Genomic DNA, 43,609 nt, shown 5'->3' on the forward strand with positions numbered 1-43,609 from the left:
TCGCGCTACTCGCTATCGTGGGACTGATCTTTAACCGGAAGAAGTCACAACTCATTATGAGTCAACGCTGGTTCCTGTACATTATGGGGCTCTGCCTGTGGCTACCGTTCGTGGTCAACACGGCTGGTTGGTTCATCACTGAATTTGGGCGTTATCCATGGGTTGTCTATGGTCTGCTGACCATTGCCGATGCGGTTTCGCCAAATGTATCCGTTGCGTCGCTACTCACGTCGAACATCATCTACTTCCTGATGTTTGCGGGTATGGGGGTCGTCATGATCGTTCTGTGTCACCGGACGTTGAAGGCGGGACCTGATATTGAAAATACCGATGGGTATGCGGCAGGCGATACCGACCTGGATCCGTACTCAAAGGGGGCGTTCAACCATGACTAGTTTACAACTACTCTGGTTTATTCTAATCGGTGTGCTGTTTAGTGGTTTCTTCTTCCTGGAAGGTTTCGACTTCGGGGTGGGGATGCTCGTCAAGAGTTTCGCCAAGAATGAAGCCGAACGTGACGTTGTGATTCGTTCAATCGGACCGCACTGGGATGGTAACGAAGTCTGGTTGATCACCGCTGGTGGTGCCATGTTCGCGTCATTCCCAATGTGGTACGCAACGTTGTTCTCTGGATTCTATCTCGTCTTGTTCCTGATTCTAGCCTCGTTGATTTTCCGGGGTGTCTCGTTCGAGTTCCGGGCAAACATGAAGACGGAGACTTGGCGAAACTTCTGGGAATGGGCTTCCACAATTGGTAGTTTCTGCGCGGCGTTCCTCTTTGGGATGTTATTTACCGCAATGATTGCTGGGATGCCAATTGATAAAAATGGCGACATGACGGCCCACTTCTTCGACTACGTCAACCTGTTCTCTCTGGTTGGTGGGGTCGCCGTTACCGTCTTGTCACTGGTCCACGGCTTGAACTTCATTCGGTTGAAGACGTCTGGTGAATTACGTGACCGGGCCCTGGCTTGGAACAAGATTTTGTACCCCGTTCTATTTGCGGGTGAAGTCTTGTTTGCCATTCTTCTGTACTTCTCAACGGACTTCTTTGCCAAGAAGCCACTGACGACGACGGCCATTGTCGTTGCATTGGTTGTCTTCACTTGCTTGGCTTACTGGGGTGTCTTGGGGAACCACGAGTGGCTCTCATTTATCGGCAGTGGTCTCTCACTGATCAGTGTGGTTGTCTTGATCTTCAATGGGTTATTCCCACGGGTCATGGTTGCCAACAATTCAGCGTACTCACTGCTGATCAAGAATTCTTCTAGCTCGCCATACACGCTACACCTGATGACCATCCTGACGTTTAGTATCCTGCCAATCGTTTTGATCTACTTCATCTGGAGCTACTGGGTCTTCTACAAGCGGCTCGCTTCACCAAAGCAAAACGCTTAATTAATCAGTCTTTTCCACCGTCCCCACGACTTTGCGGCCGTGGGGACTTTCTTTTATCACTTGCAATCAATGGGTTTACAAAATTGTGGCGACATTGTGTGAAGTTGCCGGCTTACCGTTCCCAAATTTAGGCTGGAACGCTGTGGGGAGGACGGCCTAAGCCGAAGAGCGGTCTTGGACCTCGCTTTGAACCGCCAAACCCGCGTTTCAAAGTCGCCATTTTCCAAGAAGACCACATGGAAAATCCCACGGCTGAGCCTAAATTTGGCTCACTCACGCCTACATAGACGACGACCAACTATTCTGGACAAAGGTTGTCAGTCCAGCGATGGTCGCATCGATCTCATGTTGAGGAGCTATCCTAACCGGAGGAGGACAGAGATGGAGACAGCTATGTCGACGGTGTTAGCTGGGAACCAGCTTACAGTGTGGGACGCGTTTGGAGATTGGCGAATTTTGCCAGGCTTCAAACCGAGCCGGAGGACCGCTTCTCAGGCCGCAGGCGGTCCCCACAGCAGGCGGAATCTCTGGCAGCCGCAGGTGGCAAGCTTTAGCCAATTTGGCACCAACGCTCCTGTGGGTTACGTTGCATGAATTATTTTATGCAAGCAATCCTTAGTAGACAATTAAATTGTAAAAAAGATGGTGAGAAGTAGCGATTGGTAGCGCTTAGATGAACGAAAAATGCTATCATTGCAGTATGAGTTATCACTTGTTGTGAGGGGGCTTTATTTTTGATTGATCAACGTGTTTTTAAATTTCCGGGTGTGAAACCGGCGACGGTCATGGAAGCGATATTGACATTGATTCAAGCTATCATGATTATTATTCAGGCGCAATACTTGTCCGTCGCAATTGTTCACCTCTGGAAGCAACAGCCAATTGGCACCATTGTGGCACCGTTAGCTGTCTTTGCCGTGGCATTCTTAGCCCGGCACCTGTTAACGCTCTTAAAGGATTGGTTACTCTATCCTTTCGTGGAAAAAACCACGAAGAAGTTGCGGAAGGACTTTATGGCCAAGCTGTTTGACCTGGGTCCGAGCGTCGTGGCCGAAAAGGGAACCGGGAACGTGGTTACCATGGGGCTCGAAGGTATTGACAAGATTCAGACTTATCTGATGATGATTATCGGTAAGGTCTTGGACCTGTCGATCACACCGTGGCTAGTTCTGATTTACATTGCCTTTATCCAGTGGAAAGAGGCCTTGTTCTTACTCGCGATTTATCCCTTAATTATTATCTTCATGATTATTTTGGGGTTAGCCGCTCAGGCCAAGGCCGACCGGCAGTACGCTGGTTATCAACGACTTTCGAATCACTTTGTGGACACATTACGGGGGCTGCCGACACTGAAGCAGTTGGGGCTGAATGAAAGATATGCGGATAACGTTTATCAAGTGAGTGAGGATTACCGGAAGAAAACGATGGCGACGTTGACGATTGCCATGACCTCTACGTTTGCCCTGGATTTCTTCACGACTCTGTCCATCGCAATCATCGCGGTATTCTTGGGTTTTGGCTTGATGAACAACACGATACAACTGTTGCCAGCACTGGTGATCTTAACCTTAGCACCGGATTACTTTGCACCAATTCGGAACTTTGCCAATGACTATCACGCTACCCTGAATGGGAAAAATGCGTTGACGGCCGTTCTAGATATTTTGCAGCGTGAAACACCGACCGACCGGGAGCTTTTACCGGCACGGGAGCCCGTTTGGACGGTTGATGATGACGTTCGGTTCGATCACGTTAACGTAGCCTATGGTGAAGACCCGGCAACTTTACAGGACATTACCTTTGACGTTCACGGCTTACAGAAGGTCGGCATCATTGGGGCTTCTGGTTCAGGGAAGTCGACGCTGATCAACACCTTAGGCGGCTTTCTTAGCCCCCAGGATGGCCAGATCAGTGTTCGCGGGGTCAATGTGCCCCACCTCGACCAAAAGGCCTGGCAGCGGAGTTTTGTGTACATTCCGCAGGCCCCTTACTTGTTCCACGCTAGCCTACGGGAGAATCTGGCCTTTTACGCGCCAGAAGCTACCGAGGAAGCTGTGAATGCCGCGGCTGCCAAGGCTGGACTGACCGACTGGATCACGACGTTACCTGAGGGCTTGGATACGCAAATTGGTGAAGGTGCCCGGGGTGTCAGTGGGGGTCAGGCCCAACGAATTGCGTTGGCACGGGCCTTTCTCGATGATTCACGGCGCGTCTTACTCTTCGACGAGCCCACGGCACACTTGGATATTGAAACGGAAGTTGAGTTAAAACAGACTATGATGCCGGTCTTTGCGAATCATTTGGTATTTTTCGCCACGCACCGGCTACACTGGATGAACGAAATGGATTACATTTTGGTGATGGACCACGGCAAAATTGTGGAACAGGGAACGCCGGCCGAGCTACAGGCTAAGAATGGCGCCTACGTTCGGCTACGGTCCGAAATGGAAGGGGCGACGACACGATGAAGGGATTTTTTGCGACATTTAAAAATGATCATTGGGTCATGCCCTACCTCCGTCGGTACCGGAAGCTGCTGGCCTTGGTTCTGTTCCTCGGTTTCATGACGTTCTTCTGCGGTGGGGCGCTGATGTTTAACTCCGGCTATTTGATTAGTCGGGCGGCAACGCATCCTTATAACATCTTGATGATTTACGTACCCATCGTACTCGCGCGGGCCTTTGGGATTGGGCGACCAGCGTTTCGGTATGCAGAACGGCTGACCAGTCATAACTGGGTCTTACGGATTGTTTCCGACTTCCGTAAACGGCTGTACCAGGCCGTGGAAAAGCAAGCGGTAGCGATTCGCCAGACGCATCAGACTGGGGATGTCCTCAGCATCTTGGCAGAAGACATTGATCATATTGAGAATTTATACTTACGAACGGTCTTTCCACTAGTGATTGGTTGGCTATTGTACCTGTTCGTGGTGCTGGGCATTGGCTATTTTAACTGGGCCTTTGGCTTGTTAATGCTACTACTGCTGGGTGTGATTGTTATTTTTATGCCGCTGTTGTCCGTGACGGTTAACGGTCGGCGAGAATTCCAGGCGCGTCAGGTACAGCGGACCTTCTACACGAAATTAACTGACTCCGTTTTAGGTTTGGGAGACTGGTTGATTTCAGGTCGCCGGGAGGCCTTCTTGCAGCAGCAAGATCAACCAATTGATGAAATTGCGACCCTCCGGCGAGCAGACCACCATTTCCAGTGGTGGCGGAACTTTGCAATTCAATTCGTCTTTGGCGCGGCCGTCGTCCTAATTGTGTGGTGGGCGGGTTTAACGTTCACGCACAATCAGGCTGAAGCCAACTGGGTCGCTGCTTTTGGTCTGGCACTGTTTCCAACGGTTGAGCCGTTTTCGAGCATGAGTCAGGGGGTCAGCGAGTGGCCGGTCTACAAGGACTCCATTCAGCGGGTCAATCGCTTGGATGAGAACGAACCTGAACAAGCCCCACAGACCACGATTACTGACTTGCCAGAGCTGAAATTGGATCACGTGAGCTTCACCTACCAGGGTGCGCAACGCGAGGTCATTGATGATCTCTCTCTTGAGCTTCACCCTGGTGAAAAATTAGCCCTGTTGGGACCGAGTGGCACGGGGAAGAGTACCTTGCTCAAGCTGATTTTAGGCGACGAGCAGCCCTCTGCTGGACAAGTCACGTTAAATGGCGTGCCGATTGCCCAACTGCAGCAACAACGGGCACAGCTCTTTGGCGTCCTTGATCAGCAGCCTTACCTGTTTGACACCACGGTCATGAACAACGTCCGTTTAGGAAACTTGAACGCGACTGACGAAGAGGTCCACGCGGCGGTCAAGGCCGTTGAGCTGGACGATTTGATCGGTCGGTTGCCCCAGGGCTACGACACGGAAGTTCAAGAAGCCGGGAGTCGTTTTTCTGGCGGGGAACGGCAACGGTTGTCGTTGGCACGGATCCTGTTGCAGGATGCACCCATCATTATTCTGGATGAACCGACCGTTAGTTTGGATCCCATTACGGAGCAACACTTACTAGACACCGTGTTCGATGTGCTCCAGGATAAAACGATTATTTGGGTCACCCACCATTTAGCTGGGATTACCCACGTCGATCAGGTGCGGTTCATTGAGAACGGCCGCTTCGACATGCAAGGGTCACCAGCGGAACTGTACCGGGACAATGCCCGCTTTAGAGCTCTGTATGATTTGGATCGTGGGAAGTAAAAAGCAATTTGAATGCGATAGGGTAAATTTTATCCAAAAAAATAGCAGGCCGTAGTCTTGAAATCGACTAGGCCTGTTATTTTTTGATCACTATTCGCTTAATTTAATTCGAAGGTGGCGATAAGCACCAATTACTTAGTGATCCCGCCGCAACAGCATCGTCGTTAATTTTTCCAAATCAGCCTGAGCGCTGCCCGCGGGTAGTTGGCGAATTAAGGATAAGGCTTTTTCAGTGTGACGGAGCGCTAATTTACGCGCCGCTCCCACGCCATCATACTGGGCCACTAGGGCTTGCACAGCTTGGATATCGGCCACCGTCATGTCTTGCTTCTTCCGCAAGAGATGGTGGAAATCGCGTTTTGCTAGGGGAATCGCTAAGATGAGGGGCAGGGAGTAAACACCTGAGCGTAGATCTTCTAAAACTGGTTTTTGCGTTTTAACGGGATCACCCGCGTAATCCAAAATGTCATCTAGCATTTGGTAGGCGGATCCTAACGCAATGCCAATTTCTCGGGTGAGAGCAACGACGCTGACCGGTGCACCCGCTAATTTTGCGCCGGTATAGCAGCTCAGCGCAAACAATTCCGCCGTCTTACCAGCGACCTCACTCAGGTAAGCGTCCACGGTCGTGTCTTCACGGTAGTTTAGGGCCATTTGATGGAGCTCGCCTTGCAGAATTCGGTGCATGGCGTCGATGTGTTCTTGAACCATTTGCCGGTCGCCGGTAGCTTTCAGGACCTGGTTGAAGTAAACGGTAAACATGAAGTCACCGGCGTAAATGGCATTTCGCTGGCCGTACTTCATCTGAATCGTTCGGACGCCACGGCGGGTGGGGGACTCATCGATCACATCATCATGAATCAAGGTGCCGACGTGCAGAATTTCTAACGCAGCGGCCCCCGCCTGCAGCTCACTGGGGGTTCCCTGGTTACCAAACTTAGAAAACAAATAAAAATATCCTGGACGCAACAACTTGCCGCCGGATTTCAATAAGGCTAAAATTTTACTATGGATGGGTTGGTTATCTAGCTGAACCACCTGGAACAGGTAATCCTGTAGCGCATCCAGTTGCGGCTCCACTTGTGGGAATTGCCGCCAAAGTTGTCGATCCATTTCGCACCTCGTTATGTACATCACGTTAAAATTTATCTTACCGGCAAGTGTAAACGTTGTCAAATAAAGGTTACTCTGAATGGCAAATTTGTGACAGTTGGGGGCAAACAAGACGTTGTAAGCGCCAGAAATCCAGAAGTTAGCAAAGGGAAGGGATTTGGTACATGGGTTTACCAACTATTGCAGTTTGCCAGCTGTTGAACTGGCCCCGGACATAGGCTATGATCGAACTAACTTATTGTGTCATTGCAATCATTTCCCAAAGAACCTAGACAATTATGTTAGAACATTCAGGAGGAACCACCATGACCGTCAGTATTTTTCTCGAACTAGTCGAAATCAAAGCAAAAATCGCCTCAATCTGGCCATTCTTACTGGGAATGATCTTTGTTCAGGCCAACTTTCATCATGTGAACTGGGGCGTTTCGCTTCTCTTCTTTATTGCCATGCTGTTGTTCAACATGGCGGTCGACATTAACGACAATTACCAAGACTATACTAAGGCCGGCAACGAGGCCGTCGAGTGGAAGAAGCATACCAACATTATTGGCGTGAATCATTTGGCCGTCAATCGGATTTTTATTTTAATGGCCAGTATGGCCGCGGCTGCGGGGCTCATCGGCATCTATTTAGTCTGGCTGACAGGCTGGCCACTACTGGCGATGGGCATCTTCTGTTTCCTGGTCGGCTACCTGTACGCTGGCGGGCCGCGACCGCTGTCCGGGACGCCCACCGGTGAGTTCTTTGCTGGGTTTACCATGGGTTATATGATTATGTTAATTACCGTTTATTTAAATTTATATCAAACGACAGTGTTGACCGGGGGCTTACTTCTCCGAATTCTGCTGGCATCCGGGGTAGCCGTCATGGCCATTGCTGCGTTATTGCTAGCTAACAACATCTGTGACGCCGCCGAAGACCTGAGCCTTAACCGGAGGACCATTGTCTACTATCTGGGCAAGCAGCGGTCGCTATGGCTGTTTGCCAGCTTCTACGTTGTCGGGTATCTCTCCCTAATTGGTAGCGTGGCAATCGGTGATTTACCCAAGTGGTCATTACTGGCCTTAATCAGTATCCCGCTGATTTATCGTAACGTCCGGGGGCTGTTCCGGGTTCAAGTGAAGAAAGAAACCTTTATCTTAGCGGTTCGTAGCTTAGGTACCTTAGCGTTGGTCACGGTTTTAGCGGAATTATTAGGTCTCTGGTTGGGTTAAGCATTCCTAAATGTGTGGGCAAGTTGGTGTTTTTTAAGGTTCAATCAGGTAGAATGGAAGAAACACTTTTTTGGAGGTCAAGCAGGATGAAAATTTTAGAAGATCGTATTCGACAAGACGGGACGGTTCTGCCAGGAAACGTTTTGAAGGTTGATAACTTTTTGAATCATCAAATTGATCCCCAGTTAATGGATCAAATGGGTGCAGAGTTTGCCCGGCAGTTTAAGGACGCCGGCATCACCAAAGTATTGACGGTCGAGTCCTCTGGGATTGCGCCAGCCGTTTTGGCCGGATTGCATTTACAAGTTCCCGTCATCTTTGCTCGGAAACACAAGAGTTTGACATTACAAGACAATTTATACACGGCAAAAGTCTTTTCCTACACCAAGCAGGTGACCAACGATATTTCCATCGATCGGCGGTTTCTGTCTCGTGAGGATCGCGTGTTAATTATCGATGACTTCCTAGCCAATGGGCAAGCTGTCCAGGGCCTGTTTGACATCGCCGAAACGGCAGGCATTACGGTTGCTGGCGTTGGCGTCGTCATTGAGAAACGTTTCCAAAAGGGCCACCAGATGGTCGAAGACGCCGGGGTTCCCTTGGTTGCGTTGGCCAGCATCGCCTCATTTGCGGATGGTCAAGTCATCTTTGCTCAAAATTAAGCTTCACGAACTTGTGTAATTTGCGCGGAAACTTTAAAATAAAAGTGGATAGTTTTAATTTTTAACGGATAAAATAATGATATTAATTTTGGAAAGAAAGTAGGGAGTAAATTGGCGAACACGGTCTTATATCCTGGAGATACTATTGGGGTGATTGGTAATAGTGCCAACGCCGCGATGTTAGTGACAACGGCCCGGAAAATGGGGTTACGCGTCGGGGCATACGGCGCTGACGAAACGAGTGAAGCCTTACAATTAGCTGACTTCAAGGCAATCGGCACGAACAAGGATCGCGATAAGCTTCAGCATTTTGCGGAGAGTTGCGAGGCCATTGTGTACGATTCGGACCGTGTGAGCACGGAAGTCGTTAAGTTTTTGACACAGTTCACCCGGATTCCGCAAGGGTCAGACATGTTAGAAATGATGCAGGATCGATTACTGGAGCGGGCCTTCTTTGACCAGCTAAACGTTAACGTGGCACCATATGCCACAATCATTAATCTTGATGACGTGTACCAATCCGTTAACTCGATTGGGTATCCGTGTGTCCTGAAGCCCATCCAAAAGGAATGGTCGCACGGACGCGAATTGGTGATTAAAACGCAGACAGATATTGCTAAGGCAGCCGGTCTGTTGGATTGGGGAACCTACATTTTGGAATCCCAAATTGCCTATGACCGGGAATTTTCAATCGTGGTTGCCCGGGATCAAGACGGCAATCAACAGGCCTTTCCAATTACGGAAGTTCAGTCGGTCGATGACCGTGCGCAAAAGACGTGGGTGCCCGCAGAGGTCGATCCGGATGTGGCCAGCGAACTCCAACGGATTGCCGGTGAAGTTGCCAAGAACGTGAGCTACGTTGGGGTCTTCGAAGTCTCCTTCTACCTGACAGCCAGCGGGGCAATCTACGTCAAAAAGATTGTACCAGCTCCTAGTGAAACGGGGTACGTCTTCGAGGATGCCGCAACGGTGGACGAATTTGAACAACATTTACGCGCCGTTGTCGGGTTACCATTAGCGACACCTGAAATCCTAACGTCAGCGGTGACTGCTAACTTTACAGCGAGTCAATTAACTGCGATTCGGACGCAATGGCAAATCAAGGCCAACTGGCACTTTAACTTTTACCACTTGCGCAAACCAGCGGACGACGATGTGGTTGGCCACATTTCCGTCCAGGGCACAGAAATCAAGCCGCTGTTGGATCAATTGGATGATACCGCCATTTGGTCAACTCCCACGAATGATCAGCCGGAAGTCTAAGGCAGACTAGTATGAACAGCGCCATCAAACGCATCTGATCACCCAGTACTGGCTGATTGGGTGCGTTTATTCGTGACTCACTGACCAGCCATCTGCGGCTGCCAGAGATTCCGGCTGCTGTGGGGACCGCCTGCGGCCTGAGAAGCGGTCCTCCGGCTCGGTTTGAAGCCTGGGGAAACGCGTCCCACATCTTATGTAGGCGAGCGATAAGCCAGCAGATTTTCAAACGCAACCGAGTGGTCTCAATATTCGAAAAATTGTGTAACCGATCACGCAAAATTCTTTTAAAATATCGGGTTGAGTTTCAGCAGAACGTATGTTTTTTTGGTATACTATTCAAGACTAATTAGAGAGAGGACTGTGTTCAGGGTGGCAGGAGAAGAATTGTTAACTGGCATGAACGATAAGCAAACGGAGGCCGTCCTTCAAACGGCGGGGCCACTGTTGGTATTGGCAGGTGCCGGAAGTGGGAAGACCCGGGTTTTAACGCACCGGGTCGCCTACCTCATTGAACATGACAACGTGATGCCGTGGCGGATTTTAGCGATTACCTTTACGAATAAGGCCGCAAAAGAAATGCGTGAACGGGTCATCAAATTATTGGGACCGGATGGCAACGACGTTTGGGTCTCAACGTTCCATGCGCTATGTGTGCGCATTCTACGGCGTGATGCGGACAAACTGGGATACAATCGGGCCTTCACCATTGCCGATCCCGGTGAGCAGCGGACCCTGATCAAGCGGGTCTTACGGCAACAAAATTTAGATGTAAAGAAGTTCGATCCGCGCTCAGTCCTGGGCGCCATTTCCAACGCGAAGAACGCTTTGCAGACACCAGCAATGATGCGCGAAGTGGCTGGGAATCCTTTTGAAACAACGGTTGCCTCAGTCTACGAGAGCTACCAACGCGAATTACAAGCGAACCAGGCCATGGACTTTGATGACCTGATAATGTTGACGATTAAGCTGTTTAATCAGGATAAGGAAGTCCTGGGCTACTATCAAGAAAAATTCCAGTATATCCATGTCGATGAATACCAAGATACCAACGATGCGCAGTATACGTTGGTCAACATGCTGGCTAAAAAGCATGGCAATCTGTGTGTTGTCGGGGATGGGGATCAAAGTATCTACGGTTGGCGTGGCGCGAACATGGAAAATATTTTAAACTTTGAGCACGACTACCCAAAGGCCCACGTGACGTTGCTGGAGCAAAATTACCGCTCAACGAAAACAATACTGAAGGCCGCAAACGACGTGATTCAACGCAACGTGAACCGAAAGAAGAAGGACCTGTGGACGGATAATCCAGAAGGCGATAAGATTTCTTATTACCGCGGTCAAAACGAAAACGACGAAGCCCACTACGTTGTCGCGAAGATTCAAGAAGAAACTAACGAAAACCACCGCGGGTACGGTGATTTCGCTATTCTCTATCGGACTAACGCCCAATCCCGGGTGATTGAAGAAACGTTGGTCAAGGCGAACATTCCTTACACCATGGTCGGGGGCCACAAGTTCTACGACCGAAAAGAAATTCGGGATGTTTTGGCTTACTTGACGCTGATTGCCAATCCGGCCGATTCAATGAGCTTGGAGCGGATCATCAATGAACCCAAACGGGGGATTGGTGCGACCAGCGTTGAAAAATTACGTGACTTTGCGGAAATGAACGATTGGACCGAACTAGAAGCTACGCAAAACATTGCGTTGGCCACGAACTTGGGTGCCCGGATTCGCAACGCCATGGAAAAGTTTGGGATGACGCTCAAGGGTATTCAAGATCAGGCGGCGACCATGAATGTTTCGGATATCACGACTGAGTTGCTGGATAAAACCGGCTACATGGCTGCCCTGAAGGCTTCAAAGAACCTGGAAGCCGAAACGCGAATTGAAAACATCGAAGAATTTTTATCCGTCACTAAAAAGTTTGATGACGATTGGGATAATGCTGACCATGATGAGACTGAAGAGCGGTTGGTTGAATTCTTGGCTGACTTAGCGTTGGTTTCTGCCCAAGATGATGTTGAGGAAGAACCCGCTGAAGTTACTTTGATGACGTTACATGCGGCTAAGGGGCTAGAATTTCCCGTAATCTTCCTAATGGGTCTGGAAGAAGGCATCTTCCCGTTGTCACGGGCAATGCTCGAAGACGATGAGCTCGAAGAAGAACGGCGCTTGGCTTACGTGGGAATTACGCGTGCGCAGAACAAGCTGTATCTAACGAATGCATATTCCCGAATGCTTTACGGTCGGCGGCAGACGAACCCCCAATCCCGCTTTGTCACGGAAATTGATCCCGAGTTGCTACATTTGGATTATAGCGAAACCAAGTCTGGCTTAACCCCAAGTCGCCAAGACGTGCCGTTTGCTCGGCGAACGGCTAGCGGTGTGGCTAATCCTTACCATGGCAAGACCGGGCGCGTCTCAGAACCGTCTGGTACGGGTGCCGGTAAGGTGAGCTGGGGCGTTGGCGATAAGGCCAGCCATAAGAAGTGGGGAATCGGTACCGTTGTGAAGGTTAACGGAACCGGTGAAGACGCCGAACTGGATATTGCCTTTCCAGAACAGGGTGTAAAACGGCTATTAGCCGCCTTTGCCCCAATTAAACGAGTTGAGAAGTAACGGTTAACGTGGGAGGAATTTGGATGACTGACAAATCCATGGCATCTTTAACGCAAGAACAGGCCGCAGCTGAAGCAGCTGAATTACGCCCGCAGCTGATTGCTTGGGGCAAACAGTATTATGATGCGGACACGCCCAAGGTGGAAGATGACGTGTACGATCGAGCCTATGCCCGGCTGGTAGCCTTGGAAACGGCCTTTCCAGCCATCGTCACGCCTGACTCGCCCACACAACGAGTTGGTGGGAGCACCAAGAGTGACCTGCCGAAGGTTGTCCACGATATTCCAATGTTATCGCTGGGCGACGTCTTCTCTATCGAAGAGCTGCAGGAATTTGATGAACGTCTGCGAGGAAACGTTGCGGACGACTTTGATTATAATTGTGAGTTAAAGATTGATGGCCTGGCAATCTCACTGCGATATGAAAACGGTGAATTTGTTCAAGGTTCCACACGGGGAAATGGGCAGATTGGGGAAGACATTACGGCTAACCTCAAGACCATTACCTCGATTCCCCAGACGCTGAGCCGACCGCTGACAATCGATGTTCGGGGAGAATGTTACATGCCTAAGGCGGCTTTCCTGGCGTTAAACGAACGGCGGGAAGCCGCAGGACAAGCGCCATTTGCCAATCCCCGCAACGCCGCGGCAGGGAGCTTGCGCCAGCAAAACACGCAGGTAACTGCGGATCGCAAGTTGGCGACGTTCATGTACAACATCGCTGACTACGAACCGCTGAACACGCGTACTCAGAGTGGTTTGCTAGATGAATTGGCTGAACTGGGTTTTACGACGAACCCAACCTATCAAGTGGCTCACAACATGACTGACGTTGGTGACTACATCGAGCAGTATCAGGGGCAACGGTCTGAGTTACCCTATGGGATTGACGGCATTGTGATCAAGGTCAATACCTTGCCACTCCAGCGGTCACTCGGGGCGACGGTCAAGGATCCCCGCTGGGCAATTGCCTACAAGTTTCCGCCTGAAGAGGTGGAAGCGAAGGTCTTGGATATCGAATGGACGGTGGGGAGAACCGGTATTGTCACACCAACTGCCGTGATGACCCCCGTTGCATTGGCTGGAAGCACGGTGGCGCGGGCATCACTTCACAACCCGGATTACCTGACGGCGAAGGACATTCGTCTGGGGGATACAGTGCTCTTGCACAAAGCAGGCGATATTATCCCTGAAATTTCGCAATATGTCGTCGCAAAACGACCGGCGGATGCCGAGCCTTACGTGATTCCCACCCATTGTCCGTCCTGTGGTGCGGAGCTGGTTCATTTGGATGAAGAGGTTGCACTCCGGTGTATCAATCCCCGCTGCCCGGCCCAGCTTGCAGAGGGCATGAACCATTTTGCCTCCCGGAACGCGATGAATATTGCGGGTCTCGGTCCTCAGATTGTGGCGCAGCTATTTGACCGCAAATTGGTCGACGATGTGGCAAGTCTTTACCGCCTGACCAACGACCAATTATTAACTTTAGATAAATTTGGGGAGAAGTCGGCCCAAAACCTCTTGACAGCGATTGATAATAGTCGCAATAATTCATTAGAACGTTTGCTATTTGGTTTAGGCATTCGCCACGTGGGCGCAAAAGCCGCGCGGTCGATTGCGGCTGAATTCGGTGATATCGGTAGTCTGATGACCGCTGACAGTGAGAGCATCTCCGCCATTGATACGGTGGGGGGGATTATCGCTGACAGCGTCGTGACCTATTTTGCGAGTGATCAGGTGCGTGAATTGATTGATGAACTGCGCGCGGTCGGGGTCAATTTGACCTACACGAGCGGCGCTGAGACGGCCATTGATACGGAAGGCCAGTTTGCTGGTCAACGGATTGTGCTGACTGGAAAACTCCAAGAACTATCTCGGCCGGAAGCAACGGCCTGGTTGGAACAACACGGGGCGACAGTCACGGGTAGTGTCTCCAAGAAAACAGATCTACTGATTGCCGGTGAAGCTGCCGGTAGCAAGCTCACCAAAGCCGAGTCGCTCAACGTTCCCGTGTGGAATGAGGCACAACTCCAGGCTGCGATGGCTGAAACGAAATGATGACTTTAGGAGGAAACAAGTCGTGAAACGGTTACGAACCATTATCGCGTTGGCCGCGGTACCGCTATTTTTGGCCGCGTGTGGCAATTTAAGTAGCTCCAGTATGTCCGGGTCTTCCGGCAGTAGTAAGTCCGGGGGTACCCAATTGACCGGACAAAGTAGCGATGGTGACTATGAAGGTGTGATTAAGAGTGGCCACTACCAAACGAGTAAATCACGAGGCCTGACGAACAGCCAGGACTCAGGCAACACCTATAACTTAAAGAGTTTTGAAAATGGGATGTTGAACGTTTCCAAGAAAGTCTTCTCCACGAAGAGTTACGTTTTCCAAGAAGGCCAATATTTGAAGACGTCCACCGTTCAGAACTGGTTGGATCGGAAGTCCAAGTCCAATACGACTGGCTTAAACCTTGCTAGTAACGGGTCAACTTCTTCAACGAAGCGGAACCCCATCTACATTCAGGCGTTAGAAGAACAAGATTACATGACGCAAAAGAATAATAAGTTAAAGCTTGGTGGGGTCACCATTGGGATCGCCGTTAACTCCGTCGATTACTACAAGAAGACCCAGTATGGGGCGACCTACGAAACGAAGATCAGCAAGGCAGCTGGCGAGGCTTACGCCAAGAAGGCTGCGAATACGGTCCTGAAACGGTTGCGGCAAAAGTCCAAGTTGAAGAATGTGCCAATTGTGATTGCCATTTACCGACAAGCCTCTAACGATAGCTTGGTCGGTGGTGATTTCTTGGCTTACTCTAACAACAAGGCCGGGACCACCAGCGTTTCCAGTTGGACGGCTCTGAGCGAAAAGAACTATGTCTTCCCAATTGAGAGTGGTTCTAGCAGCCCGAACAGTAATGACGAAACGTCATTTACCAACTTTAAGACCCAAGTGCAAAACTTCTTCCCGAACCTGAGTGGTGTCACGGCGCAAGCCCACTACAACGGTAAGAGTTTGACGGGGATGCACGTGAATATTCAGACACAATTCTACAGTCAGACGGAAATTATCAGCTTCACCCAGTATTTACAGACGGCGGCGCAAAAGTACCTGCCATCTGGGGTGCCGATTGATATTACCGTGTCGTCGACGGATGGCGTTCAAAGCTTCCTGTCGCGTTCGACTAATGCTAAGAAGTTCACCAGTCACGTGTTTAACAGTTACTGATCTTGAAATAAATTAGAAACGGACATTGTCTCAGTTTTCACCCGCATGTGGCGAAGGCTAGGACAATGTCCGTTTCGACTTTAGGGATCAAAAGAGGCTAAATGACGAGCTGGCAAACTGGTGGCGTTTCCATTGAAGTTTTCTTGTCATAATCTTTGGCGTCTAGCGGATATATGGTAGAATGTTAATGTATGTTTACTCTGGGAGTATTCCGGGGTAAAAGGTGAATCGCGGATAAATCAGAAAGAGGGATAATTGATGGCTAATCGAATTAATCGAGAACAAGTTCAACACGTTGCCGGACTGGCCAAGCTTGAATTTACGGACGCCGAGTTGGACGCATTTACACCCCAACTGGACGACATCATCGGGATGTTTGAAACGCTGAGTGAAGTTGATACGGAAGGCGTTGACGTAACGAGCAACGTTTCTGACCAGCTCAACGTGATGCGTGAAGACGTTGCTGACAACTGGGGTCAAAGCTCAGCACTGTTGCACAATGCACCGGACGCAGCCCGCGGCTTTGTTAAGGTACCTGCCATCATTGATGAAAGCGAGGATAACGACTAAATGAATTATTTTGACAAAGATCTCGCTAGCCTGCACGCTGACTTGGTTGCAAAGAAAATGAGCGCTAAGGAATTAACCGAGGAAACCTTCGCCAACATCAAGGCGACGGATCCTCAAATCGATGCGTTTTTAAACTTAAACGAAGATGCCGCGTTGACGCAAGCAACGAAGATCGACGAACAGGGTATTAACGCCGATCAACCCTTAGCTGGGATTCCAGTGGGGCTGAAGGACAACATCGTTACCAATGGGTTAACCACCACGGCGGCTTCAAAGATGCTGGAAAATTTCAAGCCGGTCTACGATGCAACGGTGACTGAAAAGTTGGCCAATGCTCAAATGATTACGGTGGGGAAGACCAACATGGATGAATTTGCCATGGGTGGTTCTACCGAAAACTCAGCCTTTAAGACCACGAAGAATGCTTGGGACCACACCAAAGTTCCTGGTGGGTCATCCGGTGGTTCGGCTGCCGCGGTGGCCTCTGGTCAAGTGCCTGTTGCATTGGGATCCGATACCGGTGGCTCCATTCGCCAACCAGCTGCCTTTAACGGTGTTGTGGGAATCAAGCCCACGTATGGCCGGGTTTCCCGTTGGGGCTTAATTGCCTTTGGTTCCAGCCTGGATCAAATCGGACCAATGACGCGCGGCGTGAAGGATAACGCCACGGTCTTGAGTGCCATTGCCGGCCATGACGAACATGACCTCACGAGTTCAACGCAAGCCGTGCCAGACTTTGCGGCAGACTTAAATGACGCAACCAGTGTCAAAGGGATGCGGATTGGGTTGCCGAAGGAATTCTTAGCTGAAGGGGTCAACGATGACGTGAAGCAAGCAATCTTAGCTGCTGCTGATACGTACCGTCAATTAGGCGCCACGGTTGATGAAGTTTCCTTACCACACAACAAGTATGGGGTTGCGGCCTACTACATCATTGCGTCCTCCGAAGCCTCTTCTAACCTGCAACGGTTTGACGGTATTCGTTACGGTTACCGGGCGGACGACGTGCAAAACCTGGAAGATGTTTACGTGAAATCTCGTTCCGAAGGTTTTGGCGAAGAAGTTAAACGCCGAATCATGTTGGGAACGTTCTCCCTGTCCGCGGGATTCTACGATGCCTACTTCCTGAAGGCTGCCAAGGTGCGGACCGTCATCATCAATGACTTTAAAGCGGTCTTGAAAGACCACGACTTTATCATGGGTCCCGTTGCACCAACGACGGCCTTTGGTATCGGTGACGAAATCAAAGATCCCATCACCATGTACATGAACGATGTCTTGACGATTCCCGTGAACTTAGCCGGGCTGCCAGGACTCTCCTTACCAGCTGGTTTTAGCAATAGTTTGCCAGTCGGTATGCAACTCATTGGTCGGCCATTTGACGAAAGCACGCTCTACAAAGCGGGTTACGCCTTCGAACAAAACACTGACTTTCATTTACAAGTACCTACGTTAGGAGGCCAAAATTAATGAACTTTGAAACCACAATTGGACTGGAAGTCCACATTGAGTTAAAGACCCATTCAAAGATCTTTAGCCCGTCACCAGTCGCTTACGGGGCCGAACCTAACGCCAACACCAACGTGATCGATTGGGGGTACCCTGGGGTACTGCCAACCACCAACAAGGGTGTTGTCGCTGATGGGATTATTGCGGCGTTGGCGCTCCACGCCACGGTTGAACAACACACCCATTTTGACCGGAAGAACTACTTCTATCCCGATAACCCCAAGGCTTACCAAATCACGCAATCCGACAAACCCATTGGCCATGATGGCTGGGTAGAGGTCGATGTCGATGGTGTGAAAAAGAAAATTGGGATTTCCGAAATGCATATTGAAGAAGATGCCGGGAAGAACACCCATGAACGCGATTACTCCTACGTCGATTTAAACCGGCAAGGCACACCGCTGATTGAAATCGTGTCTAAACCAGACATCGCTTCACCTGCTGAGGCCTATGCCTACTTGGAAGCCTTGCGTCAGCGAATCCAGTTTACCGGGATTTCCGACGTGAAAATGGAAGAAGGTTCCATGCGGGTCGACGTCAACATTTCCGTCCGTCCTGTGGGTCAAGAAAAGTTTGGGACCAAGACTGAACTTAAGAACTTGAACTCGTTTAATTACGTGCAACGCGGGTTGGAGTACGAAGAGCAACGGCAACAACAAGTCTTGATGTCCGGCGGTTCCGTTCAACAAGAAACGCGCCGGTTTGACGAAAAGACGGGTGAGACCATTCTGATGCGGGTGAAGGCCGGCGCAGATGATTACCGGTACTTCCCAGAACCAGACTTACCAGCCTTGAACATCAGTGATGACTGGATCAAGGAACTCGGCGATGCCATGCCAGAAATGCCAACTAAGCGTCGTGAACGTTACGTGAACGACCTCGGCTTGACGGATTATGACGCGATGGTTATCACCCAAACCAAGGAAATGTCTGACTTCTTCGACGCTGCGGTTGCCCTGAAGGCTGATCCTAAGATGGCTGCGAACTACCTGCAAGGGGACGTTAACGCCTACCTGAACGAGAAGCAAGTGGACCTGCAAGCAACCAAGTTGACCCCAGCTAATTTAGCCGGCATGATCAATTTGATTTCTGACGGGACCATTTCTAGCAAGATGGCTAAGAAGGTCTTTAAGGCCATCACTGATGGCGAAGAACCTAAGGCGTACGTGGAAGCCCACGGCCTGGTTCAGTTGTCAGACCCAGCGAAGTTACAACCGATTATTGACGATGTGTTGTCGGCTAACCCCCAATCCATCGAAGACTTTAACAACGGGAAGAAACGGGCTGTTGGTTTCTTAGTTGGCCAAATCATGAAGCAAACTCATGGTCAAGCGAACCCCCAAGTCGTTAACAAGTTGTTAATGGCAGCATTACAGCAATAGAGCAATGGAGGCATAACATGCGTAAACGGGCACGGGTCATTTATAATCCGACTTCAGGACGCGAGGCGTTGAAGAAAGACCTCATTGATATTTTAGCGGTGTTCGAGCAGGCTGGGTATGAAACCAGTGCTTACGCGACCACCGCAGCACCAAATTCAGCACGTGATGAGGCGACTCGGGCTGCAAAGGCCGGATTCGAACTCATCGTGGCAGCCGGGGGCGATGGGACCATTAATCAAGTCGTCAACGGTTTGGCTGGCTTAACGCACCGTCCCAAGATGGCCATTATTCCTGCCGGTACCACGAATGATTATGCTCGGGCGTTACACATCCCACGGGAAGATCCCTTAGCGGCGGCAAAAGTCGTGCTTAAGGATCAGACCATTAAGATGGACATCGGTCAGGCAGGGGATTCTTACTTCATCAATATCGCCGGCGGGGGGCTCTTAACTGAGCTGACTTACGATGTACCAAGTAACCTGAAATCCATTTTCGGGTACCTGGCCTACCTGATGAAGGGGGCAGAATTGTTGCCACGGATCAAACCCATCGATATGGACCTGACGTATGATGGCGGCCATTTTCGGGGTAAAGCGTCGATGTTCTTGTTGGCGTTGACCAACTCGATTGGTGGGTTTGAACAGATTGTTCCCGACGCAGCGTTGGATGATGGCAAATTTACCATGATCATCGTCAAGACGGCCAGTATGCCAGAAATTTTGCGGTTAATGGGCTTAGTCTTGAACGGTGGTAAGCACATCAACGACTCGCACATCATTTACGAAAAGACCAGTAAGGTGATTGCCCGGCCCGTAGAAGACCGGATGATGATCAACCTGGACGGTGAATATGGTGGCGATGCACCCATGAAGTTCCGCAACCTGCGGCAACACATTGAAATGTATGCCAATCTGGATGATATTCCGGATTCTGCGGTTACCAGCGAGTCACCAGAACTGATCGCTGCGGAAGAGAATTTCGTCAAGCAGGTCGAGAGTTTACCGGAAGACCAAGAAACAGCCGATTAGATAGCAACTGGAAGGGATTTTGCGCGACGAATGAGCAGCAAAGTCCCTTTCTCATTAAAGAAATTGAGGTTATTATGAAAACAAACGCACCAGTAAGCAAAAACGAAAAACTTGACGTGACCATCGCCGACCTGACGTATCAGGGGATGGGTGTGGCCAAGGTCGACGACTTCCCGTTATTCATTGAGAATGCCTTACCTGGCGAAGAAATCACGATTCAAGTGACCAAGGTTCAGAGTCACTATGGCTTTGCCCGCGCCGTGGCTTGGAAGACGGAATCACCAGACCGGGTCAAGGACGTTGACAAGACTTACCGTCAAACTGGGATTGCGCCATTGCAGCATTTAGCATACCCCGCCCAATTGGCCTTCAAGCAACACCAGATCAAAGAACTGTTCAGCAAGGCCCACCAGGATGTTGACGTGGCGCCAACGCTGGGGATGGACAACCCAACGCAGTACCGGAACAAGGCGCAAGTGCCCGTTCGGATGATCAAGGGCAAGTTGGAAACCGGCTTTTACCGGCAACACAGTCACGAATTAATTCCGTTGACGGATTTCTACATTCAGGATCCTGCGATTGATGCAGCGATTGTGAAGGTGCGTGACATTCTGCGCCAATTTGAAATTCCGGCCTATAACGAAATTAGTGACAAGGGTGTCATTCGGAATATCATGGTGCGCCGGGGTTACTACAGTCACGAAATGATGATTGTCTTGATCAGTCGGACCCAGAAGATGCCAAGTCAGGCCCAAGTGGTCGACCAAATTCACAAGGCGTTGCCAGAGGTGACTAGTATCGTGCTGAACGTGAACGCCAAGAAGACCAACGTCATCATGGGGAACGTTACGCGGACGGTGTACGGCAAGCCAACCATCGAAGATACCTTGATGGGCCAGACCTTCGCCATTTCAGCACGGTCATTCTACCAAGTGAACCCGCAACAGACTGAAAAGCTGTACCAAATGGCAATCGACAAGGCCGGCTTGACCGGTGCTGAAACTGTGATCGATGCTTACTGTGGGATTGGGACGATTTCTTTAGCCCTAGCTAAGCACGCCAAGCAGGTTTACGGGGTCGATGTTGTTCCCGAAGCCATTGAAGATGCTAAGGTCAACGCGCAAAAGAACCATTTGAGCAACGTTGACTTCATCGTTGACAAGGCCGAAGACCAAATGGGCAAGTGGCAAGAAGCCGGCATCAAGCCTGACGTTGTGGTGGTTGATCCACCACGTAAGGGCTTGGCGGAAAGCTTGATTGATTCCACCGCCAAGATGGGTCCCAAGAAGGTCGTTTACGTCAGCTGTAACCCAGCAACGTTGGTTCGTGACGTGACGCGCTTCCAAGAACTTGGTTACGAAATTGACGGACCAATTCAACCCGTCGACCAATTCCCACAGACGCCACACGTGGAATCTGTGACCGTTTTGGTTAAAAAGTAACAGTAAAACAGATTTACTAGGCGCCATCCAGGTTTGTACTGGGTGGCGCCTTTTCTATTGCGTATCTTTCTGGGGCTCAAGTCGGGGATGGGTGATTGCACAGGGTGGAAAATGTGCTAGTTGTCCGCAGCACATTAGTAAGTTGAACGACAGTATCAAGGCATTTGGAGTACTACCACTTGATTTGTCATTATTTAGTGCGATAAAACGTTCAGATTGAAACAATTTAGTAGTATAATACTAGTTGGATAATAGTATTTTAGGGGTACTACTAATTTAAAGCGAATTGAGATGAACTCAAATGAAAATTAAGGCGTGGTTGGCGGTTGGCCTGTGCGTGGTTGGATTGGGACTAGTAAGCCAATCAGGGGTTACGGCACATGCGATTACGGACGCAGTTGATATTGATAATGCGTTGAGGTCAGTTCCTCAGGGGTTGAAATTATCTGGCTTTTTTAGTCCCGGAACACCCAACAATAATCAGGCGACCGTCGTTAATGGCCTCAACAGTGCGTCGCCAAATACCCAAGTCGTCGAGCTAACTAATGGTGGTAGTCAGGTTGGATCCATTTGGTCAAACGATGATTTCCTGTTTAATCTCAGAAAGAAACAAGTGGCGTCAATGTGGCTCTATTTCGGAAATAAGAGTTATGGGAGTGCGACGGCGAACGCGGCTGGGGACGGCATGGCGCTAGTTTTACAAAATGCAAACAATCCCAAACAGGCCACACCTAGCTTTGGGACTGGCGGTGCCATTGGAGAAACGTTGGGCGTGTGGGGGGTAGCCACCACGGGCAAGACCGATATGCAGGCGGTCTCGGACACGGCTATTCAAAATAGTTGGGCGCTTGAGTTTGATACGTATTTGAATAATGATGGCTCGTTCGACAATACAGCTAAAGGTTCTTCTTTTGATTTGGATACCACTGATGTCACAATTTCCAACCCACATTTAGCGGCTAATTACCCTGGAAAACCCGATACTTACACGACGCATAAAGTGAAGGGCGGGACTTTTAATCTTCTGACAAATTATTACGTGACGATGGTTCACAGAGGCCTGATTCAAGGCAGTGATTTCAACTTCCTATCCAATGGGGCCTGGCACCATTTAACCGTGACATATACGCCTAAAACGAGTACCGCTTCTGCCCGAATGGCATATAATTTTGATGACAAAGATCCGTCTACTGGGATAAGTCAGCCTGGCGAATCTAATTATATGGACATAGATACGGGCAACATTGATCCAAATTCTACCGGACTTGCCTACTGGGGCTTTACTGGCGCAACCGGTGGGAATAGTGAAGGAAACTTGGTTGCCTTTGAACAAATTCCTAACCTAGTCAACGCCTCCGCCACGGCCGATATGACCGCCAATGGCAAGCCCGTTACCGAAGGGGCAAACGTTAGTGCCAATTCACCGGTTGCACTGACCTACGACACCAAGTATGAAAGTGGGACAACGGACTGGACGGCTATTCAAGCCGAGTTGAAAATACCAACGGGTGTGACCATTTCTAAAGGCAATGTGGCCTATGATGACGGGACCACCACCACTTTGGGTGCAGCTGACATTGCGGCAATCAACGCCGGCAAGGGTATTCCACTAAAAACGTTGAATAGCGGTAATGCCACGGCCAAAATTAGTCTGCAGGGAACTGCGAATAACGTGACCAGCACCACCACGGCTGACCAGTCGCTGAGTAGGTTCGTGGGAAAAGAGGCCGTAGTTCAGGCGACACTGCCGAACTTTAATATTGTGCCGTCGACCTTATCCTTACAGACGGACCAAACGGCGATTACGGCGGATGGTAGTTCTGCGGTACCCATTACCGGGACCATCACGGATTCTGCCAGTACTGTAGCCAACGCGAATTTAACGGTGCACGCCACGCTGAACGACGGGACACTGGCCGATACTGCACTCGCCACGACCGATGCGGCCGGCAAATTCACGGTGTCCGTCCCCGCCGACAAACTTAATCCGGGTGCCAACGTCTTGGACTTGACTGCTGAAAACACGCAAACCGGCGCCGTTTCCAATACTGGTGAAGTCATCATTACGGTGGGTGGCCTCGACTTTAAGACCGTCACCGGGAAAGCTGTCTACAAAGCCAAATTGAGTGGCCAACAACAGCTAGTTTCCCGTGATGGGAGCAGCGATTTGGCCATCGTGATTCAGGACTCACGGACTAAAGGCAGTCAATGGCAGTTGACCGCTGCTGCGACACCACTGCTTGATACCAATAACACCGGGATGAATGGGGATTTGGTCTACGTCGATGGCAACCAGTCGACGACCCTGTCCACGGTCGCTGCGCCAGTAATGAGCCATCAAAACGATGGCACCAATGGCACCACGAACGTGACGGGCGATTGGTCCACGGGTCAGGGCCTATTACTGAATGTTGGCAGTGATGCCATCCAGTCAACGAAAATCTATTCGAGTGATATTACCTGGACATTGGTAGATGCCGAGCAATAAGCTGAACCTTTATCTAAAACAGCCCTTCAAAGCGGTTCTTAACCGTTTGGCGGGCTGTTTTTGGTCTGCCTGAGTTAGACTGAAGGTCGGACCCGAGTTGGCTGTAAATCTGAATTAAGGACGAACATCGGTTTATGGAAAATAGGTGATGTGTCAAATGGCAAATTGACATATTTTACCATTGTAAAGTATCCGAATAGGTGTAAAATGAATCACGATTAGGGCCACAGCAAAGAGAAAGCAGGGAATCCACCATGTTTCAAGATATTAGTCCGCGGGTATTTGATAATCATTACGAAAAACGCCGGCAGCCGGGCGCAACCGATGTCGTGTTAGTTTACGCGAATCGACAGGCTGTGCTGTTTCAAGGCAAACGGTTACCGCAATTTCGGGAAGTCACCAGCAAGTGGCAGGTGCAGCCAGACGAGCTAATGTACCTCTTCAGTATTGATCAGACGGGTTTTTACCTGTTGCGGCGCCAGGTGACCACAGACAGTGACTACCAATACGCGCCTACGTCAGATTTTCAAACCCTCCAACCGGCCTGGTTAGGTTTTGCTGGAGCGACTACCGCGCATTTGGCCTGGTGGTACGAAACGAATCAGTTCTGTGGCCGTTGTGGTCAGCAGATGGTTCCGAATCAGAATCAGCGCGCACTAACCTGTTCCAAGTGTGGGCGTCAGGTCTTTCCCAGCATAGCGCCGGTTGTGGTGGTTGGAGTGACTAAGGGTGATCAGATTCTACTGACCAAGCGTGCGGTTGGTTATGACAAGTATACCTTAATTTCAGGGTTCGCAGAGATTGGCGAGACCTTGGAGGACGCGGTTTGCCGAGAAGTTGCCGAAGAGGTGGGCTTGTCAGTCCATAATATTCGGTACTTCGGTAGCCAACCCTGGGCGTTCTCGGAATCCTTGTTGGTGGGGTTCTTCGCTGAGTTGGATGCAGACGTGCCCATTGCTCTGGAATATGACGAACTGGCGCAAGCCCAATGGTTCCAGCGCGATGAGATGCCGGGTGATGGTGCTAAGTTTATCTTGGCGGCAGCAATGCGCAAGGCTTTTCGTGATCAATGGGACTAAGTGACATTTGAAGACATAACAAAGGCGCCGTGACGTGATGTCATGGCGCCTTTGCGTCTTTCTAAGATTGATAGCTGGAAACCTTGTGGAATGGCTATACTAAGCGTATCCCACTAGACATTCAATTGTGCCCGTAATTGTTGCTGGGCAAAAGTTAAAACGTTTTTCTGGCGTTCTGGAGAAAGCTGTGCGAAGATTGCTTCAAAGCAGGCGTCATTTTCTAACAGGTCTTCACCGTAGCGAGGGTCGATTGCGGATTTATGTATGCTCAAAGCATCAGCCAGCCGCTGGACGTTACCGGGGCTGGGGGTAGAACGCTGGGCGAAGTAGCCGGAAAGGGTAGAGGTTGGAATCCCCGTCTTTTCCGCCAGTTCGGCCTGGGTCATGTCCCGGCTAGCTGTTTTGAGGTTCTGAGCAATAATCCGCCGAATATTGCGTTCAAATGGAGATAATTCATGGCGGGGCACTACGTTCACTCCTTTAACTTAATTCTTTGTAAAACTAGATTATTATCGTCATTATAACGAATTGTCACCAGACAAGCAAACTTGAAACACTCCTGCAATAGACAATTGACAAAACGAATAAACTCGTTTAATATGTGGGAGTGAATTACAAGGAGGAGTCCGTGATGGATAAGGTGCAGATTACACTAGAAGCCGCTCGCCACAATGCGGGATACTCTCAAAAAGAGGCTGCAGCCTGCCTAGGTATCCATTACCAAACGTTGGCAGCTTGGGAACGAGATAGCTCCAATCTTGGCATTAAGACCATTGAACGGTTGTCTCAGCTATACCAAATGCCTAAGAACTATCTCTTTTTCGGCAAGAAAGTCGATTTCATTCATGCAATTCGGCAACGGGCGGCAAAGAGGGTAAATTAACAACCATTTGCGTGGGGACGTCATCAGATTAATCTGGACCCCATAGGAATCTAAATTCGCGAGGGCCAATCCCTGGCGTTTTTTTGTACCCGTAAACTTTTTGCCATGGCTATTATTGACTAGTCGTTCTCACGTGCACTGCTGGGCTACCAATATTTCGGATAACTAAGGCTACGGGATAGGCGCGGGTGTTGATAGGCCAGGTATAGTTGGTGATTTTGCGTAGTGACGGGATAGGTTAGGGAAAACAGAAAGTGTTAGTGAACGCGTTATTTGTGCCACCAGGCTAGTCAGTTGCTGTTGTACTATCGAGTGTTTACGAACGCTGGTAATTAGTGAGGCAATCATTCTGAACTTAGCGGCCGCTAAGTTTGGTGGGGGAGAACCAGGAAACTGATTGCTAGAATAGACGGCAGTGACATTTCTGAATGGCGGAATAGGTGCAATGTGGCATTTAAACTTGGTCAAAATAGTTGCGGGCTAACCTGGTGTTGAAGTGATAATAGCTGATTTCTGCGGGGAAAGCTACTTTAATGCTCAGCAAGACAGGCGGCTGATTTATGATGTGATCAGGGAGGATTGTTCAGTCGGTTCGTCGTAATAATAATTGTTTGCAGAATTATCAGCGGCTCATGAACCATTTATCCCATAGATTGTTTACAAATAATTCTACCGTGGGTAAACTAAAGAGGCTGTGCTCGTTGTCCACTTGTTGGAAAGTGGTGGGGCGTACGTACAAGTTGGCCTCCGAGGAGGCTGTCAGGGGATGGATTGAATGAGAAAAAGTGTTGTTGGTTTACTGATTTTCGGTGGTTTAATGGGTGGTGGCTTAATGCCGCAGACGGCGCATGCTGCAAAAAGCTATCAGATGAATTGGATGCATCCGAGAGCGCACAATACGTTTAAGTTTCGGAAGTCCGGCTACAAGCACTACGCTTACACCCTACATAAGGTCAAACATAACCGGTACCAATTGAAGCGAGCATTTCGTTTAGGGACAATGAAGCGTAAAATTGTTCATCAAGTGAAGGCCATTTCATTGGGTGGAAGAAAGCTTACTGAGTACACGTACGTTACTTACAAGGGCAAAGGTGTGTGGGTTAACACAAAATACTTGACTGGTAGTCGGTCACGGAAGTCGACTGTGAGTCTTCCGGTGATTAACCCCCAGACTGCGCAACAAGTCGTTACACAAAGGGCAAACACGCCGGCAACGCCTAAACAAACGGGAAAAAAGGTAACGACTCCCGGGAGTCAAAGCCCGTCGACGAAGTCTGGAACGACTACAACGACCACGAAGTCCGGAACGACCACGAAGACTGGAACGACTACAAAAACCACAACGGGAAGTAAACTCTACATTAAGGACACCAAGCATTTGTCCTGGCAACAATGGCTGAGTCTACCGAATCTCAAGGGGGAGGTCACGGGGCTAACGTTCTATTACGTCGATGATGTGCCTTACGATGAGGATGGTTTCCCGTATGTCACCCAGAGTATGTTTTCAGTGCCGATGCAAACACGGATTATGAAGAACGACTTCACACCGGCAGCGTACAAGGCGATCACTGATAAATGGGATACTTATTATGTTAGCGAGAAACATGCTTTGTTCTGTCCGACCAACACCGAAGTTGGGCAAGCGATTCGGGATAAGATGCCGGATTAACCTGATTGGGATATGCAAGGTAGTAACTGAATAGCTGTCTGTCGACAGAGAAATTGACTGGGATGACTTTTCCCAGTCTTTTTTTTAAAAATATTTTTCATACAAAAATTAGCCCCTTCAAGGTCCTTGCCCTGAACTAATTAATTTCACAAGTAAAATTGAAAACGCTATCAGGACGGGCTTGGGATAAGTAAAACGATTAACCTAGAAAGTGAAACTTTTCTTGTCGGGTTTTGAACAATCGTGCACAATTTTGAACAGTGGTTCAGGTTGGGGGTTTACAAATGTGCAGCTATCCGGTATGCTATTGATGATAAATGAAAGGGGTTTCATATTATGACATTAACTCGAGCACAATTAGCAAAATACATTGACCACACTAACTTAAAAGCAGATGCAACTGAAGCTAGCATCAAACAGACTTGTGACGAAGCAAAGAAGTACGACACTGCTTCCGTCTGTGTCAACTCTTACTGGATTCCGTTCGTTACTGAGCAATTAAAGAACAGTGACGTTAACCCAATCGCCGTTGTTGGCTTCCCATTAGGGGCAATGGCAACTGATAGCGAAGTCTTCGAAGCTAACAAGGCAATCGATGACGGCGCTGAAGAAATTGACATGGTCATCAACATTGGCGAATTGAAGTCTGGTAACAACGATGTCGTTGAAGCCGACATCAAGGCCTTGGCTGACGCCGTTCATGCCAAGGGTAAGATCTTGAAAGTTATTTTGGAAACTTGCCTCTTGAGCAAGGATGAAATTGTCTTGGGTAGCCAATTGAGTGAAAAGGCCGGCGCTGACTTCGTTAAGACGTCCACTGGATTCTCCACTGCTGGTGCCAAGTTGGATGACGTAAAATTAATGCGTGAGGCCGTTGGCGACCGCTTAGGCGTTAAAGCTTCCGGTGGTGTTCACAGCTGGGACGAAGCCATTGAAATGATCGATGCCGGTGCCTCTCGTTTAGGCGTTAGTGCTACGGTTGCCATCTTGACTGGTGAAGACGCTGGCGAAAAGTCCGGTTACTAGAATTTAATTTGTGAAAGCGGGTATATAGGTATGAAGTTCAAACGCGTTTTTGGATTAGTCATTGATTCAGTTGGTGCAGGGGCCGCTCCCGACGCCGCTAAATATGGAGACGAAGGTGCCGACACCTTAGGCCACATCGGCGAACATTTTGCCGGCAAGCTGGCCTTGCCTAACATGGCTAAGATTGGCTTGTCCAATCTACGAGACACGCCAATCGAAGGCGTTCCCGTTGCCGACGATCCTAAGGCTTACTACGGCAAGATGCGCGAAATCTCAGCCGGTAAGGATTCCATGGATGGTCACTGGGAAATGATGGGCTTGCCCGTTCGCAAAGCCCTGAGCACGTTCCCTAACGGCTTCCCCACTGAAATTATCGAAAAATTGGAAAAGTTCTCTGGCCGTAAAGTCATTGGTAACCGACCAGAATCCGGGACCAAGATTATCGCTGAACTTGGCGAACAACAGATGGCCAAGGGCGACTTGATTGTCTACACCTCTGGCGACTCTGTGATTCAAATCGCTGCACATGAAGACGTGATTCCTTTGGAAGAACTCTACAAGATTTGTGAGTACGCGCGCTCATTGGTCAACGGCCCAGATTACCTGGTTGGCCGGATCATTGCCCGCCCATACGTGGGACCAGACAAGGACCACTTCACTCGGACCGCTAACCGGCGGGACTTCACGTTGGAACCAACTGGTGCGACCGACTTAGACCGTCTGCAAGCTGCTGGCGTTCACGTGGTTGCCGTTGGGAAGACCAACGATATCTTCTCCAGCCACGGAATCGACGAAGGCTACCATAACGAAAGCAACATGGATGGGATGGACCACGTCGATCACGTCATGGCAGAAGACTTTACCGGTTTCTGCTTCATTAACTTAGTTGATTTCGATGCCATGTATGGTCACCGGCGGAATCCAGAAGGTTATGGCCAAGCCCTGATGGACTTCGACAAGCGTTTGGGCACGGTCTTAGACAACATGCATGACGATGACCTACTGATGATCACTGCTGATCATGGGAATGACCCAACCTTCAAAGGTTCCGACCATACCCGTGAACAAGTGCCATTACTGGTTTACTCACCAGGCTTTAAGCAAGGTGGGAGCTTAGGTGTTCGTTCGCCGTTCGCTGACTTTGGCGCAACGGTTCTGGACAACTTTGGCGTGGCTGGTAACGATGAAGGCCACAGTTTCTTGGCAGACTTGAAATAGGTAACCACAACCATTTTAGGAGGAACTAATCATGAGTAACCATATTGAAGCTAAAAAGGGCGAAATTGCTGACACTGTTTTACTCCCCGGGGATCCATTACGGGCAAAGTACATTGCTGAAACCTTCTTAGAAAACCCAGTTTGCTACAACAAGGTTCGGAATTGCTTCGGCTATACCGGGACTTACAAGGGCAAACGGATCTCCGTGCAAGGCACAGGGATGGGGATTCCTTCAATTTCCATTTACACCAACGAACTGATTAGCGAATATGGTGTCAAAACCTTATTCCGGGTGGGGACTTCCGGTGGGATGAGTCCAGACGTACACGTCCGCGACGTGGTTCTGGCACAATCCGCAACCACTGATTCGTCCATCATCCAAAACACCTTTGGCCCTGGGATTTACTACACACCAATCAGTGACTTTGGCTTGTTGGACACGGCCTACCACGTTGCCCAAGACCTGAAGATTCCGGTTCGGGTCGGGAACATTTTGGCCGAAGATCGGTTCTACAATGATGAAATGGATCGGCAAAAGCTGATTGATTACGGCGTGATTGCCACTGAAATGGAATCATCTGCACTCTTCCTGTTAGCTGCGAAGTTCCACGTTCGCGCACTCTCCGTGTTGACCATCAGTAACCACTTGATTACCGGTGAATCAACCACGCCAGAAGAACGGGAAAAGTCATTCAATGATATGATCAAGGTTGCTTTAGACACAGCCGTTAAAGGGTAAGAACTAGCGGGTGCGGACAAATGGGACGCATCCGCTTTTGTTTCACAGAACAGGTAGAGGAGGAAACGGAAATGACGGAGACCACTGAACAGCGACTGGCCCAAGGGCTAACCGTTGCAAAAATGTACTACCAAGCTGATCAGAGTCAAAGTCAGATTGCCCAACGCCTGGGAATTTCCCGGCCGACGGTGTCCCGGCTCCTCCAGTTTGCCAGAGAGCAAGGCTTGGTTCGGATTCAAATCGTCGACCCCGTGCAGGACGTGCAGACGCTGGAGACGGCGTTACGTTCTGCCTACAACGTCGACATCCACGTGGTACCCACGCAACTGACTGCCACCACTGATATTTTGAACGCAGTGGGGGCCTATGCCGCACGCTACCTGGAAGACATTGTGCAGGAACACGACGTCATCGGGATTGGCTGGGGCAAGACTATTTATGCGATCGGCTCTAATTTACAACCCGATACCCTAACCGGTGTCGAGGTCATCCAACTCAAAGGGAGTGTCAGTTACTCGACGGAGCACACCTACGCCTACGAAAGCATCGACGCCTTTGCCAATGCTTTTCACGCGGTGCCCCAGTACTTACCGTTGCCGGTCATCTTCGACCACCAACAAACTAAGGAATTGGTGGAGAAGGAGCGGCACATCCAGTACCTCCTGGAGCTCGGAGAAAAGGCCAATATCGCCATTTATTCGGTCGGTACGGTGCGCAACAATGCACTGGTCTTTCAGTTAGGTTACCTACATGAAGCCGAAAAGGAATCCTTGCAGGCCAATGCGGTGGGAGATATTTTCTCCCGGTACATTGACGAAAATGGTGAGATCGTCAACCCGCAACTGAATGAACGGACCATTGGGATCAATTTAGAAAGTTTGAAACAAAAGGAACACTCAATTCTGGTGGCGGCTGGGGATGCGAAAGTTCCTGCCGTGAAGGCCGCATTGCTGGGCGGCTACCCGAATTGCTTGATTATCGATCAACACGCAGCAGCACAACTACTGAAGAGCACGCCAAAGTAAGCGCGACGTGTCATCCAATTAGAAATGGAGTGGCTGAAACATGAGAATGGTAGACATTATTGATAAGAAACGTAACGGTGGCGAATTAACTAAGGACGAGATTCAAACCTTCGTTGATGGTGTGGTTTCCGGTGAAATTCCTGATTACCAAACCAGTGCCTTCCTAATGGCAACTTACTTCAAGGACATGACCGACGCAGAACGCTCAGAGTTGACCATGGCCATGATGAAGTCTGGGGACCATTTGGACTTATCCAGCATCCCCGGCATCAAAGTCGACAAGCACTCGACCGGTGGTGTGGGTGACAAGACCAGTATTCCATTGGCTCCAATCGTTGCTGCACTGGGCATTCCCGTCCCTATGATTTCTGGTCGTGGCCTGGGTCACACGGGTGGTACCTTGGATAAATTGGAAGCGATTCCAGGATACCAAGTGGAAATCAGCGAAGACGACTTCAAGAAGCAAGTGAAGAATGAAGGCCTTGCCATCGTTGGTGCCACTGGGAACATTGCACCCGCTGACAAGAAGATCTACGCGCTACGTGACGTGACCGATACGGTTGATTCCATTCCATTGATCGCCAGTTCCATCATGAGCAAGAAGATTGCTTCTGGTACCGATGCCTTGGTCATTGATGTGAAGACGGGATCTGGGGCTTTCATGAAGACCTTGGATGATTCCCGTGAATTGGCTGAAGCCTTAGTAGGTATCGGTAAAGGGGTTGGCATGAACTGCATGGCCATCATTTCCGATATGAACCAACCACTGGGGAACGCCATTGGGAACGCCTTGGAAATCAAGGAATCCATCGACCTGTTAAAGGGCGAAGCGCCAGCCGACATCACCGACTTGGTCTTGACCCTGGGTTCCCACATGGTTGTGATGTCTGGTAAGGCAGACGACCTGACCACTGCGCGGGCAATGTGCGAAAAGACCATTGAAGATGGCTCTGCCTTGAAGAAATTTGGGGACATGATTGCTGCGCAAGGCGGCGACCGGAGTGTCATCGAACATCCAGAAATCATGCCACAAGCGAAGTACAAGATTGCGCTGCCAGCTAAGTCTGACGGTGTGGTCAGCAAGGTTGAAGCCGATGAAATGGGTATTGCCGGCATGTTGCTCGGTGGTGGCCGTCAAAAGGCTGATGACAAGCTGGACTACGCGGTTGGGATCATGATGAACAAGAAGATCGGTGACGCCGTTAAGACGGGTGACACACTGCTGACCATCTACAGTAACCGTGAAGACGTTGCGGACATCAAGGATCTGCTTTACAAGAACATTGAAATTAGTGATTCAGCAGAACCAATTACGCTGATTCATGAAACGGTTCGGTAGTTAGAACCAGTAGCTTCATCTCCTAATGAGCCAGTCGGTGTTTTCCTCACCGACTGGCTTTTTTGCGGGATTTTTCTAAAAATGGATCAGAACACTAAAAAATCAGTTACATTGTTTAAACCTGCCGGCTTACCGTTCACCAAATTTAGGCTGGAACGCTGTGGTCAGGACGGCCCAAGCCGAAGAGCGATCTTGGTCCTCGCTTTGAACCGCTCACGCCTACGTAGAGTGTGATCAATCTTTGTGGATAAATTTTGTCAGTCCAGCGATAATCACACTAATGTCACGGTGAAGGACAATCATAATCTCTGGCAGCCGCAGGTGGCAATTTAAATCTAATTTTGTGGTTGAAATGCTTATCAGCTGGGCTGTTCCAGGTGCTCTTGAACTTTTAAGCCCAGAGAATTTTGGTCGGATTCGTGGCCATCAACCGGGGTGATGGGTTACTAACTAAATTTTTTCTAAAAAGTTTGCCAATATCAGTGACACGGACGTCTTTTTTGTTTACACTTTAGGTTAAATCAACCATATTGAAGGTTAGGGGATGTTACCGCCATGCTGGACAATTTATTAGCGGTTATTCGCGAAGAAAATTTATCAGAACAACTTTATCACAGCTTGGTAGGGTTGGAAATTGAAGAACAGCGAATTGACCAGCACGGTCGGTTAAGTCGCCGTCCACACCCGAGTCAATTGGGTTCCCGAACGTTCCACCCGTATTTTCAAACAGATTTCACCGAAAGCCAGTTGGAAGTCATTACGGATCCCAACCCGAACATCGGCGGAACGTTGGACCAACTAGATACGTTTCAAACGGTGGTCTATCGGTCGCTAGAGGGCGATGACCGGATCTGGCCGTTGAGTATGCCACCAGTCATGGATGCGACGGACAAGCAGTTTCTCGTCGACCATTTTGATCGGCCCGCCATTCGGCCTTACCGTGAATACTTGATTAAAAAATACGGCCTGCAACATGGCTGTGTGACTGGCGTGCACGTCAATTACAGTCTGCCGGATCCCGTGATTCATCGGCTGTACAGCCATTATACGGAAGAGTTCAGTTCAATCGTCTCATTTAAGAACGCCCTCTACTTCCGGATTACGCAGAACTTTGTGCGCTACCAATGGTTGTTGACGTACCTGTTTGGCGCCAGTCCAATTGCTGAGAAGGGGTTCTTTGATCCCTTACCAGAGGACCTGCAACGACCGGTGCGGAGTATTCGGAACAGTCGTTATGGCTTCGTCAACTTCCCCCAGGAACAGGTGACCTACACCTCACTGACGGCGCATTTAACCCAGCTACAGGATCGAATTGACGAAGGCACGTATTTCTCCGCACACGAATTCTACGGTCCCGTTCGGATGAAGGGTCAGGCCAACGCACACGATTTTCTCACTGGGGGGATTCAGTACCTGGAACTGCGGGACTTTGACAATACGCCGTTCACGCCCAATGGGGTCAGTCGCCACGCAATGTACTTTTTGAAAATCTTTATGCTATATTTACTAACCCAACCAGCACCAACTGATCCGGCAACTGAGCTGATTGCGGCCCGTGCCAAAAACCAGGCTGTCGCGTTAGAGGAGCCGACGCAACCGACTCAGTATCAGGCGGAGGGCGAGCAAATTTTCCACGAAATGCGGGAAATGGCCAAGGCCTTGCACACGCATGCCGAGCAGTGGGATATTATTGATGACCTGGAAGAGGTCTTGATGCACCCCGAACTGACGCCGGCTGCCAAGATGCTGGATCACGTGGAGGATGGCAGTCTGATGAAGTTTGGTCAGGCAGTCGGCCGCAAGTGGTACCATGAACGCATCAAGGCCAAGACGCTATTGCCTCAGCTGCAACAGCTTAGTGACCATGCACAACGGTTTGTGATGACGGCCTTGCAGGATGGCGTTCGCTTCTACCAGGTGCGTGATGAAAATGGGGATGATCTGTTGATGTTTACCTTTGACGGGGTCACCCAGGTGCTGGAGGATCGCGATACGCGGGTAGCTGACGCCGATGCCCGGTTACGGCAACTCTTCCCTGATTTACCAGCATTACCCGCACCGCTACATTATTAAAGGTAGAGGTGTGATCTGCCTCCTGGGCACACGTTTCAGCGATATAAATTTGAGAATAAGCAGAAAAGCTCTGTAAAACCAAGAAAAGGTTTTACAGAGCTTTTTAGCTTACAGATGACTGTGACAATTGCTTCAGTTAATTTTAGTGTTTTTAGGCTTGCGTGTGTTGGCGCTGGTGCCAGTAGTAGATTGGCAGACCAATGAGTGTGAGTGCCAATCCGGTTACTGCCAGGCCCGTCTCGGTAATGAGCGTCGTGACAACAATGAAAATACCACCAACTAAGGCAATCAGCGGAATCACGGGATAACCCGGAACACGATAGGGGCGTTTCAATTCCGGTTCTGTCTTGCGGAGCTTAAAGACTGCGATAAAAATCAAACAGTTGAAGACCCACATGACAAAGACCAGCATGTCCGTCAAAATATCAAAGCTACCCATGAACATCATCAATAGCGCAATGATAAATTGCACGGTCCCAGCAAAGTAGGGGACGTAGGTTCGGGGGGATAAGCGACGGAAGTATTTTGAAAATGGCAAACTGTCTTCTTCCGCCATCGCAAAGGGTACCCGCATCCCGGTCAGCGTGTAGCCGTTGATGGCGCCGTACACGGAAATGAGAATCCCAATCGTGACTAACTTGCCACCGAACTGGCCGAACAGACGCATGGATGCATCTGCCGCAGCGTTTTGGTTGCCGGCAATCAGATCAATGGGCAACGTCTTCAAGAAGACCAGGTTAACCAAGGTATAAATGACGGTAATCCCAGCTAGACCAATGATAATGGCCCGTGGCAGGTCGCGTTCAGGGTGCTTCATTTCGCCAGCAATGTTCCCAATGCTGATCCAGCCATCGTAGGCAAACATGGTCGCCAGGAGGCTAGAACTGAAGGCACTGCCCCAGTTCAGGTTGCCACCGGTTGTGATGGGCCAGAAGTGAATCGTGGCATTAGCGGGTGCAAATAGGCCAATGCCGACGATGACAATAATTGGAATCAATTTAAAGACTAAGGCAATCGACTGAACAGAGCCACCAACCTTTGCCCCCAGAAAATTCAATCCGGTAATACTCAGCCCACAGATGATGGCGACTGGCAACTGCCAGGCGCTACTCAGATGAAAAAGGGCGACCCACTGTGTCCCGAAAATGATGGATAAGGCTGCAATGTTAGCCGGATAGTAGACCAGCAATTGGGCCCAGCCCATCAAGAAACCCACGGGCTTGCCGTAGGCGTACTCTAGGTAACGCATGGCGCCCCCGGTTCGCGGAATGGCGGCAGCGAGCTCTGCACTGGTCAGACCGGCACAGATGGTCAGCAGGCCCCCTAAAATCCAGGCGACCAGTGTCATGTTAGCGGAGTGGTTGGCAGCCACAACGCTAGCGGTCTTAAAGAACACCCCACCACCGATGACGGTTCCCATCACGGTGGCCAGGGCGGTAAACGTGCCGATTTCTCGGCGTAACTCCTTTGCCAAAATGTTGACTCCTCTCTCTGCTCTCAAATGACTGATTCAACTATTATATCACTTACAATTGCGGTTGTGTTAGGTGGGATTAGTTGTTTCTGTGATTGGTGGTAGAAAGCTGCAACATTGTCTAAACCTGCCGGCTTACCGTTCGCCAAATTTAGGCTGGAACGCTGTGGGCAGGACGCTGGCAGCCTGTGAGGCGGTCTGCCAGCTCACTTTGAACCGCACAAACCGCGTTTCAAAGTCGTCATTTTCCAAGAAGGCCACGTGGAAAATCCCACGGCTGAGCCTAAATTTGACTCACTCACGCCTACATAGACAGTGTTCAATTATTCTGGATAAACGTTGCCAGTCCAGCGATTAGCTCATCAATATCATGGAAAAAGCAATCACAACCGGAGGAGGCCAGAGGTGGAACCAGCTTACACCGTGGGACGTGTTTGGAGACTGACGGTTCTGGTCAGGCTTCAAACCGAGCCGGAGGACCGCTCCTCAGGCCGTAGGCGGTCCCCATAGCAGCCGGAATCTCTGGCAGCCGCAGGTGACTGATTTCATCCGACTTAGTGACAGTGTTGACAGAACAAAAAAATCCGCCACCCAAGCAGGGCAGCGGACCGATTGACGCTCGAATTAATTGTCAGAAAAATTCTAGTGGAACGCCATGTTCAGGAGCAGAACAATCAGGATACCCACGATGGAAATCACAGTTTCCAGCACGGTCCAAATGCTCAACGTTTGCTTAACAGTCAAATCGAAGTATTCACGGAACATCCAGAACCCGGCATCGTTCACGTGAGAAGCGGCTAAGGAACCGGCACCAATGGCCAGAACCATCAGGGCAGGGTCAACACCGGATTGGGCCATCAGTGGCGCCACAATCCCGGCAGCGGTCAAAGCAGAGACCGTAGCGGAACCTAAGGCAACACGGAGGACAACGGCGACTAACCACCCTAAGATCAGTGGGGACATGTTGGAGTCGATGAAGAGTTTCGCAACTTCTTTACCAACACCACCATCGATGAGGACTTGTTTAAAGGCCCCACCACCACCGATAACTAACAGCAGCATTGCAATGGACTTAACGGCGTTTTCCAAGGTAGCCATGATGTCAGCGGTCTTACGCTTACGACCCCAACCCATGGTAAACATGGCAACCATCAGAGAGATTAACATCGCAATGGCTGGGTCACCAATCAAGGCAACGATTTGGTCCAACATGGTTGCGTTCTTGGTAGGTGTTGCCCCACCGTCGACCGTCATCTTGTAGATAGTCGTGATGGCCATCAGGATAACGGGGAAGAGGGAAGTCAGAACGGACAGGCCAAAGCTAGGAGCTTCGGAAGGCTTGAAGGTTTTAACTTCACCCAGGGAAGATAAGTTTCCCTTACGCTGAAAGGCCTCTGGTGCAAATTTTTGCGCCAATTTGGTAAACATAGGCCCAGCAACGATGGCTGCAGGAATTGCAACAACTAAACCGAATAGGAGGACCTTACCATCATTGGCACCCAAAACTTGTGCAATCGCAACTGGTGCTGGGTGAGGTGGTAAGAACCCGTGGGTAACGGACAAGGCGGCTGCCATGGAAATCCCTAAGTACAGGATTGGCACATCAGCTTCAACGGCGATGGCAAAGACGATAGGAATTAACAGAACCATCCCAACTTCGAAGAATAACGCGATCCCAAGAATGAATGAAGCAAGCATAATAGCTAATTGGAGGCGTTTCTTACCGAATTTGTCAATCAGTGTCGTGGCAATAACGTAAGCCCCACCGGCATCGGCAACTAACCGACCCAGCATTGCCCCGAAACCGAAGACCAAGGAGAGTTCGCCAAGTTGGCTACCAATCCCAGTTTCGATTGTGGTGGCAATCGTGGTGAGGTTCATGCCCAACAGCATGGCTGTCAGGACAGAAGTTAAGATCAGAGAGACAAAGGTGTTGATTTTGAAGCGAATAATGAGGACCAGTAAGAAAATGACCCCGATAAGTAAAGCTAGAAGTTCCATTGGAAGTAAGCCCTTTCATTGAGTGAATTTTGAAAAGCCAACGTATAATCGTTGGCTTCCCAATGTAAGTACACACATTGTACGTTATTGTCGTCAATTTGTATACCATTAAGTTTCAAAAAAGATGAGTTTATTAGTTTAGTTTTCTGAAAAGACTAGACCAATTACTTTTTCTTATTTTCTTGTGGATGAACGTGTGTCCGTTGGTACTCAGCGATATTCTTGTATTCGGATTGTAATTGCCGACTAAGGCGAATGTAAATCGGAACCAAGGCCCGGTAAGCGTCATACGTTTCTGGGTTGGGATGATGGACGTTAGAAACGCCGATGAAGTTCTTCACAGCGGAGAGGTCATCAATCATACCTAATGCGTACATTCCAAGCGTTGCGGCACCCAGAGCAGTTCCTTCAGGACTTTCTGGGATGGTAACGTCTTGTTCAAAAATATCAGCGAGCATTTGCCGCCAGAGCGCTGAACGGGCAAAACCACCAGTTGCTTGAATGCTAGATGGCTTGCCAACAACTTCTTCGAGCGCGAGCATCACGGTGTACAGGTTGTAGACAATCCCTTCCAGGGCTGCCCGAACCATGTGGGCCCGTGAATGGGTCCGCGTCAAACCGAAGAAGGAACCCCGCGCGTTTGCATCCCAGATAGGGGCCCGTTCGCCACCCAAGAAGGGATGGAAGATCAGACCATCGGAACCAGCAGGGACTTTCGAAGCGATTTCCGTTAAGAGATCGTAGGAGTCGACATGCATCTGTTCAGCCGTTAACTTTTCTGGTGCAAAGAGTTGGTCACGGACCCAACGGAAGACAATCCCACCGTTGTTAACGGGTCCACCGACAACCCAGTGGTCTTTTGAAAGGTAGTAGCAGAAGACCCGGCCCTTAGGGTCAATCTTCGGCTTATCAGTGACGACCCGGACGGCACCGGATGTCCCAATGGTCACGGCCACAACACCAGGCTTGATGGCGTTAACGCCTAAGTTGGCGAGGGGACCATCGGAAGCACCCATAATAAAGGGAGTTTGTGGGTCCATACCAATGACGCCGGCGTAATCGGCTTGCATGCCGGTGATTTGGTCAGTTGTGTCGACCAATTTTGGCAATTGGTCACGGGTAATTCCAGCAACTTCCAAGGCTTGGTCGTCCCAGTCCATCTTAAAGATGTTGAACAGACCAGTGGCGTTGGCAATGGAGTAGTCTTCTTGGAGAACGCCGAATAACTTGTAGATCACGTATTCCTTGATGCCGACGAACCAACGGGCTTGGTTGAACAAGTCCGGTTGGTCATTGCGCAACCAAATTAATTTGCTGAGCGGTGTCATTGGGTGAATTGGTGTCCCGGTCTTTTCGTAAAGTTGCTTACCTACACCGTTCTCACGTAATTCATCCGCATATTTCACTGCCCGGTTATCAGCCCAGGTAATTGCCCGCGTTAACGGCTTGTGGTCCTCATCTAACAGAATCAGACTGTGCATGGCAGCAGAGAAAGACACGCCTTGTAGCTTGCCATTCTTTAAATCTGCCTTCCGTATAACCGTGGTTAACCCATCGATGATGGCGGAGAAAATCTCATCTGGATCTTCTTCAGCCATATCAGGCACATCTTGATAGAGGGGATACAGGTTGTTTGAATAACCTTGCATCTTACCCGCAGTATCATACAATACGGTCTTGACACTGGTTGTACCAATATCGACCCCAATCATGTAGTCCATAGAGCTCTTCCTTTCGTGTCGCTAATTAAAAATTATTTTCCAGCTTTGTCCATTGCGTGGCCACCAAAACCGTTACGTAAAGCTGAAACAACTTTACCAGTGAAGGTGTCGTCTTGCATTGAACGGTAACGCATCATTAAGGACAATGCGATAACTGGTGTTGGAACTTGGCTGTCCAAGCCTTCTTGAACAGTCCATTGGCCTTCACCAGAAGCGTGCATGCGGCCGGCGATGTTTTCAAGCTCAGGATCCTTGGCAAATTGTTCTTCGGCTAATTCCATGAGCCAGCCACGGATAACGGAACCATGACTCCAAACCTTAGCAACGGCTTCGTTGTCGTAGTCGAACTTGGAAGCTTCGAGGACTTCGAAACCTTCAGCAATGGCTTGCATTTGGCCGTATTCGATACCATTGTGGACCATCTTCAAGTAGTGACCTGAAGCGGCTGGACCAGTGTAAAGGTAACCATCTTTTTCGGAAATGTCATCGTATAAAGGACGAATCGTTTCGAAGGCTTCCTTGTTATCCCCACCAATCATGAAGTTACCGTGTGAACGTGCACCTTCCATACCACCGGAAGTCCCACAGTCAAAGAAGTCAATCCCTTTGGCCTTTAAGATTTCGTTGTGACGAAGAGAATCCTTGTAGTAAGAGTTCCCGCCATCAATCAAGATGTCGCCCTTACCGAGCAACGTGCTTAATGATTCGATCGTAGCATCGGTTGGCTTGCCGGCTGGAACCATAACCCAAACAATTTTAGGTGAAGGTAACTTGGAAACCATGTCTTCTAAGCTGTCGGCGCCTTCAGCACCTGCAGCTACTGCCTTGTCGACAAAATCTTTGTTTAAATCAAAACCAACGATTTCGTGGTTGTGATCCATAGCGTTTTCTGCGAGGCTAAGACCCATCTTACCTAAACCAATTAATCCGAGTTTCATGAAATAATCTCCTTTGCATTATGCGAAATTTTTCTGACAACGCTATTATATGAAAAAAAGTTTCACATTTCAAGGCTTTTGATGTAAAATATTTACAAATATAGAAATAAATTTTAACAAGCGGCTTAGTCAGGCAACGGTAATTGCTTTAGACTGCAGTTTTTCGCTGATTAATGCCATTTGAAAAAATTTTTTACCAAAACCACGAACAGTCAGAATAGCAATTAAAAATGACCGACAACCCTATGATAACGGCTAATCGATTTACTGGCGATTAATCTAAGGGATAAGTCCTTCGTTTGGTTAATGACCAAACCTTGGGTGCGGGTTACCTGATAAAAAGAATGTCAGAATTCTGAGATGGTGGATTGGTGGACGGAACTAAACAGAAAGGGGGCGGCAATCATCGCACGCTCAACTATTGGTAAGATCCGGGGAATGTACGATCAATTGTCTCCAACCGAGAAGAAAGTGGCGACGCTGGCTTTAGATAATGCTAGTGTCGTTAGTGAAATGACGATTAAAGAATTATCCAGTGCCACCGGCGTTTCGACGGCGACAATTTCTCGATTTGTGAAGCGCATGGACTATGCCAATTACCGGGAATTTACCATGGCATTGGCGCATTTGGCGGTTGAAGATGCGCCACAAATAAGTTCCTTCCCAGAGTTGGGAGAGGGTGATTCTCTATCCACCATCGCCAGTAAAACTTTCCACTATACAATTCATTCGTTGGAGGCGACCAATGAAGCGTTGAGCGAACACGAACTGGCCCGTGCGGTATTGAAATTAATTCATGCCAAGTCGGTCACGTTCTTTGGTCTGGGTGGCTCGTCGATTGCTGCCTTGGATGGCTTCCATAAATTTTTAAGAACTTCACTGAATGTTGCCTACTATCCCGACTATGACATTCAACTGATGCAGGCGGCTAAGCTGGGTAAGGATGACTGTGCAGTCGTAATTTCACACTCTGGTCGGAACCACGAGACCTTGAAGATTGCAGAAGAGCTCGCCCAAAATGGCGTGACAATCATTGCCATCACGAGTTACAGTGGGTCACCTTTAGCCCAAACCGCAGACGTCTCTTTCCTATCATTGACGGACGAAGTGAATTATCGGTCAGAGGGGATGTATTCACTAATCTCGCAACTGGCAATTCTGGACAGTCTCTTCATGATGACCGTGTTGCGAATTTCCTCGCGAACGGATCAAACGTTAAGCAAGGTTCGCGACGTGATTGAGCAGACGCGACATGAATCTTAAATTTACTAATAAAACTCAGAAAGTAACGCAGGCCGTGGCAGTTGTCACAGCCTGTTTTGTTTTGTACGTAGAGACAGGTCGGTTCAGCAATTTCAGCTAATGACGGGACCAGTTGTCACCGAAACGACTCTAGTTTCTCCCTCATGGCATGGTATAATAGAATCTAAATTTGTGAAGCGAAGGAGAACGGGTGACTGACGGTGAAACGACGCGATTATCAACCCATTTATGAAAATACGTACCACCGTCATCATCGCCGGCGGTGGTGGCTGTTGCTAGGCCTAATGCTAGTGCTGGTTGCCGGTGGTTTAGGCTGGAGTCGGTGGCAGGCTCATCAAAAGCAACAATTGGCCAACTACCCGGTTCGCGGGGTGACCATCAACCAAGACAGTGGGTACCTCGACTTTCAGCAATTGGCAAACCATACCGATTTTGCTTACTTGCAGGCAACGTCCGGGGCGACCTATACCGACGATGACTTCAGCGATAATTATTCGCGGTCACAAGGTGCCTCCCTCAAGGTGGGGGTCGTTCATACGTTTAGTTTCACCAGTTCTGCCGCTCGTCAGTATCGCCATTTTCACGAAACGGTTGGCCAGAATACCGGGACTTTGCCGATCATGGTCGCGGTGAGTTACTATGGTAAATACAACGGCAACAGCGCTGACATGGCGACGCAGGGGCAGAAGCTCAAGCAGTTGGTGAGTCAGCTGGAATGGTACCATCAAGGGGTCATTATTTTTGGTACGAAACAAGTGATCAACCAATTTGTGCGACCGGTGTTGCCCAATCAAGATTATTGGGTCGCCGGTGGCAAACTAGCTGGGCATAGCAGTCAAGTTAAGCTGATTGAGTACGACGCTAGCGGAAGCGTCACACAAAATGGCCAATCACTACCGGTGGCACGTTCGGTCTTTAATGGAACAACTCGCGCCTGGAAAAAATTTAGTGATTAGAAAAAGAGGGTTCTAAAATATCTGTTGTTGGTAATCAAATGAATTTGATTACTGGCAACGGATATTTTTGTATAATCAAAGAATG

The 43,609-nt window shown here is 49.5% G+C and carries 33 protein-coding genes (1 of these 33 running past the window's edge); 27 read left to right on the forward strand and 6 right to left on the reverse strand.

Features of this window, described 5'->3' with window-relative positions; translation table 11 throughout:
* The 4 genes from EKM99_RS07540 to cydC all read left to right on the forward strand — a co-directional run.
* Window positions 1-395: the final stretch of a cytochrome ubiquinol oxidase subunit I gene (locus tag EKM99_RS07540; protein WP_125582429.1), read on the forward strand. 1,057 nt of this gene lie to the left of the window's left edge; 395 of the gene's 1,452 nt are visible here — the last part of the coding sequence; its start codon lies beyond the left edge, outside the window; the stop codon is at window positions 393-395.
* Window positions 388-1,398 (forward strand): cytochrome d ubiquinol oxidase subunit II, encoded by a 1,011-nt coding sequence (cydB, locus tag EKM99_RS07545; protein WP_125582431.1) that lies wholly within the window; start codon window positions 388-390, stop codon window positions 1,396-1,398. The genes EKM99_RS07540 and cydB overlap by 8 nt, the downstream gene beginning before the upstream one ends.
* A 734-nt stretch (window positions 1,399-2,132) precedes the next feature.
* Window positions 2,133-3,866, forward strand: coding sequence for a thiol reductant ABC exporter subunit CydD (cydD, locus tag EKM99_RS07550; RefSeq protein WP_125582433.1), 1,734 nt, complete (start codon window positions 2,133-2,135; stop codon window positions 3,864-3,866).
* Window positions 3,863-5,599, forward strand: a complete 1,737-nt coding sequence (gene cydC, locus EKM99_RS07555) for a thiol reductant ABC exporter subunit CydC (RefSeq protein ID WP_125582435.1) — start codon at window positions 3,863-3,865, stop codon at window positions 5,597-5,599. Before cydD ends, cydC begins: the two co-directional genes overlap by 4 nt.
* Window positions 5,600-5,734: 135 nt before the next feature.
* Here cydC and EKM99_RS07560 read toward each other — a convergent pair whose 3' ends face one another.
* The gene (locus tag EKM99_RS07560) at window positions 5,735-6,712 is read right to left on the reverse strand and encodes a polyprenyl synthetase family protein (RefSeq protein ID WP_125582437.1); all 978 of its coding nucleotides are present in this window, start codon (window positions 6,710-6,712) and stop codon (window positions 5,735-5,737) included.
* Window positions 6,713-7,017: 305 nt separating this feature from the next.
* Here EKM99_RS07560 and EKM99_RS07565 point away from each other — a divergent pair, with 305 nt between their 5' ends.
* The 13 genes from EKM99_RS07565 (at window position 7,018) to nudC (ending at window position 25,199) form a co-directional block, all read left to right on the forward strand.
* A complete protein-coding gene (locus EKM99_RS07565; RefSeq protein WP_125582439.1) occupies window positions 7,018-7,926 on the forward strand; it encodes a 1,4-dihydroxy-2-naphthoate polyprenyltransferase in 909 nt (302 codons plus the stop codon).
* A gap of 86 nt (window positions 7,927-8,012) precedes the next feature.
* Window positions 8,013-8,588, forward strand: coding sequence for a xanthine phosphoribosyltransferase (locus EKM99_RS07570; protein ID WP_125582441.1), 576 nt, complete (start codon window positions 8,013-8,015; stop codon window positions 8,586-8,588).
* Between the two features lie 111 nt (window positions 8,589-8,699).
* Window positions 8,700-9,851 carry an ATP-grasp domain-containing protein gene (locus EKM99_RS07575; RefSeq protein ID WP_125582443.1) on the forward strand — a complete coding sequence of 384 codons (1,152 nt, stop codon included), beginning with the start codon at window positions 8,700-8,702 and terminating at the stop codon, window positions 9,849-9,851.
* Window positions 9,852-10,247: 396 nt separating this feature from the next.
* Window positions 10,248-12,476 (forward strand): DNA helicase PcrA, encoded by a 2,229-nt coding sequence (gene pcrA, locus EKM99_RS07580; RefSeq protein ID WP_404819778.1) that lies wholly within the window; start codon window positions 10,248-10,250, stop codon window positions 12,474-12,476.
* A gap of 23 nt (window positions 12,477-12,499) precedes the next feature.
* Window positions 12,500-14,533, forward strand: a complete 2,034-nt coding sequence (gene ligA, locus EKM99_RS07585) for an NAD-dependent DNA ligase LigA (protein ID WP_125582447.1) — start codon at window positions 12,500-12,502, stop codon at window positions 14,531-14,533.
* 22 nt (window positions 14,534-14,555) lie between these two features.
* Window positions 14,556-15,701, forward strand: a complete 1,146-nt coding sequence (locus EKM99_RS07590; RefSeq protein ID WP_125582449.1) for a CamS family sex pheromone protein — start codon at window positions 14,556-14,558, stop codon at window positions 15,699-15,701.
* Between the two features lie 258 nt (window positions 15,702-15,959).
* The gene (gene gatC / locus EKM99_RS07595) at window positions 15,960-16,271 is read left to right on the forward strand and encodes an Asp-tRNA(Asn)/Glu-tRNA(Gln) amidotransferase subunit GatC (protein ID WP_125582451.1); all 312 of its coding nucleotides are present in this window, start codon (window positions 15,960-15,962) and stop codon (window positions 16,269-16,271) included.
* The gene (gene gatA / locus EKM99_RS07600) at window positions 16,272-17,741 is read left to right on the forward strand and encodes an Asp-tRNA(Asn)/Glu-tRNA(Gln) amidotransferase subunit GatA (protein WP_125582453.1); all 1,470 of its coding nucleotides are present in this window, start codon (window positions 16,272-16,274) and stop codon (window positions 17,739-17,741) included.
* On the forward strand, window positions 17,741-19,162 hold the full coding sequence (gene gatB / locus EKM99_RS07605; RefSeq protein ID WP_125582455.1) for an Asp-tRNA(Asn)/Glu-tRNA(Gln) amidotransferase subunit GatB: 1,422 nt from the start codon (window positions 17,741-17,743) through the stop codon (window positions 19,160-19,162). The genes gatA and gatB overlap by 1 nt, the downstream gene beginning before the upstream one ends.
* Before the next feature lie 17 nt (window positions 19,163-19,179).
* Window positions 19,180-20,190: a diacylglycerol kinase gene (locus tag EKM99_RS07610; RefSeq protein ID WP_125582457.1), complete on the forward strand. Its 1,011-nt coding sequence runs from the start codon at window positions 19,180-19,182 to the stop codon at window positions 20,188-20,190.
* 74 nt (window positions 20,191-20,264) lie between these two features.
* A complete protein-coding gene (gene rlmD, locus EKM99_RS07615) occupies window positions 20,265-21,632 on the forward strand; it encodes a 23S rRNA (uracil(1939)-C(5))-methyltransferase RlmD (protein ID WP_125582459.1) in 1,368 nt (455 codons plus the stop codon).
* Between the two features lie 301 nt (window positions 21,633-21,933).
* Entirely contained in the window at window positions 21,934-24,120 is a 2,187-nt protein-coding gene (locus EKM99_RS07620) for a hypothetical protein (RefSeq protein ID WP_125582461.1), read from the forward strand.
* Between the two features lie 254 nt (window positions 24,121-24,374).
* On the forward strand, window positions 24,375-25,199 hold the full coding sequence (nudC, locus tag EKM99_RS07625; protein ID WP_125582463.1) for an NAD(+) diphosphatase: 825 nt from the start codon (window positions 24,375-24,377) through the stop codon (window positions 25,197-25,199).
* A gap of 113 nt (window positions 25,200-25,312) precedes the next feature.
* Here nudC and EKM99_RS07630 read toward each other — a convergent pair whose 3' ends face one another.
* Complete coding sequence (locus EKM99_RS07630) at window positions 25,313-25,666, reverse strand: helix-turn-helix domain-containing protein (RefSeq protein WP_125582465.1); 354 nt, start codon at window positions 25,664-25,666, stop codon at window positions 25,313-25,315.
* A gap of 164 nt (window positions 25,667-25,830) precedes the next feature.
* Between EKM99_RS07630 and EKM99_RS07635 the strand changes: the two genes are divergently transcribed.
* The 8 genes from EKM99_RS07635 to EKM99_RS07670 all read left to right on the forward strand — a co-directional run bounded on the left by EKM99_RS07635 (window position 25,831) and on the right by EKM99_RS07670 (window position 35,171).
* The gene (locus EKM99_RS07635; RefSeq protein ID WP_125582467.1) at window positions 25,831-26,082 is read left to right on the forward strand and encodes a helix-turn-helix transcriptional regulator; all 252 of its coding nucleotides are present in this window, start codon (window positions 25,831-25,833) and stop codon (window positions 26,080-26,082) included.
* A 775-nt stretch (window positions 26,083-26,857) separates the two neighbouring features.
* On the forward strand, window positions 26,858-27,751 hold the full coding sequence (locus tag EKM99_RS07640; RefSeq protein WP_125582469.1) for a KH domain-containing protein: 894 nt from the start codon (window positions 26,858-26,860) through the stop codon (window positions 27,749-27,751).
* Window positions 27,752-28,087: 336 nt separating this feature from the next.
* Window positions 28,088-28,777: a deoxyribose-phosphate aldolase gene (deoC, locus tag EKM99_RS07645; protein ID WP_125582471.1), complete on the forward strand. Its 690-nt coding sequence runs from the start codon at window positions 28,088-28,090 to the stop codon at window positions 28,775-28,777.
* A gap of 30 nt (window positions 28,778-28,807) precedes the next feature.
* Entirely contained in the window at window positions 28,808-29,995 is a 1,188-nt protein-coding gene (locus tag EKM99_RS07650) for a phosphopentomutase (protein ID WP_125582473.1), read from the forward strand.
* Between the two features lie 31 nt (window positions 29,996-30,026).
* Entirely contained in the window at window positions 30,027-30,734 is a 708-nt protein-coding gene (gene deoD, locus EKM99_RS07655) for a purine-nucleoside phosphorylase (protein WP_125582475.1), read from the forward strand.
* A gap of 71 nt (window positions 30,735-30,805) precedes the next feature.
* Complete coding sequence (locus EKM99_RS07660; RefSeq protein ID WP_125582477.1) at window positions 30,806-31,759, forward strand: sugar-binding transcriptional regulator; 954 nt, start codon at window positions 30,806-30,808, stop codon at window positions 31,757-31,759.
* Between the two features lie 40 nt (window positions 31,760-31,799).
* On the forward strand, window positions 31,800-33,098 hold the full coding sequence (locus tag EKM99_RS07665; RefSeq protein WP_125582479.1) for a pyrimidine-nucleoside phosphorylase: 1,299 nt from the start codon (window positions 31,800-31,802) through the stop codon (window positions 33,096-33,098).
* Window positions 33,099-33,653: 555 nt separating this feature from the next.
* Window positions 33,654-35,171: a gamma-glutamylcysteine synthetase gene (locus EKM99_RS07670; protein WP_125582481.1), complete on the forward strand. Its 1,518-nt coding sequence runs from the start codon at window positions 33,654-33,656 to the stop codon at window positions 35,169-35,171.
* A 151-nt stretch (window positions 35,172-35,322) separates the two neighbouring features.
* Here EKM99_RS07670 and EKM99_RS07675 read toward each other — a convergent pair whose 3' ends face one another.
* The 4 genes from EKM99_RS07675 to gnd form a co-directional block, all read right to left on the reverse strand.
* A complete protein-coding gene (locus EKM99_RS07675) occupies window positions 35,323-36,648 on the reverse strand; it encodes an APC family permease (protein ID WP_164511555.1) in 1,326 nt (441 codons plus the stop codon).
* Between the two features lie 639 nt (window positions 36,649-37,287).
* On the reverse strand, window positions 37,288-38,646 hold the full coding sequence (locus EKM99_RS07680; protein ID WP_125582484.1) for a gluconate:H+ symporter: 1,359 nt from the start codon (window positions 38,644-38,646) through the stop codon (window positions 37,288-37,290).
* A 164-nt stretch (window positions 38,647-38,810) separates the two neighbouring features.
* Entirely contained in the window at window positions 38,811-40,367 is a 1,557-nt protein-coding gene (gntK, locus tag EKM99_RS07685) for a gluconokinase (RefSeq protein WP_125582486.1), read from the reverse strand.
* A 32-nt stretch (window positions 40,368-40,399) separates the two neighbouring features.
* Entirely contained in the window at window positions 40,400-41,305 is a 906-nt protein-coding gene (gene gnd, locus EKM99_RS07690; protein WP_125582488.1) for a phosphogluconate dehydrogenase (NAD(+)-dependent, decarboxylating), read from the reverse strand.
* Between the two features lie 438 nt (window positions 41,306-41,743).
* Between gnd and EKM99_RS07695 the strand changes: the two genes are divergently transcribed.
* Both EKM99_RS07695 and EKM99_RS07700 read left to right on the forward strand, forming a co-directional pair.
* Window positions 41,744-42,568: a MurR/RpiR family transcriptional regulator gene (locus EKM99_RS07695; RefSeq protein ID WP_225419815.1), complete on the forward strand. Its 825-nt coding sequence runs from the start codon at window positions 41,744-41,746 to the stop codon at window positions 42,566-42,568.
* A 200-nt stretch (window positions 42,569-42,768) separates the two neighbouring features.
* Window positions 42,769-43,524 (forward strand): GH25 family lysozyme, encoded by a 756-nt coding sequence (locus EKM99_RS07700; protein ID WP_225419816.1) that lies wholly within the window; start codon window positions 42,769-42,771, stop codon window positions 43,522-43,524.
* Window positions 43,525-43,609 lie beyond the last annotated feature (85 nt).

The sequence above is a fragment of the Levilactobacillus cerevisiae genome (genome assembly GCF_003946245.1).
In the GTDB taxonomy this organism is placed as follows: Bacteria; Bacillota; Bacilli; order Lactobacillales; family Lactobacillaceae; genus Levilactobacillus; species Levilactobacillus cerevisiae.

Bases quoted from the DNA above. Each gene is read 5' to 3' on its own strand.
- cydB (WP_125582431.1), top strand. From the start codon at position 388: ATGACTAGTTTACAACTACTCTGGTTTATTCTAATCGGTGTGCTGTTT.
- cydC (WP_125582435.1), top strand. From the start codon at position 3,863: ATGAAGGGATTTTTTGCGACATTTAAAAATGATCATTGGGTCATGCCC.
- EKM99_RS07560 (WP_125582437.1), bottom strand. From the start codon at position 6,712: ATGGATCGACAACTTTGGCGGCAATTCCCACAAGTGGAGCCGCAACTG.
- EKM99_RS07565 (WP_125582439.1), top strand. From the start codon at position 7,018: ATGACCGTCAGTATTTTTCTCGAACTAGTCGAAATCAAAGCAAAAATC.
- EKM99_RS07570 (WP_125582441.1), top strand. From the start codon at position 8,013: ATGAAAATTTTAGAAGATCGTATTCGACAAGACGGGACGGTTCTGCCA.
- pcrA (WP_404819778.1), top strand. From the start codon at position 10,248: ATGAACGATAAGCAAACGGAGGCCGTCCTTCAAACGGCGGGGCCACTG.
- ligA (WP_125582447.1), top strand. From the start codon at position 12,500: ATGACTGACAAATCCATGGCATCTTTAACGCAAGAACAGGCCGCAGCT.
- gatC (WP_125582451.1), top strand. From the start codon at position 15,960: ATGGCTAATCGAATTAATCGAGAACAAGTTCAACACGTTGCCGGACTG.
- gatA (WP_125582453.1), top strand. From the start codon at position 16,272: ATGAATTATTTTGACAAAGATCTCGCTAGCCTGCACGCTGACTTGGTT.
- gatB (WP_125582455.1), top strand. From the start codon at position 17,741: ATGAACTTTGAAACCACAATTGGACTGGAAGTCCACATTGAGTTAAAG.
- EKM99_RS07610 (WP_125582457.1), top strand. From the start codon at position 19,180: ATGCGTAAACGGGCACGGGTCATTTATAATCCGACTTCAGGACGCGAG.
- rlmD (WP_125582459.1), top strand. From the start codon at position 20,265: ATGAAAACAAACGCACCAGTAAGCAAAAACGAAAAACTTGACGTGACC.
- EKM99_RS07620 (WP_125582461.1), top strand. From the start codon at position 21,934: ATGAAAATTAAGGCGTGGTTGGCGGTTGGCCTGTGCGTGGTTGGATTG.
- nudC (WP_125582463.1), top strand. From the start codon at position 24,375: ATGTTTCAAGATATTAGTCCGCGGGTATTTGATAATCATTACGAAAAA.
- EKM99_RS07635 (WP_125582467.1), top strand. From the start codon at position 25,831: ATGGATAAGGTGCAGATTACACTAGAAGCCGCTCGCCACAATGCGGGA.
- EKM99_RS07640 (WP_125582469.1), top strand. From the start codon at position 26,858: ATGAGAAAAAGTGTTGTTGGTTTACTGATTTTCGGTGGTTTAATGGGT.
- deoC (WP_125582471.1), top strand. From the start codon at position 28,088: ATGACATTAACTCGAGCACAATTAGCAAAATACATTGACCACACTAAC.
- EKM99_RS07650 (WP_125582473.1), top strand. From the start codon at position 28,808: ATGAAGTTCAAACGCGTTTTTGGATTAGTCATTGATTCAGTTGGTGCA.
- deoD (WP_125582475.1), top strand. From the start codon at position 30,027: ATGAGTAACCATATTGAAGCTAAAAAGGGCGAAATTGCTGACACTGTT.
- EKM99_RS07660 (WP_125582477.1), top strand. From the start codon at position 30,806: ATGACGGAGACCACTGAACAGCGACTGGCCCAAGGGCTAACCGTTGCA.
- EKM99_RS07665 (WP_125582479.1), top strand. From the start codon at position 31,800: ATGAGAATGGTAGACATTATTGATAAGAAACGTAACGGTGGCGAATTA.
- EKM99_RS07670 (WP_125582481.1), top strand. From the start codon at position 33,654: ATGCTGGACAATTTATTAGCGGTTATTCGCGAAGAAAATTTATCAGAA.
- EKM99_RS07680 (WP_125582484.1), bottom strand. From the start codon at position 38,646: ATGGAACTTCTAGCTTTACTTATCGGGGTCATTTTCTTACTGGTCCTC.
- gntK (WP_125582486.1), bottom strand. From the start codon at position 40,367: ATGGACTACATGATTGGGGTCGATATTGGTACAACCAGTGTCAAGACC.
- gnd (WP_125582488.1), bottom strand. From the start codon at position 41,305: ATGAAACTCGGATTAATTGGTTTAGGTAAGATGGGTCTTAGCCTCGCA.
- EKM99_RS07695 (WP_225419815.1), top strand. From the start codon at position 41,744: ATGTACGATCAATTGTCTCCAACCGAGAAGAAAGTGGCGACGCTGGCT.